At 64.7% G+C, this 50,873-nt stretch carries 44 protein-coding genes; 28 read left to right on the forward strand and 16 right to left on the reverse strand.

Annotation, left to right across the window (positions count from 1 at the left end; genetic code table 11):
* The first annotated feature begins 48 nt into the window (after window positions 1–48).
* Both AC3WQZ_RS02855 and AC3WQZ_RS02860 read left to right on the forward strand, forming a co-directional pair.
* Window positions 49–459: a VOC family protein gene (locus AC3WQZ_RS02855; protein WP_010810148.1), complete on the forward strand. Its 411-nt coding sequence runs from the start codon at window positions 49–51 to the stop codon at window positions 457–459.
* A gap of 104 nt (window positions 460–563) precedes the next feature.
* On the forward strand, window positions 564–2,933 hold the full coding sequence (locus tag AC3WQZ_RS02860; RefSeq protein ID WP_492300014.1) for a heavy metal translocating P-type ATPase: 2,370 nt from the start codon (window positions 564–566) through the stop codon (window positions 2,931–2,933).
* A gap of 29 nt (window positions 2,934–2,962) precedes the next feature.
* Here AC3WQZ_RS02860 and AC3WQZ_RS02865 read toward each other — a convergent pair whose 3' ends face one another.
* The 7 genes from AC3WQZ_RS02865 to AC3WQZ_RS02895 are packed head-to-tail and all read right to left on the reverse strand — an operon-like array spanning window position 2,963 to window position 10,206.
* A complete protein-coding gene (locus AC3WQZ_RS02865; protein ID WP_011617369.1) occupies window positions 2,963–3,859 on the reverse strand; it encodes a polysaccharide deacetylase family protein in 897 nt (298 codons plus the stop codon).
* A gap of 13 nt (window positions 3,860–3,872) precedes the next feature.
* Complete coding sequence (locus AC3WQZ_RS02870) at window positions 3,873–4,925, reverse strand: bifunctional UDP-4-keto-pentose/UDP-xylose synthase (protein WP_011617368.1); 1,053 nt, start codon at window positions 4,923–4,925, stop codon at window positions 3,873–3,875.
* Complete coding sequence (locus AC3WQZ_RS02875) at window positions 4,922–5,863, reverse strand: formyltransferase (protein ID WP_058698855.1); 942 nt, start codon at window positions 5,861–5,863, stop codon at window positions 4,922–4,924. Before AC3WQZ_RS02875 ends, AC3WQZ_RS02870 begins: the two co-directional genes overlap by 4 nt.
* Window positions 5,863–6,852, reverse strand: coding sequence for a glycosyltransferase (locus AC3WQZ_RS02880; protein ID WP_041688130.1), 990 nt, complete (start codon window positions 6,850–6,852; stop codon window positions 5,863–5,865). The genes AC3WQZ_RS02875 and AC3WQZ_RS02880 overlap by 1 nt, the downstream gene beginning before the upstream one ends.
* Window positions 6,831–8,003 carry a DegT/DnrJ/EryC1/StrS family aminotransferase gene (locus AC3WQZ_RS02885; protein WP_058698856.1) on the reverse strand — a complete coding sequence of 391 codons (1,173 nt, stop codon included), beginning with the start codon at window positions 8,001–8,003 and terminating at the stop codon, window positions 6,831–6,833. Before AC3WQZ_RS02885 ends, AC3WQZ_RS02880 begins: the two co-directional genes overlap by 22 nt.
* A 55-nt stretch (window positions 8,004–8,058) precedes the next feature.
* A complete protein-coding gene (locus tag AC3WQZ_RS02890; RefSeq protein ID WP_011617364.1) occupies window positions 8,059–8,430 on the reverse strand; it encodes an EamA family transporter in 372 nt (123 codons plus the stop codon).
* A 36-nt stretch (window positions 8,431–8,466) separates the two neighbouring features.
* The gene (locus tag AC3WQZ_RS02895; RefSeq protein ID WP_492300016.1) at window positions 8,467–10,206 is read right to left on the reverse strand and encodes a glycosyltransferase family 39 protein; all 1,740 of its coding nucleotides are present in this window, start codon (window positions 10,204–10,206) and stop codon (window positions 8,467–8,469) included.
* A gap of 435 nt (window positions 10,207–10,641) precedes the next feature.
* On the opposite strand from AC3WQZ_RS02895, the gene AC3WQZ_RS02900 reads away from it, so the two are divergent.
* The gene (locus tag AC3WQZ_RS02900) at window positions 10,642–11,535 is read left to right on the forward strand and encodes a hypothetical protein (protein WP_011617362.1); all 894 of its coding nucleotides are present in this window, start codon (window positions 10,642–10,644) and stop codon (window positions 11,533–11,535) included.
* A 68-nt stretch (window positions 11,536–11,603) separates the two neighbouring features.
* On the opposite strand, the gene AC3WQZ_RS02905 is transcribed toward AC3WQZ_RS02900, so the two are convergent.
* From AC3WQZ_RS02905 to AC3WQZ_RS02915, 3 genes are all read right to left on the reverse strand, one after another.
* A complete protein-coding gene (locus tag AC3WQZ_RS02905; protein WP_011617361.1) occupies window positions 11,604–11,915 on the reverse strand; it encodes a hypothetical protein in 312 nt (103 codons plus the stop codon).
* A 193-nt stretch (window positions 11,916–12,108) separates the two neighbouring features.
* A complete protein-coding gene (locus tag AC3WQZ_RS02910) occupies window positions 12,109–13,047 on the reverse strand; it encodes an amino acid ABC transporter substrate-binding protein (protein WP_492300017.1) in 939 nt (312 codons plus the stop codon).
* 403 nt (window positions 13,048–13,450) lie between these two features.
* Window positions 13,451–13,972, reverse strand: a complete 522-nt coding sequence (locus tag AC3WQZ_RS02915) for a hypothetical protein (RefSeq protein ID WP_011617359.1) — start codon at window positions 13,970–13,972, stop codon at window positions 13,451–13,453.
* Between the two features lie 244 nt (window positions 13,973–14,216).
* Here AC3WQZ_RS02915 and AC3WQZ_RS02920 point away from each other — a divergent pair, with 244 nt between their 5' ends.
* The 4 genes from AC3WQZ_RS02920 to fabI all read left to right on the forward strand — a co-directional run bounded on the left by AC3WQZ_RS02920 (window position 14,217) and on the right by fabI (window position 19,596).
* Window positions 14,217–16,538 carry a DUF3141 domain-containing protein gene (locus AC3WQZ_RS02920; RefSeq protein WP_492300019.1) on the forward strand — a complete coding sequence of 774 codons (2,322 nt, stop codon included), beginning with the start codon at window positions 14,217–14,219 and terminating at the stop codon, window positions 16,536–16,538.
* Between the two features lie 65 nt (window positions 16,539–16,603).
* Window positions 16,604–17,542: a phosphate acetyltransferase gene (locus AC3WQZ_RS02925; protein ID WP_011617357.1), complete on the forward strand. Its 939-nt coding sequence runs from the start codon at window positions 16,604–16,606 to the stop codon at window positions 17,540–17,542.
* Between the two features lie 4 nt (window positions 17,543–17,546).
* Window positions 17,547–18,737: an acetate/propionate family kinase gene (locus AC3WQZ_RS02930; protein ID WP_058698861.1), complete on the forward strand. Its 1,191-nt coding sequence runs from the start codon at window positions 17,547–17,549 to the stop codon at window positions 18,735–18,737.
* A gap of 76 nt (window positions 18,738–18,813) precedes the next feature.
* Entirely contained in the window at window positions 18,814–19,596 is a 783-nt protein-coding gene (gene fabI / locus AC3WQZ_RS02935; RefSeq protein ID WP_011617355.1) for an enoyl-ACP reductase FabI, read from the forward strand.
* A gap of 318 nt (window positions 19,597–19,914) precedes the next feature.
* On the opposite strand, the gene AC3WQZ_RS02940 is transcribed toward fabI, so the two are convergent.
* A complete protein-coding gene (locus AC3WQZ_RS02940; RefSeq protein ID WP_011617354.1) occupies window positions 19,915–20,277 on the reverse strand; it encodes a CREC-EF hand family protein in 363 nt (120 codons plus the stop codon).
* A gap of 287 nt (window positions 20,278–20,564) precedes the next feature.
* On the opposite strand from AC3WQZ_RS02940, the gene AC3WQZ_RS02945 reads away from it, so the two are divergent.
* Entirely contained in the window at window positions 20,565–21,101 is a 537-nt protein-coding gene (locus tag AC3WQZ_RS02945; RefSeq protein ID WP_492300021.1) for a GNAT family N-acetyltransferase, read from the forward strand.
* Window positions 21,102–21,338: 237 nt separating this feature from the next.
* Window positions 21,339–21,644: a helix-turn-helix domain-containing protein gene (locus tag AC3WQZ_RS02950; RefSeq protein WP_058698863.1), complete on the forward strand. Its 306-nt coding sequence runs from the start codon at window positions 21,339–21,341 to the stop codon at window positions 21,642–21,644.
* Window positions 21,645–21,806: 162 nt separating this feature from the next.
* On the opposite strand, the gene AC3WQZ_RS02955 is transcribed toward AC3WQZ_RS02950, so the two are convergent.
* The 5 genes from AC3WQZ_RS02955 to AC3WQZ_RS02975 form a co-directional block, all read right to left on the reverse strand.
* Window positions 21,807–23,000 carry an adenylate/guanylate cyclase domain-containing protein gene (locus tag AC3WQZ_RS02955; RefSeq protein ID WP_492300023.1) on the reverse strand — a complete coding sequence of 398 codons (1,194 nt, stop codon included), beginning with the start codon at window positions 22,998–23,000 and terminating at the stop codon, window positions 21,807–21,809.
* A 26-nt stretch (window positions 23,001–23,026) separates the two neighbouring features.
* On the reverse strand, window positions 23,027–24,619 hold the full coding sequence (locus AC3WQZ_RS02960) for a PAS domain-containing hybrid sensor histidine kinase/response regulator (RefSeq protein ID WP_439669165.1): 1,593 nt from the start codon (window positions 24,617–24,619) through the stop codon (window positions 23,027–23,029).
* A 172-nt stretch (window positions 24,620–24,791) separates the two neighbouring features.
* Window positions 24,792–26,108 carry a peptidoglycan DD-metalloendopeptidase family protein gene (locus AC3WQZ_RS02965; RefSeq protein ID WP_439669164.1) on the reverse strand — a complete coding sequence of 439 codons (1,317 nt, stop codon included), beginning with the start codon at window positions 26,106–26,108 and terminating at the stop codon, window positions 24,792–24,794.
* 59 nt (window positions 26,109–26,167) lie between these two features.
* A complete protein-coding gene (locus tag AC3WQZ_RS02970) occupies window positions 26,168–26,842 on the reverse strand; it encodes a c-type cytochrome (RefSeq protein ID WP_058698867.1) in 675 nt (224 codons plus the stop codon).
* Window positions 26,843–28,513 (reverse strand): flavin monoamine oxidase family protein, encoded by a 1,671-nt coding sequence (locus AC3WQZ_RS02975; protein WP_439669163.1) that lies wholly within the window; start codon window positions 28,511–28,513, stop codon window positions 26,843–26,845.
* Window positions 28,514–28,655: 142 nt separating this feature from the next.
* Between AC3WQZ_RS02975 and AC3WQZ_RS02980 the strand changes: the two genes are divergently transcribed.
* From AC3WQZ_RS02980 to AC3WQZ_RS03070, 19 genes are all read left to right on the forward strand, one after another.
* On the forward strand, window positions 28,656–29,489 hold the full coding sequence (locus AC3WQZ_RS02980) for a phytanoyl-CoA dioxygenase family protein (protein ID WP_058698868.1): 834 nt from the start codon (window positions 28,656–28,658) through the stop codon (window positions 29,487–29,489).
* A 17-nt stretch (window positions 29,490–29,506) separates the two neighbouring features.
* The gene (locus tag AC3WQZ_RS02985) at window positions 29,507–29,923 is read left to right on the forward strand and encodes a RidA family protein (RefSeq protein WP_041687650.1); all 417 of its coding nucleotides are present in this window, start codon (window positions 29,507–29,509) and stop codon (window positions 29,921–29,923) included.
* A gap of 437 nt (window positions 29,924–30,360) precedes the next feature.
* Complete coding sequence (locus AC3WQZ_RS02990) at window positions 30,361–31,725, forward strand: DUF1329 domain-containing protein (protein ID WP_058698869.1); 1,365 nt, start codon at window positions 30,361–30,363, stop codon at window positions 31,723–31,725.
* A 30-nt stretch (window positions 31,726–31,755) separates the two neighbouring features.
* Window positions 31,756–33,702, forward strand: a complete 1,947-nt coding sequence (locus AC3WQZ_RS02995) for a DUF1302 domain-containing protein (RefSeq protein ID WP_492300025.1) — start codon at window positions 31,756–31,758, stop codon at window positions 33,700–33,702.
* Window positions 33,702–36,080 carry an efflux RND transporter permease subunit gene (locus tag AC3WQZ_RS03000; RefSeq protein WP_011614727.1) on the forward strand — a complete coding sequence of 793 codons (2,379 nt, stop codon included), beginning with the start codon at window positions 33,702–33,704 and terminating at the stop codon, window positions 36,078–36,080. Before AC3WQZ_RS02995 ends, AC3WQZ_RS03000 begins: the two co-directional genes overlap by 1 nt.
* A 181-nt stretch (window positions 36,081–36,261) precedes the next feature.
* Window positions 36,262–37,092 (forward strand): WD40/YVTN/BNR-like repeat-containing protein, encoded by an 831-nt coding sequence (locus tag AC3WQZ_RS03005; protein WP_492300027.1) that lies wholly within the window; start codon window positions 36,262–36,264, stop codon window positions 37,090–37,092.
* 91 nt (window positions 37,093–37,183) lie between these two features.
* On the forward strand, window positions 37,184–38,317 hold the full coding sequence (locus AC3WQZ_RS03010) for a saccharopine dehydrogenase family protein (RefSeq protein WP_492292537.1): 1,134 nt from the start codon (window positions 37,184–37,186) through the stop codon (window positions 38,315–38,317).
* 71 nt (window positions 38,318–38,388) lie between these two features.
* Entirely contained in the window at window positions 38,389–39,945 is a 1,557-nt protein-coding gene (locus AC3WQZ_RS03015) for a class I adenylate-forming enzyme family protein (protein WP_492300028.1), read from the forward strand.
* Between the two features lie 23 nt (window positions 39,946–39,968).
* Entirely contained in the window at window positions 39,969–41,210 is a 1,242-nt protein-coding gene (locus AC3WQZ_RS03020) for a thiolase family protein (protein ID WP_058698875.1), read from the forward strand.
* A gap of 11 nt (window positions 41,211–41,221) precedes the next feature.
* Window positions 41,222–42,571, forward strand: a complete 1,350-nt coding sequence (locus AC3WQZ_RS03025) for an NAD(P)/FAD-dependent oxidoreductase (RefSeq protein ID WP_492300041.1) — start codon at window positions 41,222–41,224, stop codon at window positions 42,569–42,571.
* Between the two features lie 181 nt (window positions 42,572–42,752).
* Window positions 42,753–43,424 (forward strand): TetR/AcrR family transcriptional regulator, encoded by a 672-nt coding sequence (locus AC3WQZ_RS03030; protein ID WP_081050390.1) that lies wholly within the window; start codon window positions 42,753–42,755, stop codon window positions 43,422–43,424.
* Window positions 43,425–43,608: 184 nt separating this feature from the next.
* Window positions 43,609–44,898 (forward strand): acyl-CoA dehydrogenase family protein, encoded by a 1,290-nt coding sequence (locus AC3WQZ_RS03035; protein ID WP_058698878.1) that lies wholly within the window; start codon window positions 43,609–43,611, stop codon window positions 44,896–44,898.
* 186 nt (window positions 44,899–45,084) lie between these two features.
* Complete coding sequence (locus tag AC3WQZ_RS03040) at window positions 45,085–45,354, forward strand: hypothetical protein (protein ID WP_231881388.1); 270 nt, start codon at window positions 45,085–45,087, stop codon at window positions 45,352–45,354.
* 24 nt (window positions 45,355–45,378) lie between these two features.
* On the forward strand, window positions 45,379–46,854 hold the full coding sequence (locus tag AC3WQZ_RS03045) for a flavin monoamine oxidase family protein (protein WP_492300030.1): 1,476 nt from the start codon (window positions 45,379–45,381) through the stop codon (window positions 46,852–46,854).
* A gap of 9 nt (window positions 46,855–46,863) precedes the next feature.
* Window positions 46,864–47,523 carry a c-type cytochrome gene (locus tag AC3WQZ_RS03050; protein WP_492300032.1) on the forward strand — a complete coding sequence of 220 codons (660 nt, stop codon included), beginning with the start codon at window positions 46,864–46,866 and terminating at the stop codon, window positions 47,521–47,523.
* 37 nt (window positions 47,524–47,560) lie between these two features.
* Window positions 47,561–48,232 carry a hypothetical protein gene (locus AC3WQZ_RS03055; RefSeq protein ID WP_492300034.1) on the forward strand — a complete coding sequence of 224 codons (672 nt, stop codon included), beginning with the start codon at window positions 47,561–47,563 and terminating at the stop codon, window positions 48,230–48,232.
* Window positions 48,233–48,245: 13 nt separating this feature from the next.
* On the forward strand, window positions 48,246–49,322 hold the full coding sequence (locus tag AC3WQZ_RS03060) for a phosphotransferase (protein WP_492300036.1): 1,077 nt from the start codon (window positions 48,246–48,248) through the stop codon (window positions 49,320–49,322).
* A gap of 156 nt (window positions 49,323–49,478) precedes the next feature.
* On the forward strand, window positions 49,479–50,255 hold the full coding sequence (locus AC3WQZ_RS03065) for an SDR family oxidoreductase (RefSeq protein WP_058698883.1): 777 nt from the start codon (window positions 49,479–49,481) through the stop codon (window positions 50,253–50,255).
* A gap of 109 nt (window positions 50,256–50,364) precedes the next feature.
* Window positions 50,365–50,873 (forward strand): Rossmann-fold NAD(P)-binding domain-containing protein (locus AC3WQZ_RS03070; RefSeq protein WP_492300038.1); only part of this gene is annotated, 509 nt, incomplete at its 3' end.

Consider the following 50,873-nt stretch of genomic DNA (forward strand, 5'->3'; position numbering starts at 1 on the left):
AACAGCCAATGCCATGCAGCCCGATCGACCATTCACAAGGAGAGCGATATGCAGGTGCAACCCTATCTGGATTTTGGCGGCCGTTTCGATGAGGCCGTGGCCTTCTACGGCAAGGTGCTGGGCGCGCAGGTCACGTTCGCGATGCGCTACAAGGATGCCCCGCCTAGCCCCGGCATGGAGGTTCCCGATGACTGGAAGGACAAGGTGATGCACGCCAATATCCAGTTCGGCGAGAACCAGGTGATGGCGTCCGACGGCCGGCGCGGGGAGCGCCCGGCGTTCAGCGGCTTCAGCCTGTCGGTGGGGGCGGTCAGCAAGGACGAGGGCCAGCGCATCTTCGACGGCCTGAGCGAAGACGGCCAGGTGGTGGTGCCGTACCAGAAGACCTTCTGGGCCGAAGGCTTCGGCATGCTGGTGGACCGCTTCGGCATGTCCTGGATGGTCAACTGCGAGCACTGACGTGCCGCTGCGGCATGGTGCGCAGTCGCTGCCATGCCGCTTGACTCTGTAGTCGCTACAGGGTCTTCAATGTCATCAGGTTAAACCAGCGGGAACAACAAGATATGGCTCGCACGTCACCTGAGGACGCACTCCCTCAAGATCACGCTGCCCACGCGCATGATGGCGCCGCCCACCGGCATGGCGGGCATGATCACGACCATCACCACGACCACGATCATGACCATCATGGCCATGCCGAGGCCCGGCAGGCACCGGCGGCTTCCGCCTGCTGCGGCGGCGGCTGCTCGTCCACGGTTGCGCTGACGCCCGCCGCACCGGTCGACATCCCCGCCGGCGCGCAGACCGCTGCGTGGCGCATCGACGCGATGGACTGCCCGACCGAGGAAACGCTGATCCGCAACAAGCTGGGCGGCATGGCCGGCGTGGCGGCGCTGGAGTTCAACCTGATCCAGCGGGTGCTGACGGTGCATCACACCTTGCCGTCGGCGGAGCCGGTGGCCAGGGCGATCGAGAGCCTGGGCATGCAGCCGGTGCCGCTGAGCACCGAGGCCGCGCAGCAAGTCTTGCCGCAAACCACGGCAAGCAAGCCCTGGTGGCCGCTGGCGCTGGCCGGCGTGGCCGCCTTGGGTGCCGAAGCTGCGGAGTGGCTGGGCCTGGGCTTGCCGTGGCTGCCCGCCGTGCTGGCGCTGGCGGCGGTGGCGCTGGGCGGGCTGACCACCTACCGCAAGGGCTGGATCGCGCTGCGCAATGGCAACCTGAACATCAATGCGCTGATGAGCATTGCCGTCACCGGCGCACTGCTGTTGCGCCAGTGGCCGGAAGCGGCCATGGTGATGGTGCTGTTCGCACTGGCCGAGCGCATCGAGGCAGCCTCGCTGGACCGGGCGCGCAATGCGATCCGCGGCTTGATGGCGATGGCGCCGGAACAGGCCACGGTGCAGCGCGCCGATGGCAGCTGGGAGACCGTGCCTGCCGCCGGCGTCGCCGTGGGCGCGCTGGTGCGGCTGCGGCCAGGCGAGCGCGTCGCGCTCGACGGCAAGGTCGTGCGCGGCCAGTCGGCGCTGGACCAGGCGCCCATCACCGGCGAAAGCGTGCCGGTCGACAAGGCCGAGGGCGATGCGCTGTTCGCCGGCTCGATCAACCAGTCCGGCGAGCTGGAGTACACCGTGACGGCGCCCGCCAGCGATTCCACGCTGGCCCGCATCATCCACGCGGTCGAGGCTGCGCAGGGCAGCCGTGCGCCCACGCAGCGCTTTGTCGACCAGTTCGCGCGCATCTACACGCCCACGGTGTTCGCGATTGCGCTGGCGGTTGCGGTGGTGCCGCCGCTGGTCATGGGCGGCGCCTGGGTCGACTGGATCTACAAGGCGCTGGTGCTGCTGGTGATCGCCTGCCCCTGCGCGCTGGTAATCTCCACGCCGGTGACCATCGTCAGCGGGCTGGCCGCGGCCGCGCGCCGCGGCATCCTGGTCAAGGGCGGGGTGTACCTGGAGCAGGGCCGGCACCTGGCCTGGGTGGCGCTGGACAAGACCGGCACGATCACGCACGGCAAGCCCGCGCAGACCAACCATGCGCTGCTGGCCGAGGACGCGCCGCAGGCGCGCGCCATTGCCGCCAGCCTGGCGGCGCGCTCGGACCACCCGGTTTCGCGGGCGGTGGCCACGGCGGCCGCGGCCGACGGGATCGGCACGCTGCCGGTGGACGACTTCGAGGCGCTGGCGGGGCGCGGCACGCGCGGCAAGGTGCAGGGCGTGGCGTACTGCCTGGGCAACCATCGCCTGGTGCATGAGATGGGCGCCTGCTCGCCGGCGCTGGAGGCGCGGCTCGAAGCGCTTGAGCGCGAGGGCAAGACCGTGGTGCTGCTGGCGCGCGTCGACGGCCACGGCGCCGCCACGGCGCTGGCGCTGTTCGCGGTGGCGGATACCGTGCGCGACACCAGCCGGCAGGCGATTGCCGAGCTGCATGAACTGGGCGTCAGGACACTCATGCTGTCGGGCGACAATCCACACACGGCGCAAGCCATTGCGGCGCAGGTCGGCATCGATGAGGCGCGCGGCAACCAGTTGCCGCAGGACAAGGCCGACGGCATCGCGGCGCTTGCCGGCGCCGCCCACGCGCGCGGCGGCCGCATCGGCATGGTGGGCGACGGCATCAACGACGCGCCGGCGCTGGCGCGTGCCGATATCGGCTTCGCCATGGGCGCAGCCGGCACCGACACCGCAATCGAGACCGCCGACGTGGCGCTGATGGACGATGACCTGCGCAAGATCCCGGCCTTTGTGCGCCTGTCGCGCCGCACCTCAGGCATCCTCACGCAGAACATCGCGCTGGCGCTCGGCATCAAGGCCGTGTTCCTGGTGCTGACGGTGCTGGGGATGGGGACGATGTGGATGGCGGTGTTCGCCGATATGGGCGCGAGCCTGCTGGTGGTGTTCAACGGGCTGCGCGTGGGGGCGGAGCGGCGCGGCTAGCGCTTGCCGGCAAACGAGAAGTCACGCGGTCAGCCCTGCGGCTGCACGATCAACTCCCCGCTGCGCCCCGGGATCTCTCCCCACGTTACCGGCAACTCCGGCAATCCCTGCCGATTCAGCCCGCGATACCACGTCGCCATCGACACCAGCTCGTGCCCCTGCGCACGCCATCCGGCCAGCAGCCGCTCGAACACCGGCGCCAGCTTGCCGCCTTCCAGCTCGGTATGCAGCGTGAAGACATGGTCGCGCGTGCCTTCGGTCAGCTTCAGCAGCGCGGTGTGGACGTTGTCTTCGGTCAGGTCGTCGGTGCCGATCAGTTCATCCAGCGTGGGCAGCGTGGTCGGCATCTGCACGTGCCGGCAGGGCACGCCGTCGATCGTCGGAACATAAGGCGCGGTGCCGCGTCCATCCGACGCGTACGCCATGCCCCAGTCATCGATCTGGCGGAACGCATCCTCGTTCATCTGCCAGCCGGCTGCGCCGTGCGTGGCCGGCGCTTCGCCGAAGATCTCGGTGTAGCGCGCGAACGCCTGCTGCATCTGCCGGCGCGTCCAGGCAGCATCGCGCTCGCGCACGTTGTCCTGCCAGTAGACGTGGTCCCAGGTGTGGATGCCACACTCATGGCCGGCAGCGCGCGCCGCGCGCATCTCGGCGGCGCCCTTGCGGCCGATGTCCGGCCCCGGCAGCAGCACGCCATACATCAGCGTGCGCAGGCCATAGTTGGACACCACCGAGGTGCGCGACACCTTCTTCAGGAAGCCGGGCCGGAATACGCGCCGCAGCGCCCAGCCGGTATGGTCGGGGCCGAGGCTGAACAGGAAGGTTGCCTGCGCTTGCGCAGCCGCCAGCATCGACAGCAGCTTCGGCACGCCTTCGCGCGTGCCGCGCAGCGTGTCGACGTCGACCTTCAGGGCAATGCGTGCCATTTGCGTTGCGCGCTCAGTTGGCCGAATCGACCAGCGTGCGGGCCTCGACCACCTTGCCGCGGTACGCCTCGAAGATGCGGCGCAGCGCCGCTTCCATGCTGATCCCGGGCTTCCAGCCCAGCTCTTCGATGGTGTTGTCGATCCTGGGCACGCGATGCTGCACGTCCTGGTAGCCCTTGCCGTAGAAGTCGCCCGAGGAGGTCTCGATGATCTGCGTCTTGCGCGCTTCCTCCGCGTATTCCGGATAGTCCGCCGCCATCTTCAGCATCATCTCGGCCAGTTCGCGCACCGAGTGGATATTGCCCGGGTTGCCGATGTTGTAGATCTTGCCGCTGGCCACGCCGTTTGGATTCTCGATGATGCGCATCAGCGCGTCGATGCCGTCGGCGATATCGGCAAAGGCGCGCTGCTGGGCGCCGCCGTCGACCAGCTTGATCGGCTCGCCGCGCACGATATGGCCGAGGAACTGCGTCACCACGCGTGACGAGCCTTCCTTCGATTCGAAGATCGAATCCAGCCCCGCGCCAATCCAGTTGAACGGACGGAACAGGGTGTAGTTCAGGCCTTGCTCCATGCCGTAGGCGTGGATCACGCGGTCCATCAGCTGCTTGGAGCAGGCATAGATCCAGCGCGGCTTGTTGATCGGGCCGTAGACCAGCGGCGAGGCCTCGGGGTCGAACTCTTCATCGCTGCACATGCCGTAGACCTCGGAGGTCGACGGGAATACCAGGTGCTTGCCGTACTTGACCGCGGCGCGCACGATCGGCAGGTTGGCCTCGAAGTCCAGCTCGAACACGCGCAGCGGCTGGCGCACGTAGGTGGCCGGGGTGGCGATGGCCACCAGCGGCAGCACCACATCGCACTTGCGGATGTTGTACTCGATCCACTCCTTGTTGATGGTGATGTCACCCTCGAAGAAGTGCATGCGCGGGTGGTCGACGAGGTCGCCGAGACGGTCCGACGACATGTCCATGCCGTAGACCTCCCACGGCGTGGTTTCCAGGATGCGGCGCGTCAGGTGATGGCCGATGAAGCCGTTGACGCCAAGAATCAGGACCTTTTTCATCGGCTTTCCTCGTTGGATGATTCGGTATGGATAAGTTTGGCGAAGGCTTGCGGCGTGAGTGCCGAGCCATCCTGTGCCAGCAATCGGGTGACCATGACCAGGCCGCCGTCGCCGCACAGGCCGATGATCTGCCCGTCATGCACATGCAGGCCGGGCGCCGTGCCGGCGGGCAGCGCCAGCGCAAGCTCCGGCAGCGGCCGGCGCGCCTGCGCCACAATGAAGCGGTGCCCGGCAAGGTCGGTAAAGGCGCCGGGATAGGGCGGCGCGACGGCGCGCACGAGGTTGTAGACCTCGGCGGCCGGGCGGCTCCAGTCGATGCGGCCGTCTTCCGGCTTGCGCCCGGAGAAGTAGCTGCCCTCGGCCAGCCGGTTGGGGTGTTGCGGCGTGTGCCCGGCGATCATCGCGGGCAGAACGCGCCACAACGTCTGTTCGGCGGCGACGGTGACTTTCTCGAAGACTTCGCCCGCAGTGTCGTCCGGCAGGATCGGCACCGCGGTCTGGTCGACGATATAGCCCGCGTCAGGCCTGGCTTCCATGGCGTGCAGCGTGGCGCCGGTCTCGGTCTCGCCGTGCAGTACCGCCCAGTTCACCGGCACGCGGCCGCGGTACTTGGGCAGCAGCGAGCCGTGCATGTTGAAGGCGCCGCCGGGGGCCAGCGCCAGCACGCCCGCCGGGATCATGGCGCGGTAGTAGAACGAGAAGATGACGTCCGGGTGCGCGTCGCGCACGGCCTGGGCGATCGCGGGATCGGCAGGGTCCTCTCCATAGACGAAGGGGATGCCCAGCTCGGCGGCGGTGTCGGCCACGCGGCGGAACCAGATGTTCTCGTCGGGGCGGTCGCGGTGCGTGATCACCAGCGCAACCTCCACGCCGCGCGCATGCAGCACGCGCAGGCAGCGGTCGCCGACATTGTGGTAGCCGAAGACGACGGCGCGCATCATTGCTCCGCGCCAGCGGCAGCCGGCGTGACACGCCGGTCCGCTTCCAGCACGGCCTTGATGCGGTAGCGCGGGCGGTCGCGCACTTCCTGGTGGATGCGGCCGACGTACTCGCCCAGCAGGCCCACGCCGAACAGCAGGATGCCGATCAGGAAGAAGTTCATTGCGAACAGCGTGAACACACCCTGGACTTCCGAGCCGAGCACGAAGCGCCGCACCAGCAGCACCACGAACAGCACGCCCGAGAGCAGCGACAGGATCGTGCCGATCGCCGAGAACCACTGCAGCGGCACGATCGAAAAGCCGGTCACCAAGTCGAAGTTCAGGCGGATCAGCTGGTACAGCGAATACTTGGATTCGCCTGCGTGGCGCTGTTCGTGACCGACTTCGATTTCGACCGGATTGGAAGCAAAGGTGTAGGCCAGCGCGGGGATGAAGGTATTGACCTCGCGGCAGGCATTGATCGTGTCGACCACATTGCGGTCATAGGCGCGCAGCATGCAGCCCTGGTCCGTCATGCGGATCTTGGTGATGCGCTCGCGCAGCCGGTTCATCGCGCGCGAGGCATAGCGGCGGAACGCGGTGTCGTTGCGCTGGCGGCGGATGGTGCCGACGTAGTCGTGGCCGGCGCGCATGGCTTCGACCAGGCGCGGGATTTCTTCCGGCGGGTTCTGCAGGTCGGCGTCCAGCGTGATCACGATCTTGCCGCGGGTCTGCTCGAAGCCCGCCAGGATCGCCATATGCTGGCCGAAATTGCCGGCGAACAGCACCACCCGGGTCACATCCGGGCGCTTGTGGAACTGCGCCGCCAGCAGCTGCGCCGAGCGGTCGACGCTGCCGTCGTTGATGAAGATGATCTCGTACGACTCGCCAAGGCCATCCAGCGCCGGATAGAGGCGGTCGAACAGGGCTTGCAGCCCGTCTTCTTCGTTGTAGACCGGAATGACGACCGAGACTTCGACCGGGCTCATTTGGAGAGACGTTTGCATGTTTCGCTGAGGATTGCACAGACCCGCTCCACATCGGTGGCTTGCATCGCGGGGAACAGCGGCAGCGTGACGATGCCGCGCCCGATGCGTTCGGCATGCGGCAGCATGCCTTCGCGCCAGCCGAGCGAGCGGTAGTAGGTAAAAAGATGAATGGGCGGGTAGTGCACGCCGGTGCCGATGCCGCGCTCGCGCATGGCCTCCATGACCTGCTGGCGCGCCCGGGCCGGGCCGCCTTGCAGGCGCTCGGTCGGCAGCACCACCTGGAACATGTGCCAGTTGGTGGTGGCATCGTGTGCATCCAGCGCTTGCGGCAGCTCGATGCCCAGCGCCTCCAGGCCACTGTCGGCGGCACAGCGGAAATACGTCTCGGCCAGCTCGGCGCGGCGCGCGGTGATGGCGTCGAGCTTGCCCAGCTGCGCCAGCCCGACCGCGGCGTTGACGTCGGTCAGGTTGAACTTGCCGCCGGGCTCTTCGACATCCATGCCGTCCATGCCGGTGCGGATCACACCCTGCAGCCGCAGGCGCTCGGCGCGCACGGCTTCTTCGGGCGTGTTCATCACCAGGCAGCCGCCTTCGATGGTGGTGATGTTCTTGTTGGCCTGGAAGCTGAAGCTGACCAGGTCGCCAAGGGCGCCGATGCGCTGGCCGCGCCAGCGCGAGTCGATTGCCTGCGCGGCATCCTCGATCACCCGCAGCCCGTGCTTGCTGGCAATGGCGTACAGGCGGTCCATGTCCACCGGCAGCCCCGACAGGTACACCGGCATGATGGCGCGCGTGCGCGGCGTGATCGCGGCCTCGACGGCATCCAGGTCGAGATTGCGCGTGCGCGGGTCGATATCGACGAACACCGGCCGCGCGCCTACTGCCAGCACCACGTTGGCGGTGGCGACCCAGGTGACCGGCGTGGTGATGACCTCATCGCCCGGCCCGATATCGGCAATGCGCAGCGCGATCTCCATCGTGGCCGAGCCATTGGCGAAGGTGCGCACCGGGCGTCCGCCGAACAGGCCTGACAGCGCGGCCTCGAAGGCCTGCATCTTCGGGCCGGAGGTGATCCAGCCCGAGGCCAGCACCTTGCCGACTTCGGCAATGGCGGCGGCGTCGATGTCAGGCCGGACAAAAGGCAGGAACTCAGGGGCGGATGCGGTCATGGCAGGGCGAGGAAGTACGGTCGGTGTCGGAACTGGCGGCGTGCGCGCAGGCGCGTCATGAGCGGGCGATCAGGAAGACGCCCGCCAGTATCAGCAGGATGCCGGCCACGCGCAAGGGGCCGATCATCTCGCCGAACAGCCACCAGGCGGCCAGTGCATTGACCACATAGCCGAGCGACAGCATCGGGTAGGCGATCGACACATCCACGCGCGACAGCCCCACGATCCATACCCCCACGCTGACCACGTACAGCGTCAGCCCGGCCAGCACCGGCCATTGGGTCAGCACGCGCAGCGCCGTCACCAGCAGCGTGCCGCGGTCCAGCGTGATCGCGCCGATGGCATTGACGCCGGCCTTGAGCAACAGTTGCGCAGCCGCATTGAGCAGCACGCCGGTCAGGATGAAAGCGAAGGTGGAGAGCGTCATGGCGCTGCGTAGTGCAGGAATTGCAGGAGTTGCAGGTTACTGTCCTGGGGGTTGCGTCTGCGGGCCATTGCCCGGCAGCGCGAAATTGGCGACCGCCACACGGCGGCGGTCGCCGGCGATCCTGTGCATCGGCACGCCGCGCGCAGCCAGTGCGTCGTAGGTCGAGGGCAACATGATCGCTACCGCGCGCTTGCCGTCCTGCCAGCGCGCGATAAAGCCATCGATGGTCGGGATCCACTTCTGCGGTTCCTGGCCGATGCCGAATTCCAGCTCATCGGGATGCGCCACCATGATGGTGGTGCGGCGCAGGTAGAACGGCAGCGTGTGGTCGAGCATGCCCACACTGTACAGCGGCATGTCCGGCGTCAGCACGGCATTGATGGCGGGCACCAGGTCCGCGCCGGAACTGGGCCGGCCCATGGCTTCGTGACCGCGCAGCGCCACCGTGGAGCAGATGAACATCGCCAGCGCATAGGCCACCACACTGGGAAACACCCCACGCGTGCGCAGCAGCCGGCGCGCCAGCAGTGCGCCGCCCAGCATCACCGCGAAGGCGACGCCGGTCCACACTGCGAATTCCCGATAGACCACATTGGGCGTGCTGGGCTTGTCCATCATGCCGACAAACGGGCACGCCAGCAGCCCGACCACGCCCAGGGCAATCATGGCATTGACCTGCCAGCGCCACGCGCGTTCCGTCAAGGTGTCCAGCGCCACGCCGGCCAGCAGCGCCAGCGCCGGGAAGATCGGCACGATATAGCCGGGCAGCTTGGAGCCGGACAGGCTGAAGAAGACAAAGATCGCCACGGCCCACAGCGCCGCCAGCAGGGCGGGCTGGAATGGCCGCGGCGAGGTGCCGCGAGCGACGCCGGCGCGCTCGCGCACGGCCTTCCACATTTGCGGAACCAGGCCCAGCCAGGGCAGGAAGCCGGCCAGCAGCAGCGGCACGAAGAACCAGATCGCGCCTTCGCGCTGGTGCACGTTCGAGGTATAGCGTTGCCAGTGCTCGTGGATAAAGAAGAAATGCAGGAATTCCGGATTGCGTTCCGACACCAGCCAGAACCACGGCACCGTCACCACCAGCATGGCGACGATGCCGCCCGGCAGATGCAGCCGGTACCACAAGCGGAAGTCGCGTGTCGCCAGCGTGTAGACCACCAGCACCAGCCCCGGCAGCGCCAGCCCGACCAGCCCCTTGACCAGCACCGCCACGCCCATCGCCGCCCAGCAGGCGAGCATCCAGTTGCGGCGTTCGGCGCGGGTGGCATCCGGGTGCTGCGCCAGCAGCATGAAGGCCAGCACGCACGCCATGGCGCCGGCCAGCGTCATGTCCAGCGAGTTGAAGTGGCCGGCGATATTCCACATCGGCGCGGAAACCAGCACCAGCCCCGTCAGCATCGCCACGCGCCGGCCGTACCAGCGTGCCGCGGCCAGCATCGACACGCCCAGCCCAAGGATGCCGGACAGGGCCACGCACAGCCGCGCCTGCCAGTCGCCCACGCCAAACAGCGTGTAGGCCAGCGTGGTCACCCACAGGTGGAAGGGCGGCTTCTCGAAATACTTGAGTTCGTGGTAGCGGATCGTGACCCAGTCGCCGGTGGCGAACATTTCGCGGGCGATCTCGGCGTAGCGGCCTTCATCGGAGCGCAGCAGGTGACGCATGTCGAGGGTGCCGAACCAGACCAGCAGGATAAACAGGCTGGCCAGTGCGACCGCACTGGCGGTGGTGGCTCCAACGGACAGCGCGGCAGCCCGCGAGGTCGATGAACTACGCATAGATCTCCTGGAAAAGCGCGACGGATCGATGGTCCTGCGTGGGGCGCGCGGTGACGGGAAGCCATCACAACGCATGGCCTTGCCTGTTGGTGGACACCAGGGAGGCAAGTCGCCCGCGGCTGGCACGCTGGCATGCGCCTCGCACGCCGCTGCCGCCTCGGCACACGCGAGGCGGGCAATGGTAGCACGGTGGGCAGGCCGCCCCCGGCGGGTGCCGGAGACGGCCTGCGGGGCGCCGGATTGCCGCGGGGGAGAGAAAGTGCTGCTTAGGCCGGCTGCTGCCCGCTGCCCGCCGGCCACCGGCTGCCACAGGATCTGCGCGAAAAATCCGAGTCACACATGCAACAAAACGCGATAATTTCAGTGTCCAGGCTGTCGCCTGGCAGGCCGGGCGCAGGGTCAGGGGGCGCCTGGAAACTCTAGACGGGGATTCATGTGAAGAAAAAGGCGCAGCGGGACCGGCTGGCAGGCCTGGTGGCGGGCGTGGCCATGGCGCTGGCGCAGCATGCCGGCGCCCAGGGTGCGGCGGCGCTGCCGGGCGCCGGTGCGGCGGTGGCGCAGGCTGCGGCAAGCCAGGCGCAGGCAGCGGCGGCGGCCGTGCTGTGCAGTGCCCCATGGTTCCGCTCCGGCTCGCATGTGCAGATGGAAGGCGACGGCGTGATGCCAATGTCGGTCAGCATGACCCTGCGCGATGTGGTGCGCAGTCCGACCGGCTGCCGCGCGCAACTGGAGATCAATTCCAAGACTGCCCTGTCGGCGCTGATGGGGCCGCCGGTGATTACCACCCAGGTGCATGAAGTGGTGATCGACCGCCGTTCGCCCGGCGGCCAGACCAGCATCGAAAGCCAGCATGCCGTCATCAACGCCCGCGCGCGCTACGCGCGCATGTACGGCGAGGCGGCTTTCCGCGGCATGGGCGTGTTCAACTACGCCGGGCTGGACCTGCGCGAGGGCACCACGCTGGAGGGCGAGACCTTTGAGTCGAGCGTCTCGCTGAAGGTCTACCCGCTGGGATCGGATGAAGTGGTCAGCAACATGCGGGCGCAGCATGCGTCGATCTATATCGGCTCGCGCCACGTCGGCAAGCGGCAGACGATCAATACCGTCCTGGGGCGCAAGGAATGCCTGCCGGTCACCTACGAGAAACGCACCTCGCTGGGGCCGGTGCTGGTTGGCGAAGAAGTGGTACAGGTTGAGCCGACCGTGATGCATGTCACCGACTGGTATTGCCCCGCCGACGCCTTCGTGCTGCGCACCGAAGTGCGCCAGGATGACAAGGTGCAGCGCGTGGATGTCACCGCGCTGGAGCGCGACACGCAAGCGCCATAGGCTTGTGCGCTGGGGCAGGAAGCAAAAAAACCCGCCAAGGCGGGTTTTTTGCGTCAGGCGCTTGCGGCTCAGCTGGCCGCCGGCGCCGAAGCGGCCTTCTTCTTGCTCTTCTTCTTGGTGGACTTCTTGGCCGGCTTTTGCTCGGCGGCCGGCGCGGAAGCGTCGGTCAGGTCGCTGCGGGTGCTCTTGTTCGCGCCCTGGCTGTACGGGTCGAACTTGTCGCCGGCCTTGGCCCCCTGGCTGTACGGGTCAAACTTCTCACCCGACTTGGCGCCCTGGGAATACGGATCGAACTGCTTCTTGCCGCCGGTCTGTGCCTGCACGGCCAGCGAAGCGGCGCCAAGGCAGAGTGCGATCGCGGTCGCGACGAACTTGTTCATGGTTTCTCCTGAGAAATGCCGCCGTCGGGCGGTCGTGTATGTGGCCTGTCCCTTGCACGGGACGGCTTGGCCCAGTGTCGCCAACATCTCACGTCGCTGTCAACTTGGGGCTTGCCCCGGCGCCACGACCTCATGGAAACCCTGAATTGCGGCCCCAGCCCGATTGAGGTTCGCGACCGCTTGCCCGTTTCGTTTACTCCGTGACCGCGTCCGACGGGTGCTTCCAGGCCGCGCGCACCTCGCCGGACGGCGCCAGCGCCAGGTTGATGCCGCGGCTGCCGATGGGCTGCTGGAACCAGCGCTTCTGCAGCGCCGTGACCTCCGGGCCGGCAAAGGTGTTGGCCAGCGCCTGGTCCACCCGCCGCTTCCATTCCGGATCGGCCTTGGACAGCATCAGCGCATTCTGCTCCACCGACAGCGCCGGGCCCACGATCACGTATTGCGACGGGTCCTTGGCGCGGGCGCGCAGGCCAGCCAGCAGCACATCGTCCATGACGAAGGCCTGGGCACGGCCGGATTCGAGCAGCAGGAACGATTCGCCGTGGTCCTTGGCGTAGACGTCGTGGTAGCCGTACTGGGCCTTCATGCGGCGCACGTGGCGGTCGCCGGTCGATCCGGCGCTGGTGACCACGGTCTTGCCGCGCAGGTCGCCGAACGAGCGGATGCCGGAGTCGGCGCGCACCAGCATGCGCACGGTCGACACATAGTGCGAGACGCTGAACGCAACCTGCTTCTGGCGCTCAAGCGAATTGGTGTTGGGCGCGCAGTCCAGATCGACCAGCCCGTTGACCACGGCGGGAATGCGGTTCTGCGGCGTGAGCGGCATCCAGCGCACCTTCAGGTCTTTCCGGCCCAGTTGCTGGCGTGCTGCTTCGGCGGCGCGCAGGCAAAGGTCGACCGCATAGCCGGCCGGCTGGCCCTTGTCATCGGCAAACGAGAATGGCAGCGCCGACTCGCGGTAACCGAGCACGATGGTGCCGGATTCGCGGATCTTGTCGAGCACAGGGCTCTGGGTGCTGGCCAGTGCCGGCGTCAGCGCGGCCGCGGACATGGCGGCGAGGGCGACGGCGGCCAGCGAGCGGCGGGCGCGGAGGAGTCGGGCGGACAGGGCGGGCAGGGTGAAGGCAGGCATGCGGGGGAAACCGGAAAGCGGCCGGCAAAGGCAAAGACGAGAGGGTATACCCTTGGTTAGGGCGGGCGAAGGACATTGTTGTCATAAGCAAATTCCCTGCCCCGAAAGCCTTGCCTGGGCCATCTGGCAATCGTCTATGACTCGGACTCGGCAGTACCGTGCGGCAGGTCGAGAAGGACGGAACACCGGGATCGATCGAAAAATACGAATCGATCGTACGGTACCCAGCGCCTGATCCGTCGACGAGGTTCTGCCGTCGGCGGATTTCGTTGTGCTTTGCTGTTCGCTGAACAGTTCCACGCGAAATCTGATGGATGCACGACGACTCGCGTTGCTTCGGATGGACTCCGGCTCCTTCCGGCCCTTATCGTGGTGTTCTTGTCCAATGCGGCCTGAGGCCGACTTACTTGCTGCCGTCTCGCGTGTCGCCGCCGATCGCATCGACGATGATCATGGTCCGGTCGAGCACGCCGCGTTCGTCAAAGTAGGCACTGAAATGCGCTGGCATGTAGGCGCCCGCATAGAGCCGGTAAGACCAGGCCTCGCGCTTCATCAGCGGGTAGTACTCGATGGGCTCGCGCGGACGGCCAAAGCGCTCGGCAATATCCTGCTTGGTCCAGACCCCCGGGCGTGCCTCGTAGATTTCTTTCTCGGTCAGCATCTGCCGAAAGCTCGTAAGCTTGCCGTTGGCGTCAAAGTCTGCCGCGTAGACTTCGAAGCCGAGCGGCTGTTTCGAATAAATCCACCGAGTGGTGCCATCAGCGAGCTGGTAGGTTTCCGTGGGAGCGCCGAACGTATCGCGCACGGCATGCTGCGGGCCGCCGAGCATGCCCTCTGCGGTTTCCAGGGGCCGGAGAGTGGCACAGGCGCCCAGCACAAGGGCCGCCACTGTGACAGTCACGCAGGCGGGCAGGCGATAACGCATGATCGTTCTCCAGCGGGTCCGCGGTGTGTGCGCCGCGCCAGTTCAGCATAGCGCACGCAGAGTCCAATCGGATATGGTCATTCATCCTGCCGTCCTGGAAAGAAATCCTTCTTATCTCATCGTCCGAAAAGATTCAGTTCTATTGCGACCAAGGTCGACGCTATAGTTCGAAGCAAGATGCACATCGGGGGCTGGGCTACCACGCTTGGCCAACCGTGTCACAAGATTCGCAGCGGAGAACGGCATGGATGCAGCAAAGCAACTGGTGCACGCGCGTGAAGTTGGCCTCAAGACCGGCATGGTGCTGCAAAAGCGCCTGAAGAATGCGCAGGAGGCCTTTAGTGGCCGCGTGCAGCAAGCCGTTGGGGAGCCGGGCGCCGGCCCGATCAACCCGATGGCCGGCATGGATCCGATGAGCAGCTATGCCTATGCCATCGACAGCATGCAGCGTGCCATCCTGTTCTGGGACACGCTCAGGCAACGGGGCAACAACTTTGTCGAAAACACCATGCAGGGGCTCAAGCCGGTCCTGCATTTTGGCTACGAGACCGTTCTGGATGCCCGCCAGTTCGAACGGCCCGTCAATTACGCGCTGTTGAAAATTATCCCGCCCGATGGCGTGACGATCGATGATAGCCGCCGCCCTTACGTCATCATCGATCCGCGTGCCGGCCATGGCCCGGGCATCGGCGGTTTCAAGGACGACTCGCAGGTCGGCGTGGCAATGCGTGCCGGCCATCCTGTGTATTTTGTCATCTTCTTCCGCGATCCCGAGCCGGGACAGACCCTGCTGGACGTGTGCGAGGCCGAGCAACAGTTCATCAAGAGAGTGCGTGAACTGCATCCACACAGCGCCAAGCCAGCCATCATCGGCAATTGCCAAGGCGGCTGGGCAGCGATGATGCTCGGCGCCTCGGACCCGGGCGACACCGGGCCGATCGTGATCAACGGCGCGCCGATGTCGTACTGGAGCGGTGCCTGGAGCGAGGGCGAAGGCGACAACCCGATGCGCTATTCCGGCGGGCTCCTGGGCGGCACGTGGTTGGCGTCGTATACGGCGGATCTCGGCAACGGCAAGTTTGACGGCGCCTGGTTGGTACAAAATTTCGAAAACCTGAATCCGTCCAACAGTCTCTGGGACAAGTACTACAACCTGTACAAGAAGGCCGATACCGAGCCGCCGCGCTTTCTTGAGTTCGAACGCTGGTGGGGTGGCTACTACCTGATGAACCGCGAGGAGATCGAATGGATCACGCGCAACCTGTTCGTCGGCAACAAGCTGTGGGGTGGTGAAGTCAAGAACGCCGGCGGCAAGGCGTTCGATCTGCGCGAGATCCGCTCGCCCATCGTTTTGTTTGCCTCGATGGGCGACAACATCACGCCGCCGCAGCAGGCATTCAACTGGGTGGTGGACATCTACGGCAGTACCGAGGAGATCAAGGCTCGCGGCCAGGTCATTGTCGGCATGATGCACCGGAGCGTCGGCCATCTCGGCATCTTCGTCTCCGGCAAGGTCGCGCAGAAGGAGCACGCACAGATCGTCTCGGTGCTCAAGAGCATCGAACTGCTGCCGCCTGGGCTCTACGGCATGGTCATCCATGAGCGCAAGGGTAGCGATGGCGTGGACTATGAGGTCCAGTTCGAGGAGCACTCGCTCGAGGAAATCGCCAGCAGGCTTAACCGCTTTGAGCGCGCCGACGAGAAGCCGTTCGAGACGGTCGCCAACCTGTCGGACTTCACGCAGCGCGCCTACGAGCTGTTTGCGCAGCCTTACGTCCAGGCGGTGTCCAATGAGATGACAGCACGGGTGCTGCGCGAATTCCATCCGCTACGCATGCAGAACTGGCTGTTCTCGGACCTGAATCCGTGGATGGCATGGTTGAAGCCCGCCGCCGACGCGGTCCGGGCCAGCCGGCAAACGTTGGAACCGGATCATCCGCTGCGGCAGCAAGAGCAGGTGGGCGCGGAAATGCTCAGCGCCGGTTTGGACGCATACCGGGCCGTGCGCGATGCGATGACCGAATACACCTTTTTCAACGTGTACGCCAACCTGTTCCCGTTCCAGCCAAGGAGCGAGCCTACCGCCCGCGCGGGTACCCCGGCGGCGACCGACCCGCATGACCTGCCGGAAGTCAAAGCGGCGCTGGCCGCGGCCGGGCAAGGCGGATACGCCGAGGCCATTGCCCGGCTGGCCTGCCTGCTGAGCCGCAGGGGTGAGCCCCTGCCGCTGTCCAGGCTGGAGCTGCGCAAGGAGCTGGTCACGGACTACGCCGATCTGCTGCCGGAACTTGAGCCGGACGCCTGGCGCGAGATCCGCGGCAGGCAGGAGCTGATCACGCGGTACGCGCCCGAACAGGCGCTCGCGACGCTGCCGGCCTTGCTCAGGTATCAGGCCGACCGCCAGCGGCTGCAGGCGCTCGCGGAGAAGCTGCGTGTCGATGAGCGCCTGCTTGGCGCCAGGCCCACTGTCGAGCAGACGGCAATGCTGGAGCGGATCCGCACGGCGCTCGGCGCCACGCCGGAACGCGTCCGCGGCGCGGCCGCGCCGCTCACCCGCGCGTCCTAGCGCGCCGCGGCTGGCACACGCCTCGCAGCCGACCGACACCGACGACCCTGACGCAGGAGTAGCCCGTGAACGCCAAGCATGAGAAGTACCAGCGCCTGATTGATTACTGCAAGGCCATGCCGCCTACACCGACCGCGGTGGCGCATCCGTGCGACCAGTCTTCGCTGGAAGGCGCCGTAGAGGCCGCCCGGCTGGGCCTGATCGCGCCGATCCTGGTTGGGCCGCGTTCCCGCATCGAGGACGCCGCGCGCGCGGCCGGCATTGACATCCGCGAGTACCCGATTGTCGATGCCGAGCACAGCCATGCGGCGGCGGCTGCCGCAGTGCAACTGGTGCGCGAAAGCAAGGCAGAGGCTCTGATGAAGGGCAGTCTGCACACCGATGAGCTGATGGGAGCCGTGGTCGCGGGTAACAGCGGCTTGCGCACCGGCCGGCGCATCAGCCACTGCTTCGTGATGGATGTGCCCGGCCACGAGGACGCTCTGATCATCACCGACGCTGCCGTCAATATTGCCCCGACGCTTGCCGAGAAGGCCGGCATCCTGCAGAACGCGATCGACCTGGCCCATGCCTTGCAGGTCAAGGAGGTCCGCGTGGCGATCCTGTCGGCGATGGAGACCGTCAACCCGATGGTTCCGTCCACACTGGATGCCGCCGCGCTGTGCAAGATGGTCGACCGCCACCAGATCACCGGCGCGATCGTCGACGGACCGCTTGCGCTGGACAACGCGATCAACCTGGACGCGGCGCGGATCAAGAAGATCGACTCACCGGTGGCCGGGCGCGCCAATGTCCTGTTGGTGCCTGACCTGGACGCCGGCAACATGCTCGCCAAGAGCCTGACCTTCCTGGCCGGCGCCGACGCCGCAGGCATCGTGCTGGGCGCGCGCGTGCCTATCATCCTGACCAGCCGTGCCGACTCGGTCATGACCCGGCTGGCGTCGTGCGCGGTGGCCGCGCTGGTGGCCAAGGCACGCCGCGAGTCCGGCCAGGTGGCGGGGTGATGCCATGGCCGAACTGATCCTGGTCCTGAATGCGGGTTCGTCGAGCATCAAGTACTGTGCTTACAATACCCATGACGATGCACTGAGGCTGGTGCTGCGCGGGAGCATCGAAGGTCTCTACGCGGCACCGGCATTCCACGCCACCGACGCCGCGGGCGCTGAGGTCGAGACCAGGCGGTGGGATGCCGGTACCACGCTCGGGCACGAGGGTGCCATTGCCTTCCTGGCGGACTTCCTGCGCGGCCATGGGGAAGGGCATACGCTGAGCGCGGTCGGGCACCGGGTGGTGCACGGCGGGGTACGCTTCACCCAGCCGGAAAGGGTGACCGACGCGCTACTGGCAGAGTTGGACTCGCTATGCCCGCTCGCACCCCTGCACCAGCCACACAACCTCAAACCGATCCGCATCCTTGCCGAGAGGCGCCCGGAACTGCCCCAAGTAGTCTGCTTCGACACCGCCTTCCACCGGGCGCAGCCGGAAGTGGCACAGGCATTCGCATTGCCCGCGGAGATCAGCGCGCGCGGCGTCAGGCGCTACGGCTTCCACGGACTGTCCTATGAGTACATCGCCAGTGTCCTCCCGAGCGTTGATGCGGGTGCGGCGGCGGGCCGCACGATCGTGGCCCACCTCGGCAACGGCAGCAGCATGTGTGCGCTGGTGGCGGGGCGCAGCGTGGCCAGCACGATGGGCTTCACTGCGGTGGATGGCCTGCCGATGGGAACTCGCTGCGGCAGCCTCGATCCGGGCGTCATCCTCTACCTGATCAGCGAACTCGGCATGGATGCCCGCGCCATCGAGGACCTGATCTATCGAAAATCCGGTCTGCTTGGCGTCTCCGGCCTGTCGAGCGACATGCGCGCGCTGCTCGCCAGCGACGATGTGCAGGCCCGTTTTGCCGTCGAACTGTACACGTACCGCGTCGCCCGGGAGCTTGGTTCGCTGGCCGCCGCCGCACAGGGGCTGGACGCGCTGGTCTTCACCGCTGGCATCGGCGAGCATGCCGCGCCGATCCGCGAGCGCGTATGCCGGCTGGCGGCATGGCTGGGGGTGAGTGTCGATCCCGCGGCGAACGCCAGCGACGGACCGCGCATCAGCTTAGCCTCGGGCAATGTCCCGGTCTGGGTCATCCCGACCAACGAGGAACTGATGATTGCCAGGCATACCCGGGAGGTCCTGGCGGCACCCGCTCGATGACCACCGCTACAGCCGACCAAGCCAGCGGCATGGTAGCGACCGCTCGCTGGCAACAATGAATCCAGGAGAGAGTGACATGACTGCAGCGCAACAACTGCCTATCCTCGCCAACGCCCGCGCACTCGTCTGCGGGATTGCGAACGAGCACTCCATTGCTTACGGGTGCGCCAAGGCCTTCCGCGAACTGGGTGCCGAGGTGGCGATTACCTATGCCAGCGAAAAGGCGCGCCAGTTTGTCGAGCCGGTGGCGCAGGAGCTTGACGCTTCCATCTTCCTCCCCCTGGATGTCACGAGCCAGAAGGAAATGGACGAGTTGTTTGCGCGGATCGGGGAGCAGTGGGGAAAGCTCGATATCCTGGTGCATTCGGTGGCCTGGGCGCCGAAAGACGATCTGCAGGGCGGCCTGCTCAATTGTTCGGCCGAAGGCTTCGCCAAGGCCATGGATGTGTCCTGCCACTCCTTCGTGCGCATGGCCCGGCTGGCAGCGCCCCTGATGGGCGATGGTGGCACGATGTTCACCATGAGCTATCACGGCGCCAACAAGGTGGTGCCGAACTACAACGTCATGGGCCCGGTGAAAGCCGCCCTGGAAGCCGTATCACGCTACCTGGCGTACGAGTTGGGCCCGCGCGGCATTCGCGTGCATGCGATCTCGCCCGGGCCGCTGCAGACCCGCGCTGCGTCCGGGCTTAAGAGCTTCGATTTGATGCTTGCTGACGCTGTGGAACGCGCTCCACTTGGCGAGCTGGTCGATATTATGGATGTGGGATACACCTGCGCCTTCCTGGCCACGCCTTACGCCCGGCGGCTGTCGGGCGAAACGCTGTATGTGGATGGCGGCGTCAATATCATGGCGTGAAACGCAGCGCTCGTTGACATCGCGGGAGGAAAAGGGCGGCGCTCGGAGTCTAGCCGGCATTCAGTCGTCGGGCATCGGGTGGCCACTATGCGTGAACGTATCAGCCAGCCAAGCTTCCACGAGGAAACTAAAGTGGGTTGACGGCACAAGGCTCATCCAGCGGTTCAAGAGGGGATGCATGATGCCTTGCCATGGCATCGAGGTTTGGGAGCCCCGACTGGCAGCCTCGCTCTCAAGGCCCTCAAGGGGCAAGAGGTACGACTCTATTTCTCCCGCCCCATCATCCCATGAGCAGTACAAGGAATTGCTGCAGCTCCTTCAGTTCCAGATCGGATCTTCCTTCTGCATCTGATCCTTGGTCTTCTTCATCCAATAGGAACCGATCTGGCGCTCGGTGACGTGACCCTGTTTTTTTACGTCGATCTTGTCGAAACTTTCGTAGACCTTTGGCATTCCCGCCTGAGCTTCGTCACGAGTCAGCTTGCCGTCATGATTGGAATCGGCAGCCTTGAATCGCTCGGCAATCAGAGCCTTGGCCTGGGCCGTAGTCGGGGGAGCTTTCGGCACCTCGGCTGGCGCCGCTCCCTGTTGGGATCCTTGTGCCGGCTGGGCGGCCGCGCCTATAGAAATCAGTCCCATCAGGACTGCGAAACCAACAGCTGGCAATTTGCGCACGGTCATGTCGCTCTCCTCAGTTCATTATGTGTGTTTGGACCTTTGGCACGGAAACGACTTCCATTCGAGCTTCTGTGAGTCTTGGCTCACCCAGCATTCTAGGCGCTCGTAGCGGAGACCGGGGGGCAAATTGATTCCGGTCGGACTGGCGCGACAATACGGCTCGATGGCGGCGATGTCGTGCGTAATCGTCTATGTTCGATATCGGGAAAACTGCGCCGGATCAGCTATTATCAAATGCTGCGGGGGAGTGATTCAACGAGCTCGCTTTCATTCCTTACGACACCGTTGCCATGCAAGCCAAGTCTGACGTGACAAACTTCGTCCCGTACAACATGCCCCTGTGCGACGGACGGGAAGTGCTGGTGCGGGAGATTACCGAAGACGACAAGGTCGGCCTGTTAGCGGCATTTAACAGACTTTCTGCCGATGCGCGTTACGCCAGATTCATGGCTGCCATGCAACAGCTGCCGGAAGCGATGCTAGAGCAAGCGACGCATCCGTCGGCTGAGCGCGAGTTTGCGCTGGTAGCGCTTGCCACGGAAAACAAGGTGTCGTCTATTGTGGGTGGCGCACGCTACGCCGCCGCGCCGGGCAGCGATACCTGCGAGTTTGCGGTGACTGTCGCCGATGACTGGCATCGACTCGGCCTGGCCAGCCGACTGCTGGGCACACTGATCGACATCGCTCGGAGCCGCGGCTATCGATGCATGGAAGGCTATGTTTTGTCGTCGAATACCGCCATGCGGCGACTGGCTAAACGTTTTGGATTTGCCGATTTAGCATGTCCAGACGATGCCACGCTGCGCGTGGTGACGCTTGCGCTTTAAGGCAGCGAGAGTAGTGCCAGGTGCAAGCGTCTTGCTGCGATGTCTTCCGTTTGACGTGATCTATATGACCGCGTGCCCTTTGCGCTAGCTCCTCGCGTGCTCGGTTAGACAGGAATCGCGCCTGGAAGAGCTTTGGACTGGGACGCAGTACGATTACTCCACGTGAGACGATCAGCCAAATATATGTCCCATTTTGTCAAATGAAGGTGAGTGCCACTTAGTGGAATCCGGTGCCCTATGCAGCCAGTTCCGCCGGTTGGGGCACGTCGCCCCGTTGCTCAAGGCCTGGGAATAAACGTGCGCACGCTGCAACGCCAGCTCGAAAGCGCCGGAGAGGTCTTCTCCGACAGGGTCAATGGCGTAAGGCGCGATCTCGTCATCCACTACATGGACAACGGAAGCCTCTCGCTGGGACGCATTGCCGAGCCGCTCGGGTACTCCGCTTATGGCTCGTTTTTCCGTTGGTTCACTGCGCAGTTCGGGATGACGCCGACGCGGTGGCGCGACACTAAACCTGCAGACCGGGGAAGGCGCGGCAAATAGCCGCAATGGGACGCCCGGGTTTCCTCTGGCAGGTCCTGCTGTTCTTCCGCTACGGAGGAGCTGGAAGCGGCGGGGGCGCTTCGATCCGCCGTCCCCTCCGCCACCGCCGCCCCCCGCATCTGGCAGTCTGGTCTCACCTTTTCTACCAAGGGAACGATCCCTCTAATCCGTGTCGAGCGACGAGCAGTCCCTTCCTGCTACAAGCCATGTATGTAGCTCACCGATGCCCTTTACATCAATTGGTCCTCGCGCTTCCAACACAAATGGCTTGCCCAGCTTTTGCCGGGTGGCTTCCGTGACCTGCACACAGCCGGCTATACCGTGGGACTCCATCCGGCTCGCAATATTGACCGTTTCGCCCCACAGGTCATAGATGAATTTTCGCCTGCCGATCACGCCGGCGATGACCGCGCCGCTGTGAATGCCAACCCGCAACTGCAGGCCGTAGCCGCTTCGCGCATTGAACCGACTCAGGGACTCCATCATGTCCAGTGCCATATGAGCAGCCCGGACGGCGTGGTCTGCCGCAGGGGCGGGCAGACCGGCAGCGGCCATATACGCGTCGCCGATCGTCTTGATCTTTTCGAGCCCGCGGTTGTCGGCGATATTGTCAAAGTCAGCAAATATCTCGTTGAGTACCGCCACCAGTCTCTCGGGGCTCAGGCCGGGAGAAAAGCGGGTGAACTGCACGAGGTCGGCGAACAACACCGAGACCGCCTCGAACCTGTCGGCGATGACTTCCGGCGGGCTGGCGGCGATGAGATCGGAACGCAGCTTCAGTCGCTCGGCGATGGGAGACGGCAGTACATTGAGGAGCAGCCGCTCGGTGACCTGTTGCTCGCAAACAAGCTTCTCGTAAAGGCGCCTGAGCTCATCGCTCTGGCGAACGATTGTCTCCCGGCTCGCTTCCAGTTCCTGCACCTTGCGCTCGAGTTCCTTGCCGTACTGCAAGGACTCACTGTGCAGCAGGCGCACCTCCAGCATGTTCCGCACCCGCATCAGTACCTCGCCGAGATCGAATGGCTTGCTGACAAAGTCCTTCGCGCCAGCCTGCAGTGCGCGCAGTTTGTGGTCGGGTTGGGCGGTGACAACGATCACCGGAAGGTAGCTGTCCGGCTGGACGACCTTGAGGTTCTCCATGACCTCGAACCCGTCCATGCCAGGCATCTGGAGATCCAGCACGATCAGGTCGTAGTGGTTCTTGCCGTGTAGCTCGGAAACCATGAGCGGATCGGTGGTTGATTCGACACTGGTATATCCGGCCGCGCGCAGCATCCTTTCAAGCAGCAGGACATTGGCCTCCAGATCGTCAACGATCAGGATTTTTGCAGCCAGGATGTCCGATGGGTGGATCATGGCAAGCCAGTTCGCGGGACTCGGTGCTAGCCCTGCGCAATCGATCGTCGCGGTTGCTCCAGTGCGGCGTTCAGTGCATCCATGAATTCGTGGATCCTGATTGGCTTGGTCAGGTACCGGAAGAATCCTGCCTTCATGCCCCGCTCGATGTCGCGTGGCATGGCATTGGCACTGAGCGCGATAACCGGAATATGCATTGTCATCGGGTCTTCGCGCAGGCGTCCCAGTGCTTCGATGCCATTGATGTCCGGCAGATGGATATCCATCACGATCGCATCTGGCAGGGAAGTGCGCGCGAGCTCGACTCCGAGAATCCCGGTGGCCGCCGACAACAACTGCACGTCTGCCCGCCGGGCGAGGAGTTGCTCCAGGAGCTTGAGGTTGGCGGGGTTGTCTTCCACGTACAGCAAGGTGTGCATCGTGGACGAGGCTTCGATTGGCGACCGGACAGGTGCGGTGACCTCCGCGCTCTCGCCAGCCATTGCGGGAGGCGCGGCAGCAGGCAGTTCGACCCGGAACATGCTGCCCACGCCAGGCGTGCTTTCGGCGTCGATGGTTCCACCCATCAACTCGGCCAGCCGCTTGGCCACCACGAGACCGATGCCGGTGCCTTCCACGGGGCCTGCCTCGTGCCCCAGCCGATTGAACGGCTGGAATAGCTGGGCCAGCCGTTCCGGTGTCAACCCTGCGCCGGTGTCGCGCACGCTGACGCATACGCGATGCTCCGTCGTCGTCACCTGCACATCGACTGATCCCTGGTCCCGGTTGTACTTGATGGCATTGGAAAGCAGGTTGAGCAAGATCTGCTTCAGGCGGGTTCGGTCGGCACGGACGAAGCAGGGGGCTTCACCTGCGGGAAAACGCATGCGGACCGCGCGTTTCAGTGCCTGCTGCTCAAGCATTGCGTGGCACTCGCGCAGGGTGTCGATGACTGATACGGGCTCGGGGGACAGCGACGCGTGACCGGCTTCTATCCTGGCCAGGTCAAGAACTTCGTTGATGAGCTCAAGCAAATGCCAGCCCGCTTTCAGGATATGGTCGATGCTGGCCTGCTGCGACGCAGTCGGAGGCGGAGACTCGGAGGCCATCAGTTGCGCAAAGCCCAGGATGGCGTTCAGCGGATTGCGCAACTCATGGCTCATGCTCGACAGGAACTCCGACTTCGCATGGTTGGCGACCTCGGCAGAGGCCTGGGCCTGCTTCAGCGCTTCGATGTCGGTGCTGGATGCAAGCCACTTTACGATGTTGCCGTCAGCGTCCTTCAATGGTGACCCGCGTTCGAGGTGCCATCGGTAGGCGCCATCGGATGCCCGTTTCAGGCGATATTCGATTTCGTACTCGCAGCCTCTCGCCACTGCGTCTGCCCAGTGACCGATATTGCGCGCGAAGTCCTCGGGGTGGACGGCCGATTTCCAGGCGCCGGAGCGGGTTTGCTCAAGACTGAGGCCGGTATAGCTCGTCCACCGTCGGTTGCAGTAATCGATCCGGCCATCCGCATCGGCGGTCATGATCATGTGAGGGATGCCGTCGGCGAGCAGCCTGAAGTGCGGCTCGCCCTGCCTGAAGTCGAGGGCGGAAGGACGATCCTTTCCCGATCCGTCATGAGGCTGCCTGCGCATGATTTGCCCCCGCAGTCGGCGGTCTGGCGCCTGCGCGCAAGAGGCGATGGCAGGTCGGCCGGAATCCGCGTCATGAAGGAAAGCATACTCGCAGCCACTGCCGGTGCAAACCGGCATGCGCGGGGAAGTCCCCGGTCAACTCGCGAGTCGACAGTGCGCCACTTGGGGCGGCTCAGCCGAGGCTGGATGCCACTTCAATGCCGCGCAGAACACAGATACGGCTCAACATGTCGCTGGCATGGCTCAGGAAGCCCTGGCGTGCGCGTCCGGACAGCGTGACGGGTTTCATCAGCAAGACGCTTAGCGGGTTCTGCGGCACGTCGTTGAAGCGAAGCTCGTAGTGCAGATGCGGTCCGGTCGCCCAGCCGGTCTGTCCGACATACGCGATCAGTTGCCCCTGCGTGATGCGCTGGCCGGGCTGGATGCCAGCGAAGCCGGACAGGTGCGCATAGTACGTCGAGTAGCCGTCAGGATGCTTGAGGATGACGATGTTGCCGTAGCCCGTCTGCTGGCCGACAAAGTTAACAGTCCCGTCCGCTGTGGCGAAGACCCGGGTTCCTGTCGGGGCGGCAAAGTCGACACCCTTGTGCTTGATCCATTGGTGGTGCACCGGGTGGTTGCGCCAGCCGAAGCCAGACGACAAGCGCGAGAACTCGACCGGCGAGCGGAGAAACGGGCGCGCCATGCCCCGTCCGTCGAAGGTGTAGTAGGCACCGGAGTTGCTGCCATCTGCGCCGTCATACCACAGGGCCTGGTAGAGCTGGGCGCGGTTGACGAGTTCGACGGCCACGACGCGACCGTTGCGCACCAGTGCACCGTCACGGAAGCCCGCCTCATAGACAATGCGGAAGCGATCGCCCTGGACGATGTCGTGCTGGAAATCGACCACGCCCGAGAAGATCGAGATCATCTGCCGGACGATGTCGTCGGGCACCTTCGCGGCATCCATCGTCCTGAAGAACCCATTCGCGGTGATGGTGCCGGAACGCATCTCGTAACGCAGTTCGTTCCTGACCGCCTGCAAGTTCGCCTTGAAGGCGGGCTTCTGTAAGTCGCCAGCCCGCCGGATCAGCAGTTCGCGCGAGGCGGTGGAATTGCCGGCAACGAGGGCGCGCAGCGAGACCAGCAGCTTGTCCTGGTCGACCTCCGCCTGGACGACCTGGTCCGGCTGGAGGTTGAAAAGGGTGCGCGCCGCCGGATCCCTGGAAATGAACTGCTGTGCGTCGGGATCTTCCACGCCGAGCCGTCTGAGCAACGTGGCGATCGTGTCGCCGCGTCGCATGGGCTCCTCGTGGATGTAAGTTGCACCGGCATCCGCCAGCTTTTCGAGCTGGTCGCGCACGTCGGGCAGTTGCAGGGCTTCCAGCCGGCGTGGCGCACCAGGGTCATGGTGGGCGCTGCGCGGCGCCACGCCCATGGCTGCCGCCATGCAAAGCATGAGGACAGCCGCCAAGCCGGCTGGCAGCCAGGACGGTGTGTATCGGCGCATTCCCCGTCTCCTGTCTGACCCGCGCATCTTGCCGACTACCCTTGCTGCCCCGTCGGGCCCTATCGGGCGCCGATCTCCCGGCGCTCAGGCGACATCCTGGCCAGGTAGCGGGCCACTGCCGGGATGTCTTCGTTCGACAAGGCGGCGGCAATGCTGTCCATGGCGCCGGACGCGTCATGGCGTTTGCCGCTCTTGAACGCGGCAAGCTGTTGCCCAAGGTAGCTCTCGCCCTGGCCGGCGAGGCGTGGTGCCAGGTCCTTTCCGGTCAACCCTTCGGCATGGCAGGCCTGGCAACTGCGCGCCTGGACCACAGCCTTGCCGCGCGCCTCGAGCGCGGCGCTGGCCGTGACATCCGGGCTACCTGTGGGCGCCTGCTTTGCGTAATAGGCTGCCAGCAACCCGATCTGCTCATCCGTCAGGTTCCTGGCGAGCGGCCCCATGGTCGGGCTGTCGCGCTGCCCGCTGGCGAAGGCGCGCAACTGCACCTCGATAAATGCCGCCGGCTGGCCGGCCAGGGCAGGGTACTCGGCATTGCGGGACTCACCGCGCGGGCCATGGCAGGCGAAGCAGGTCTCCGGGAATTGCGGCCAGCGTCCACCATCGGTCTGGCTGGCCACGGCCTGGTTATCCAGTGCCGTCCCGAACCGGTGATAGTCCACGAGGTCGGGAACGATGAAGGCGGCCACCGCCACCACGGCCGCAGCCGCCACGAGAACAAGGCGCTTGTATTTCATTCATGCCTCCCGAACGGGGTATGCCAGGGCGCCCAGCACTTGCAGGGCGGCGCGGTGGCCGGAACGCACGGCACCATCCATGGCGCCGGCCCAGATGTCGGCCGTCTCGGTGCCAGACCAGATCAGCCGCCCTGTCGGCGGATGCAGGTACTGGCCCAGCTTCGTCCAGAAGCCCGCCGGCATCGGGTTGATGCAACTCATCGACCAGTTATCGACCTTGCCCCAGTCGAGGTCGTGGTATTGCGTCGGCTTCAACGCCTTGTCCCCGAACGCCTGGGCATAGATGGCCGAGAGGATGCGTTCGGCAGCCTTGGGCTCGGCGGGCAGGAAGCCAGGCTTGACGAATGCGCTGATCACGCCGACCGAGCCGTCTGGCGGCGAGTTGTCGACCGACCAGATCAGCGGGCCGTCCAGCGGCACAACCTGCCCGTTGAATCCCTTGTCGCGCCAGAAGGGCCGTGCATAGACATGCGCCGTCTTGCGCATGGGCGCGTGCGCCGGCCAGAACCGATGCAATTGCGCGCGTCCGGCGGGCAGCGGCGGGTCGAAGACGACCTGCTGGCATAGTGCCGGATTCAGTGCGGCGATCACGTGGCGCGCCCGTACCACGCCCTGGTCGGTGTGCAATTCGACAATGTCGCGATTCCAGCCAACGATCTTGCGTACCGGGCAGGACAGCCGCACCTTATGGCCAAGTTCGCGTGCCATCCGGATGCTGAGGATCTGCGCGCCGCCGACGAAGCGCGTCTCCTGGGCGCCGCCCTTGATCCTCTCAAGTGTGTCGTAGTCGCTGTTAGCGCTGTTGATCACCGACAGGTAGTGCAACAGTCCCAGTTGCGCCGGTTGCGCGCCGAGCGACAGGGTTGCGGCCAGGCTGAAGGAGAATTTTTCCTCGTTGCTCAAGTCTTGCCGTGCCAGCCAGTCGCCGAGCGACAGCTTGTCTAGTTCCGCCGCGTTTGCCGCTGTCCAGGGGGCGCCGCTGGGTACGCGGCGCGCCAGCTCGCTGAGTTTTGCGGCGACCTTTCCCTGGGCGCCGACGCCGCCCTGGAGATCCTGCGCCACGCGCACGTCGCCGGCCAGGAACACGGTCTTGCCCTGGTAATAGGTTTCGAAGGTGTCGACGCCGAGCTCGCGCGCCAGGTCAGCAATGGCGGTCTGGCCGGGCCCGATCCACTGCCCGCCGGCTTCCGAGACCACGCTGTTGCCAAGGTCATGGTTGTAGGTGCGGCCGCCGACACGGCTACGTGCCTCCAGGACGACGAACGTGTCACATCCGCCGCGTTTCAGGTCGCGTGCGGCGGTCAGGCCCGCCAGGCCGGCACCGATGATCGCGACATCGAGCACGTCGCGCCCCGCAGATGCGGCGCCGGCGCCCTTCACCCGCGGCGCTGCACTCGCTGTGCGTGGTGTGCCTGCCAGCAGCGTTGCAGCGCTAGCCGCCGCAGCCGCGCCGAGGAGGCGGCGTCGGGTCAGTGCGACTGTGTCGCGGTTCACGATGTCTGCCGGTGCGGCATCGACTTCCAGCGCATCTTCACGTGTCTTCGCGTGCATTGTTAGGACAAAAGTTAAATGATTGGCATGCTCGCGGCAAATATAGGTCAACAACACAAACAAGTCAAAATTATGAATCACGAGCCCAAGCTGATTCCTGCGTAGGCGAGGAGAGTCCATGTGGGATAGGGAATACCCGCCCTTTTACTTCTGACTTATCTTTGTCATCATGACCTAACGTTGGTAGGTTGTTCTACAAACGAGGCGACCGGAAGCGCACGTGACCGGGCGCCGGGCTTAATGAAGAATCAGGAGAGCATCCATGGATGAATCCAAGCGCAGGGCCTTCGATGAGGACGGTGCCGTCCTCATCGAAGGCTGTCTCAACGCGGAACAGTTAGCCATGTGCAGGCAGGTTTTTGACTGGGGCATCGAGAACCCGGGGCCCAACGCTCATAGCCTGTTTGACGGCTCCGTGCAACGGTCGCACGTCGATAACGCCAATCCATTCGCAAAGGGGCGGCTGGATGAGCTGGTCGCCTCGCTCCCGTTCGGCCAGCTGTTCGCCGATCTCTGGGGCTCTAAACATGTCTGGTACTTTGCGGAAGAGTTGTTCCTCAAGCAGGGAGGCCGGGCCGGGCGCTCGCCCTGGCACCAGGACACCTCCTACCTGCCCTGGGGGGGAAAGCACTTCGCCAACGCGTGGATCAGCTTCGAGGCGGTCCCAAAGCGTAATGCGCTGGAGATCGTCAGGGGCTCATACCTGGGTACGCGCCACGACGGCAGCACCTTTCAGAACCCCGACGACCCGACCGAGCCGTTGCACGGCGGTGGGGTCTGGCCGCGGCTGCCTGACATCGAGGCCGAACGCCGCATCGATCCCAATGCCTACGACATCCTCTCCTGGGCTACGCAGCCCGGAGATGTTCTGCTGCTGCACCCGGGTTCGCTGCACGGCGGGGGTGCTGTCGACGCCGATTTCCCGGACCGCCATACGCTGGTCTTGCGCTTCTTCGGCGACGACGCGGTCTTCAGTCCGTTGCCGGACCACAGCGATTCGGGCTTCACGCCGGCGGGTGTGCTGTACGTCGAGGAGCTGGCATCGCTGAAGGCCGGTGATCCCTTCCGTGCGCCATGCTTCCGCCAACTCATCTGATAAACGATACCGACATCATGACAACCACGACGATGAAACGGCAGCCGGTCATTCCGCCCGGCACCCAGCCGCTCTACGACGCCTACCATTTCGCCCCCGCAACCCGCGTGGGCGACACCATCTGGGTGTCGGGCCAGGTTGGGCTAGACGCAGCGATGAAGCCCGGCGAGGGCATGGAGGCACAGGCTCGGCTGGCCTTTGCATCCCTGAAAGCGGTCCTCGAAGCGGCAGGCGCAAGCCTGGAGGATGTTGTCGAGCTGACGACCTATCACACCAACCTGCGGCAGGAAATCGAGGCCTTCACGAAGGTCAAGGACGAATACCTGCCTAGCCGTTATCCGTCCTGGACTGCGGTGGGGGTGACAGAACTGGCGCTTCCCGAGTTGTGCATCGAGATTCAGGCGGTGGCGGTAGCTGGCAGCGGCGGCGCCTGAGCCTGGTTGTCCTGCGCGCGCCTCGAGCGCAGTCGAAGTCCGTGGATCACGGTTTCCAGAGCTGGGCAGGCGGGCCTGCACTGCCGGGACGGTCAACACCTGTGCCCGGCCGTGCGGCCTTGAGGACCTGTGTATCTCCAGCACAGCCTCGGGCGGCATGGGGCATCGCCGGATCACTACGGCGGTCTGACTGACAGCGTTGGCTTGCGGCTTCCGGTGCCACCCCAGCAGCCGCGAGCCGTGCCTCGTGCCATTGGTTCGCCGCTGCGCACGGTACCGGGTGCGTTTGCGAGCATCGCAGCCAAACGCGCAGGGAATACCCTAGCTCTTTTTTTTCTTTTGTTCTTTGTCACTGTTACCTAAGTTTGGTAACGTGTTCCACCAAAAAAACGACACGAAGCGAGGCACTTCGCTGTCATGCCAGACAGGAGACTCAGATGAGATACAAGACGTTGTTCCTCAGCGTGACCCTTGCGTTCGGCGGAGCGGCCTATGCCGCGGCCTCCGAGCAGGACGTGGGCCGCCTCGGCAAGGACCTCACTCCGGTAGGTGCCGAACGGGCTGGTAACAAGGACGGGTCGATTCCGGAGTGGACCGGCGGCGACATGAAGGCACCGGGTGGCTGGAAGCCCGGCACGGCGCGCCCCGACCCGTACGCGAATGACAAGCGCGTGCTTTCGATCGACGCGTCCAATGTCGACAAATACAAGGACAAGCTTGCCCCCGGACAGATCGAAATGGTGAAGACGATCCCGGGCTATCGGATGGACGTCTATCCGACCCACCGTTCCTGCGGTTTCCCCGACTTCTTCTACGAGCGGACGAAGAAGAACGCAACGACGGCGAAGCTTGGCGCCAACGGCCAGGACCTCGCCGAGGCGATCGGCGCCGCCGTGCCGTTCCCGATTCCGCAGAACGGCGCCGAAGCCATGTGGAACCACAAGCTGCACTGGAAAGGAGAGGGATTCCAGATGAGCTATGCGGGCTACATCCCGCCGAAGGGCACCGACAGCATTGGGGAGCCGCTTGGCCAGCAGGAATGGCAGATGTCGCCGATGTGGTCGCCGTCGAACAAGGGCGTCGACGACGCCCGCGGCATCGAGAGCCTGTACCTCAACACGTTTACCAGCCCGCCCTCGATCGCGGGGGATGCGACCCTGACGCAGTACAAGTTCTCCGAGGCTAACGACGTCTGGCTGTACTTCGCGAGCCAGCGCCGCGTGCGCCGGGCGCCGACGTACCAGTACGACGCTCCGCAGCTCAACACCGAGAACCTGCTGACCGTCGACCAGTACATGCAGTTCAACGGCCCACTAGACCGCTACGACTGGAAGCTGGCCGGCAAGAAGGAGATGTACGTGCCCTACAACACGTACCGGGTCAACTCTTCGGCGAACAAGGTCGATGAAGTCGTCAAGCCGAAGTTCCTCAGCCGCGACCTGACGCGCTATGAGCTGCACCGGATGTGGGTGGTCGAGGCCACGCTCAAGCAAGGCATGCGGCATACCTTCCCCAAGCGCGTGTTCTACATCGACGAGGACACGTGGACGATCCTGGTGGAGGACATGTACGACGCGCAGGGCAAGGTCTGGCGCACCACCGAGATGGGTCCCTACATGGCCTGGGAAGTGCCGGCCTGCGTCTGGGCGGCCAATACCAGCTATGACCACCAGACCCGCCGCGCCGTGCTCGACCGCGTCGTCGCCGGCCACAAGGAGCCTGACTGGCTCGCCGCGAGGGAAGGGCGCCTGAAGGAGAAGACCTTCGAGCCGGACGGCCTGCGCCGGTTCACCACACGATAAGCCAAAAAAGAGAACCACGGGGAGACAGGCATGAAACTGCGTGATGTTGCAGCAGCGGCGGCGCAAGCCGCCGCGGGGATGCGGATGGAACGGAAGCTGGCCCGCTCGGTAATCGTAGGCCTGCTGGCGATGGCGGATGCCGGCTCGGCTTACGCTGCACAGTGGACGCTCGACAACGGCTGGGCGGTAGCCTTCGACTCGACGGTTTCGTTTGGTGCAGCGATGAGAACGTCGAAAACGAACTGCAGCTTTGTCGGCAACGACAACGGCGGCTGTGTCGGCGACGCGCCTACGCCGCTGCAGAAAAGCAACCCGTCTGTCTTCTCGTCGAACCTGGATACGCTGCGCCTGAATCAGGACGACGGCAACCTCAACTACAAGCGCTGGCAGCCGGTTTCGGCCAATGCGCAGTGGACCAGCGACCTCTATGTCAAGGGCACCAACGGCTGGAGCGGGCTGGTGCGCGGCGTCGTCAACTATGACTTTGCGACCGCCCACACCAGACGAACCGATCTCGACTCGGATGCGCGAAACTTCGCCACCAGCGACCCGCGTCTGCTCGACGCCTACATCACCAAGGAATTCGACGTCGGCGACCAGCAGGCGCGTGTCCGGGTCGGCAACCAGGTGCTGAACTGGGGTGAAAACCTCTACATCCCGGGCGGTATCAACGCGATCAACGCGATCTACCTGCCGTCCGCGCACCAGCCGGGAACGCCGCTTAAAAATCTGTTCATCCCCGCGCCCATGGTCTCTGCGAGCACTTCACTCGGCAATGACCTCGGCCTGGAGGCTTTCTACCAGTGGAAGTGGAACAGCTTCAAGTTCGACGCGCCCGGGACCTTCTTTTCGACCAGCGACTTCCTCGGCAAGGGCGGACGGGGCTTCTATATCCCGACTTCAGCCGTCAATGGCGCGCTGGCTGCGTCGGGGCTGGCCCCGCTTCCCAACGGCACGATCGGCGACACGGGGACCCGGATCGTCGGCATCAATCCCGCGACCGGGATGCCCTACAACCGCCGCCTGAGCACCGGGGAGCTGGCGAACCCCAATACCAATCCGGTCGGGCCCCTGGTCGGAACCGGCACCTTCATCCCGCGCGGCCCGGACAACAATCCGAGCAACAACGGGCAAGGGGGGATGGCGCTGCGCTACAAGTTCCCCGACAGCGGCAACGAATTCGGCCTCTATTACTACCACTACAGCGAGAAGGTGCCGTTCGTGAGCTACCAGGTGGTCAACACGACGAGCAATCCGTTCGGCTGGCAGGCGTCCCTCGACTACGGCAAGAACCGCGATCTGTTTGGCCTCTCGTACAACTTCCAGGTTGGCGAATGGGCGATCGGCACCGAGTTGTCATACCGTCCGCGGGACAGCGTCGCCATCGATCCGACCACGGTCATCGATCCGGCCAACCCCTACTACTGCAACGCCCTGGCCGATTTTGCAGTCAAGCCGGTCGGAAGCAGTTGCCGCGGAGCGATCGACACGCAGCACTATCAGCTCCACCTGACCGGCATCCACATCATGTCGCCTTCGGGCTCGTTCGGCTGGTTGCTGCGCGCGTTGGGCGCGTCCGAAGGCACGATCACCGCGGAAGGTGCGCTGGCGTATTACCCGAAGCTCAGGCTCAACGCCGGGATTCCGTATGCGGTCACCGCCGACTACACGCTGCCCACCAAGTTGTCGGCGGGGATGGTGCTGGCAGCCTCGGTGACCTATCCCAACATCTTCGGCACGCGGGCGTCGCTGTCACCGGACATCGCCGTCATGCAAGGCATCGGAGGCTATTCGGCCACGGCGCTGCCCGGCTTTATCCGGGGCGCGGGCGCCGCGGTGATCGGCGCGACCCTCGACTTCAAGACGAAGCCGGAGACAAAGATGCGCCTCGACTACACGCACAACTGGGGCGGTAGCGGCAGCAACCTGCTGCGCGACCGCGATTTTGTCTCCCTCAGCATGACCACCTCCTTCTGATGCTTTCACGCCTGATAACCCGTCTGGAAGCGGCCCTGTTCGGGCACCGCCTTCCTTTCCTGCTCGCACTGGCAGGATTCACCGCCTTGATGGGCGTGCTCGGCGCGAAGCTGCACCTCGAAGCAGGCTTCGAGAAGCAGCTGCCGCAAGGCCACGAGTACATCAAGACCTTCGAGCAGTTCCGCGACAAGCTCTTCGGTGCCAACCGGCTGACCATTGCCGTGCATGCCCGCAAGGGCGATGTCTGGAATGCGGCGGCGCTTACGCAGGTCCTCAAGGTGACCGAGGCCGTCACCTATCTTCCGGGCGTAGATCGCACCAGCGTGACGTCGCTGTGGACACCGAATGTCTTCTTCACCGAGATCACCGAGGACGGCTTCCGGGCAGAGGCGGTGGCAGGCGGGGATATCGTGCCGGAAAAGCTCTCCGCCGATGTCATTGGCAAGATGCGTCAGCGCACCATGGCCGGCGGCCATGTCGGGACACTGGTCGCACGCGACCAGTCCAGCGCGCTGATCACCGCCGAACTGGCCGACGTCGATCCCCGCACGGGCAAGAAGCTCGACTATATCCAGTTCAACCGCCTGCTCGAGGAAAAGATCCGGCGCCCGTTCGAGAACGACCAGGTCGAGATCGAGATCATCGGCTTCGCCAAGCAGATCGGCGACATTGCCGACCGCGGAGCGGACGTGACGCGCTTCTTCGGCATCGCCTTCCTGCTCACCGGGCTGGCGGTCTACTGGTACTGCCGGTCGGTGCGCCTGACCCTGCTGCCGCTCGGTTGCTCGCTCGTGTCCCTGGTCTGGCAGTTCGGCACGCTGCACCTGCTGGGCTATGGGCTTGACCCGCTCGCCATCCTGGTGCCGTTCCTGGTGTTCGCGATCGGTGTCTCACACGGTATCCAGCAGATCAACTTTATCGTCCGCGAGGTCGCCCAGGGTACCGACTCCGCAATTGCCGCCCGGCGCAGCTTCACCGGCCTGCTGATTCCCGGATCGCTGGCGCTGATCACTGCGCTGGTGAGCTTCGTCACGCTTATTCTCATTCCGATCCCGATGATCCGAGAACTGGCGATCACCGCGGCCATCGGCGTGGGCTACAAGATCGTCACCAACCTGATGATGTTGCCGGTGGCGGCGTCGTACTTCCGGTTCACGCCTGAGTTCGCGAAACGGGCGCTGGCGCGGCGCGAGAGTCATAGCGGATGGCTGGGGGCGGTGGCCCGGATCGCCCAGCCGCGGAACGCACTGATCGTGACCGTCGCCGGCGCAGTGGTTTTTGGCCTTGCGTTCTGGCAGAGCCAGGACAGGCACGTGGGCAGTCTCCAGGCCGGGGCGCCGGAATTGCGCGCGGATTCCCGCTACAACCTGGACGTCGCCGCGATCGTCAGCCGCTTCGACGTCGGCCTGGACTGGCTCACCGTGGTGTTCGAGGCCACGCCCGATCGCCATGGCGAGGTTTGCTCCCGCGCCGACGAGTTCCTGTTCGTCGACGACTTCGCCTGGCGCATGGGCAGCGTACCCGGCGTGGTGTCCACCGATTCGCTGGCCGCCCAGCTCAAACTCTACAACGCCGGCATGAACGAAGGCAGTCCGAAGATGGCCACCGTGACGCGGGACCCCCGCGGGCTCGGCTCGCAGTTCCAGGGCGTGAACAACCGCATCGCCGGGCTTTCGTCGAGCGACTGCCGAGTACAAGGCGTCAACCTTTATCTGCCCGATCACCGCGCCACGACGATCAAGACCGTGGTGGCGGCGGTCAAGCAGTTCCGCGAGTCCAACCGGCTTGATGGCGTCACGGTCAGGCTGGCAAGCGGCAATGCTGGCGTCCAGGCAGCCACGAATGAAGTGCTGGAGGCCAGCGAGCTGCCGATGATGCTGTACGTCTACGCCGCCATCCTCATTCTGGTCTTCCTTGTGTATCGGGACTGGCGGGCGATGGTTGCGTGCTGCCTGCCGCTGACCGTGGCCACGTGGATTGGCTACTGGTTCATGAAGGAGCTTGAGATCGGCCTGACCGTGGCGACGCTGCCGGTGATGGTGCTCGCGGTCGGCATCGGCGTGGACTACGCCTTCTACATCTACAACCGCCTGCAGGTACAACTGGCAAACGGTCTTGCGTTCACCGACGCGCTTGCGGTCGCGCTGAAGGAGACAGGGCTGGCGACCGTATTCACGGCCATTACGCTCTCGGTCGGTGTGGCGACCTGGATGTTCTCGAGCCTTAAATTCCAGGCCGACATGGGGGCTCTGCTGACCTTCATGTTCCTCGTCAACATGGTCATGGCCATCACCCTCCTGCCCGCGTTCGCGGCGGTGCTGGAGAAGTTCTTTCCCCGGCGCGGCCCAGTGCGCATGCCGGAAATCCTGAAGCACTGAGACGCAAGTAGGCGTCAATCTCCCATGAACCTGCACCGATTTTTACCTGTTGTCGCGATCGCCTTGGGCGTGGTGTGCCCGTCGCGGGCGGTGGAGACCGCTGCCGCAGCTCCGTGGCCGACCCTGGAGCCGGCCCGGCAGGTGTCCAATGCGGTCGCCGCACCGCTGCTGGCGTCTGCGCGTGCCGGCAACCGCGTGGTCGCCGTCGGCGGGGGGCCCCCACGGCGTCATCCTCCTTTCTGATGACGGCATCAAGTTCCGGCAGGCAAGGATGGTGCCGGTCCGCTCCCTGCTGACTTCCGTTCAGTTCATCGATGCGCGGCGCGGCTATGCGGCGGGGCACGATGGCGTTGTGCTTGGCACACAGGATGGCGGCGAGACGTGGAGGCTCTTGCGTGCCGAGCGGGGCGCAGAGCAGCCGATCCTTTCGCTCTACTTCGACAGTCCGGAGCATGGCATCGCCGTAGGGCTGTACGGTTGGGCTATCGAAACCCGCGATGCCGGCCGGACCTGGTCCGAGATCAAGGTGGAGGCGGGCGAAAACGCGGACCGTCACCTGCTGCACATGTTCGGATCCGGCCGCGGATCGCTCTTCATCGCTGGCGAAGGCGGCACCATCTTCCGCTCCGCCGACAGGGGCAAGTCGTGGCAGGCGTCGACCACTGGCGACAACGGCTCGCTGTGGTACGGGCGTTCACTTCCCGACGGCTCTCTTCTGGTCTGCGGCATGCGAGGACACCTGTACCGCAGCAGCGACGACGGTAAGACGTGGCAGCGCGTGGACTCGCATACCACCCAATCGCTGACCGGGATCGCGGAGCTTGCTGACGGCCGCATTGTCATCGTCGGCATGGCCGGGACCGTACTCGACAGCAAGGACGGCGGCAAGACGTTTTCGGTTACGCAGCGCGCAGGGCAGGAGTCCCTGACTGCAGTGCTAGCGAACGGTTCGCGGCCGCTGCTGATGTCAATGGCGGGTCCGTTGCAGGACGACGGCCCGGACCGGCGCTAGGCACCCACAAGTATCGTCCAGTCGTCCCGTCAGAGGCGGCATTCCTTCCAACCCAATCACTTGTCAGACACAACTCTCAAGGAGACAAACCATGGCAAAGCACCCCGTCGTCGTCTATGGCGCAAGCGGCTACACCGGCATGTTGATCATGGACTGGCTGATCGACCAGGACATCCCTTTCACGGCGGTGGCGCGCAACGCAGCCCGGGCGAAGGAAATGATGGCGCAGCGCGTCGTGCGCCTGGAATCGGCAAACTATGAGCTGATCGAGGCGGACCACGACGTCGACACCCTGGTCAATGCCTTCCGGGGCGCGAAGGTGGTGTGCAACACCGTCGGCCCATTCTCCACGGTCGGGCTCGTTGGCGTCGAAGCGGCGCTCAAGGCGGGATGCCATTACCTCGACACCACGGGTGAGCAGCCGCACATCCGCCGGGCGCGCGATCAATTCGGCGACCTGTACCGGCAGGCCGGGCTGCTGCTGTCGCCGTCCAATGCCTACATGTACACGTTCGCCGAGATTGCCGCGGAGCTGGCGCTGGAGACCCCCGGCGTCGACGCGCTGGAAACCGCGACGTTGGCGCGCGGCCCGCGTAGCGGCGGTGCCGGCGTGAGCGTGGGTTCGACCGCGACGATCTTTGAAGGCTATCGCCACGAGGCTTGCTACCTGTGGGAGAAGAAGCTGGTGCCATATGCGGCGGATGCGTCGTTCAATGTGGTCGATCCTGCCCTCATGCAACCGGTGTTCTGTCTGCCGTGGGGCGGTACGTCGCTGCCGGTCTACTTCGAACACGATCCGCGCGTACGCAGCTGCATCTCCAGTGTCGGTTTTTACGACAACAACGCGATGCAGACAGTGCATGCGCTGGGCAAGAAGTGGGAAGCAGAGTACAAGCACCTGCCCCGCGAGCAGCAGGACGCGGTGCTGAAGCAGATCGTTGATTCGACCACGCCGGCCATGCCGCCAAGGGAACGCACAACGCTGCAGCGCACCGTCGATTTCGCAATCGGCCGCGGTCAGGTCGCTTCGGTGCGGGCGACCGTGCACGGGACCACGCCATACATCGCCACCGGGGCGATCCAGACGGCAGGCGTCATCAAGCTGCTCGACGGCGACACCGCAAAGGTCGGCTTCGCCTCCGGCTCGAAGGCCTTCGGGCACCGCTACCTGCTCGGCTTCCTCGAGCAGCGCGGGCTGGCTCGGGCGACGGTTTCGCATCTGTAATTGCCGTGCCGCCCCGGCCTGCTCTTCAGGTCGGGGAATAAATGCGTTCACAGATTCATAGGACTACTTGAATGGCAATCATTGATTATTTTGACCGCGGGTTGCGCATCAATCCCCATGGCATTGCCTATATCCAGGGCGAGCGCAGCTACTCGTTCCCGGAGATTGGCGAGCTTTCCTGCCGCATCGCCAACGGGTTGCTGGCGGAAGGCTTCGGCAGGGAAACCAAGGGAGCGGTCTGGGCAGATAACGACGTGACTGCCTGGAGTTGTGCGCTGGGGCTATGGCGAGCGGGGATGGCGTACATCCCCGTCAACGGGCGCAACGCGCCGGAGGAGAACCAGTTCATTCTTGACGCATTCGACTGCGAAGTGCTGTTCTTCCAGGAAGCGTTCGCATCGGTAATCGAGACGCTGCGTCCCAGACTGCCGAAGGTCAGGCTCTGGGTGTGTATCGATGCCGCGCTGCCGTGGGCGCCGTCGCTGTCTACGTGGAGCGAGGGCCAGGCCTCGAGCGCGCCGCTCATCGATTACGATATGGACGATGTCGTGACCCTTTCGGCAACGGGCGGGACGACCGGAGCACCCAAGGGCGTGATGAACACGAACCGGGCTTACCAGACGTACTTCGCGCAGTTCATGATGGCGTTCCCCTATCAGGGGGACGAGCGCCCGGTGAATCTCGCCGCCGCGCCGATGACGCATACCGCCGGGATGCTGTCGCTGCCTTGCACTGCGCGCGGCGGTACGGTGGTCGTGCTGCCGAAGCCGGACCCTGCAGCCTTGATCGGCGCGATCGCGAAGCACCGGGTCACGGAGTTCTTCCTGCCGCCGACGGTGATCTACCGGCTGCTGGACATCCCCGGGATCGGGAAACAGGATTTCTCATCGCTCAAGTGCTTCCTTTACGGCGCCGCGCCCATGTCGGTGGAGAAACTCAAGCGCGCGATCGAAGTGTTTGGTCCGGTCATGGCCGGCGGCTACGGCCAGACAGAAGCCCCGGCTTCGATCTCCTACCTGACGCCGGCCGAGCATTTTTCCGGCGGCGAGCTGGCGTCCGACGAACGGCTCTCCTCGGTCGGCCGCCCCAACCCGCTGATCCGCGTGGAGATCATGGGCGAGCACGGCGAGGTTCTGCCGCAAGGCGAGACCGGCGAGATCTGCGTGCGCGGCGACCTCGTCATGAAGGGCTACTACAAGGCGCCCGACAAGACTGCGGAGACGATCGTCGACGGCTGGCTGCATACCGGCGACATCGGCCACCTCGATGCGGAGGGCTACCTCCATATCACCGACCGCAAGAAGGACATGATCATCAGCGGCGGCTTCAACGTCTATCCGAGTGAAATCGAGCAGGTGATCTGGTCCCATCCGGCTGTGCAGGACTGCGCGGTGATCGGCGTGCCGGACGAGAAGTGGGGCGAGGCGGTGAAAGCCGTGGTGGAACTCAACGCGGGCTACGAGGTAAGCGCCGACGAACTCGTTGCCCTTTGCAAGCAGAAGCTCGGCTCGGTCAAAGCACCGAAGAGCGTGGAATTCGTCACCGCACTGCCGCGAAGCCCGGTCGGGAAGGTGTTGAAGAAGGATCTGAGAGAACAGTACTGGCAAGGCCAGCAACGCAAGATCTGAACGAGGCACCCAGGAAAGAAGACATGAGCAACATTTACATCGCCGGCATAGCGATGACCATCTTCGGCCGGCATTTCGACCTGAGCATCGAGGGACTCGCCGGTGCCGCGCTACGCGGGGCCTTGCAGGACGCCGGCTGTAGTGCCGATGCCATCGGTGCGGCCTTCTACGCCGGCATCACCAATGGCCAGCTTCAGGGGCAGTTGTCGATCCCTGGCCAGGTCGTATTCAGCAAGATCGGTATCGAAGGCATCCCGGTGTTCAACGTCGAAAATGCCTGCGCGTCCGGCAGTACGGCGGTGCACCTTGCAGTACAGCACCTCAGGGCAGGCAGCTGCGACGTCGCGCTGGCACTTGGCGCGGAGAAGATGAACGTCGCTGACAAGGCGAAGTCGTTCGCCTTGTTCGAGGCGGGATGGGACGTATCCCGCGTCGAGGAAAACTTCGCGACGCTGGCGAAGCTGGGGGAAGGCATCGAGCCGCCGCCGGGATCGGAATCCGACCGGCCTTATAGCCGCTTCATGAAGATCTATGCCGCCCTGTGCCGGTATCACATGAAAACCTACGGCACGACGCAGCGCCAGATTGCGGCTGTGTCCGCAAAGAATCATGGTCATTCGGTGCACAACCCGCATTCGCAGTTCCGCCAGGCGTTTACGGTCGAAGAGGTGCTCGCCGCGCCGCCGATCACGTATCCGATCACGCTGCCGATGTGCGCGCCGGTCTCGGACGGTGCAGCGGCGGCAATCCTCTGCACGGAAGAAGGACTGCGGCGCATCGGCGCCGATCGCAGCCGTTGCATCCGGATCGCGGCGAGCGTGATCCGCAGCTTTTCGCATCGGCGCATCGACGAGCCGGAGAAGAACATCGGCCGCCTCGCCGCGCTTCAGGCTTATGAGCAGGCCGGCCTGGGCCCGGAGGATATCGACGTGGCCGAGGTGCACGATGCCTCGGCGATGGGCGAGATCATCCAGGCCGAAAACCTGGGACTGGTGCCGCTGGGGGAGGGTGGGCCGGCTGCGGAGCGCGGGGAATTTACACTCGGCGGGCGCATTCCGATCAATACATCTGGCGGCCTCGAATCCAAGGGACATCCACTGGGTGCGACAGGTATTGGCCAGCTCTACGAACTGGTCACGCAACTGCGTGGAGAAGCCGGTGCGCGACAGGTATGCGGCGCACGTCACGCGATTCAGGAGAACGGTGGCGGCTTGCAGGGCGTCGAAGAGGCGGCGCTCGCAATTCATATTCTGAGCAAGGAGTAAGGGTGGCAGATATGGATGGGTTCAACTGGCAAGGAGGACAGGCGTATCGGCCACTCGGAGGCTGGGTGGAGCGGCCAGATGACGTGCAGCCGCAACTCGACGGCGACGTCAGCGCGGATGTAGTCGTTGCCGGGGGCGGCTTTGCCGGACTGTCCACCGCGCTGGAGCTTGCCGCGCGCGGGGCAAAGGTGATCGTCCTCGAGCGCGAGTTCGCCGGGTTCGGTGCGAGCGGGCGCAACGCGGGCTATCTTGCGGGTGGGCAGGGGTTGGAGTACGACCTGTTTCTCAAGCGCGTGGGACACCAGCAGGCCAGGGAAATCGTGCGCTTCTACGATGAAGGCGTCGACTACGTGGAGCGCAAGCTTGCAGAGTACGCGATCGACTGCGACTACAACGCCTCGGGCATCATCCGCGCGGGCGTCCATCCGTCCCAGGAAAGGAAGCTGCGCAAGAGCATGCGTACCGGCGTGCAACTTGGCTCTCCCGGGGAGTTTCTGGACTACGCCGCGATGCGGGCACGGGGCATCCCGCCGGCGTTCCTGTTCGGATGTCATGTCCCTCGTGGCGGTACGCTCGATCCCGGCAAGTATGTTCTGGGGCTGCGGCGCGCGGCGCGGCGCGCGGGCGTGAAGCTCTATGAGAACACGCCGGTGCTGTCCTGGGACGAAGGTCCCACCGTCCGGGTACGGACCGCGAAGGGCAGCGCGAGCGCGCCGTTCTTGGTGCTTGCAACCAACGCCTATACGCCGCAACTTGGCCTGCTGCGGAACAAGGTAATGCCGCTGCGGGTGTCGGCAATCGAGACCGAGCCGTTGTCCTCGGCGCAACTGGCGTCGCTTGGCTGGCCACAGCGCGAAGGCATCGTGACGTCGCACTGGACCATGGAAAGCCATCGGCTGACGGCGCGCAATACGCTTGTTCTGACGACGAAGCGGTTGCGCTACATCTATGGTGCGCAGACACCGAACGTGCCGGACGAAGCGTCCTACCGTGCCCTGGCCAGGGCGCTGCATGAGCGGTTCCCCATGCTGGGAGACGTCGCCATCCGCTCATGCTGGAGCGGGTACATCAGCCTTGCCTACGATGCGCTGCCCGTGGTCGGCGAGGCGGGTGCTGACCGCAACATCCTTTATACCGCCGGGTGTTCCGGGCATGGCGTAGGTACCCAGTCGTTGATGGGACTGCTGCTGGCCGAACGGATTCGTGGCGCGGAGCATCCGCTACTCTCGGCGTTGCGCCACAGGACGCCGTCGACGCTGCCCGAACCGCTGCAATGGTGCGCCGTCAATTCCGCGCTGGGCGTGGCCAACATGATGGACGAGCGGGTGAACCGCAAGGCACGCTACGCAGCGCGGTCGTAGGCCTCGCCGATCATTGCCGTCGCAGCCAGGACAAAGGAGGTAAGCCCCCGCCGAAGCGACCCGGGCGCCACGCGCGTCGACGGGCGTCAGATATAATGATGCCCGCCCAGCCTACCGCTGGCGCGATTCCTTACAAAGGGCTGAAAAGCCCTGAATCAAGGCAGACAGGATGACAGTGCCCATGGAGCAGCGCACCCCCAGGAAGCGGCGTGCATCGAGCGCAGCCGCCACAGGAGCCGACCCCGACAGCTTGCGAGCCCAGGGCTTGCGCACGCGCAATGCCATCGTTCGCGTTGCCAGAAAGCTGTTGCTCGAGGGCGGCAGCCTGGAATTCTCGCTGCGTGCCGTCGCCCTCGGCGCCGGGATTAGCATCAGCAATCTCCAGTACTACTTTCCCACCCGGCAGGCCGTCCTGCGGGCGATCATGGCGCCGATTATCGACGGCTATCTCGAAGACCTGAAGCGCGCGCTGGACAGCCGCGTCACGCCGCGCGAGTCGCTCAACGCACTGCTGGATAAGGCGCTCAGCGACGCGAGGAATGTCAAGGACTCGGCGCTGTGGTGGCACTTCGTTTCGCTGGCATCGACCGATCCCGAGTGCGCGCGGATGTTCGAGGAGTGGTATGACACGCTGACGCGCGGCATTGCGGAACTGGTGCGGGCGATCAATCCGGAACTGAAAACGGCAGACAGCCTGCACGCTGCCTCGTTGCTGATTGCGCTGGCCGACGGACTGGCGCTGCAGGTCGGCGCGGGGCGTCGCAAGCGTGACTCGCGCGGGCTCGATGCGGCATATCGGACCGCTGTCGAGCAGATCATATTCAAGGAGCGGTCAACCGAAATGGCCGGCTAGCGGCGACAAAGCAACGCTACTGCGTGCCAACGCCAGGAGACAGGGAATACCCTGTCTTTTTTTTCGCTTGTATGTTTGTCAACATGACCTATGTTTGGTATTGTGTTCTAACACGATGGGCGGTGGGCGTGCCGTATCTGCGGCAAGCCGCCACGCATGCTTCCATGACAGGAGGAGACTCAGAATGATTCGATTGCACAAGACCGCGGCGTTGCCGGTAGTTGGCCTGACCGGATTCGAGACGCCGCTGAGCGAAGAGGAAAACGCGATCCAGCAGACGGTTCATCGCTTTGCGCGCGATGTGCTGCGGCCGATCGGCAGGGAGCTTGACCGCATGGCGCCCGAGGACGTCATCGCTGCGGGTTCTCCGTACTGGACGGCGATGATGGAGAGCGCGAAGCTCGGGCTCGATCCGCAACTCATCGCGCAGTTCCCGCCGGAGGTCGCGGTGCGCATCGAGTCGCTGATCGGCGAAGAGCTGGGCTGGGGGGATTCGGGTCTGGCCGTTTCGCTCGGCGCTGCGACCATGCCGCTGACGATGGCGCAGTCGCTCGGCAATCAGGAACTGATCGAGATGTGCACTGGAAAGATCGGTTGCTGGATGAATACGCAGCCTGACCGTGGCTCCGATGCCGCGATCCTCTATCGCGAAGAGCTGAGCGCAGGCGGAAAGCAGCCGGTTGGCAACGTGACCGCCAGGGTCGGTGCCGACGAGATCGTCATCAACGGGCAGAGCTCGGCATGGGTGTCGAACGGGTCGGTGGCACAGGTGGCGCTCGCCTACATGGCGGCGGACTATGGCGACGGGTTCCACGGGACGGATGAGCACGGCGCGTTTACCAACGGCATCGGCCTGATCCTGCCGCTCGACCTGCCTGGCATTTCGCGCGGCAAACCGCTGGACAAGATCGGCCAGCGTGCGTTGCCCCAGGGCGAGATCTATTTTGACAACGTCAGGGTGCCCAGGCGCTTCGCCATCGCGCTGAAGGACGAGTACCTCGGCAACCTGGCTTCTACATGGTCGTTCGCAGGTACTCACATGTGCCAGGTCTTTGTCGGTGCGGCCCGCGCCGCGTTCGAACTTGCGCTTGCCTATTGCCATGAGCGCAAGCAGGGCGGGGCGCTGCTGCTGGAACACCAGATGACCCAGTTGCGCGTGGGCGAGATGCTGCGCCGACTCGAGATGGCACGTGCCATCGCCCGCCGCAGCCTGGCGTTCGCGCGACTGTCTCCGCAGAGTCACCCGTATGCGACCGCGCAGGCCAAGGTCAGCGTAACCGAGGAGGCCATGAAGATCACGCACGAGGCATTTCAACTCTTCGGCGGCAACGGCACGACGCGCGAGTTCCCGATCGAGAAGTTGTTCCGCGACGCGCGCTCGGCGCTGATCGAGGACGGCGAGAACTACGTGCTCACGTCGCGGCTGGGCGTGCTGGCCGGGCGCCTCTACCAGAATGGGTGGACGCGGGAGTAGGCGCCTGGTCAAGCGCGGGATACCGGCCGTCGCTGCAGGCGGCTGGAGCGCGCCAGACCAATCAGCCATTTGCATGGGACAGCCACGATGACGTCAAGCTCCTGCTCGACCACGACCGCCTTCGGGCATCAGCCTGGCTCCAGTGAGCTGCTCCACTTCATCCGGGCATCGGTGGCAAGGATTCGAATGGACGCCGCGGACGGCGCCGCCATCGAGCGCCGCTTATCGAGCCTTCTGCGGCACGCGCTCGCGACAGGCTCGCCATTCGATATCGCCCTCGTATTGGGGAGCGCGGCCGAACTCATGCTGTTCCCGGAGCAGGAAGTGCTGGAGCAGTGTACAGCCGCAGTCCAACAGGTCGATCAACAGGCGCTGCGTGGGCTCGTCTGGGCTGTACGGCACAGAAGCATGAGAAGCGGGAAGAGCGTTCGCAGGTTCGCGCTCGACCCGCAATGAGATGACAGGAAACAGCGAAGCACTATGGGCAAGATTTCGTCCTCGGACACTTCAGTCAACACGCAGCGAAGGCAATTGCTGAAAATGGCCGGCGCCTCCACGGCGGCAGGAACCATCGGCTTGAGCCCGGGGCCGGCCAAGGCGGCCAAGGCCGGTACGCCCGAAGACGTCCTCGACGTCGCCATCATCGGCGCGGGCCTGGCGGGCCTGACCGCGGCGAGGGACCTGCGCCAGGCAGGCTGCGAGTCCTTTGTCGTGCTGGAAGCGCGCAATCGCGTGGGCGGGCGGACGCTTAACTACGATGTGGGTTCGGGACAGGTGTCCGAAGTCGGGGGACAGTGGATCGGCCCCGGCCAGACGGCGGTGGCCGATCTGGCGCGCGAACTCGATGTGGGCACGTTTCCCAGCTACTACAAGGGGAACACGGTCATCCTCGGCGGTGACGGTCGTCTGGAGGTCGACCTGAAGGGCACATTCGGCAGCGACGAGGCGATCGGTGGCAGGCTCAGCGTGCTTTCGCGCGACGTGCCGTCGGGCGCGCCGTGGAAATCACCGAAGGTCGTGGAACTGGACAAGCTGTCGGTTGGCGACTGGCTGGCGAAGCAGAACATCAAGCCCGAGGACCGAACGGGGTGGAATGCGAGCATCGCGCTTTCCGGCGGCGTGATGCCGGCAAAAATGGGGATGCTCCATTTCTTGTCAATGATCAATTCGGCCGCCTGCGACTATATGCAGCTGGACAGCATCAAGCACAGCGCCCAGGAAACGCGATTTGCCGGTGGTTCGCAGATCCTCTGCGTCAGGATGGCGCAGGCATTGGGGAAGAGGGTGCGCCTGTCGAGCCCCGTCCGGCGCATCTCGAACTGGGACCGCGAGGTCGTCACGCTGCACACGGACCAGGGCGAAGTGCGCGCGCGCCAGGTCATCATGGCCCTGAGTCCACCCTTGTGCCAGCAGTTGCAGTTCGATCCGCCGCTGCCGCAGAAGCGAGCAGCGCTGCAGCGCGCCTGGCCCGCCCATTCGCCGGCGCGGAAGACGGCAATGGTCTATTCCCGCCCGTTCTGGCGCGACAAGGGATTGAACGGACATATCTTCCAGGTCGACGGGCCCATTCTGTGGGCCTTCGACAACTCGCCGCCGGGGGGCGAGATCGGCGTCATCAACGCCTTCATCTCGAACGCGTCGGTTCCTTCGGATCACAAGGCGGCGCAGAGGTTCCTGTCAGAGATCTATGCGCAGGCATTCGGCAGCGAAGCCTTGGCGCCGGTTTCATACCACGATCACGACTGGGGCCGTGCCGATCCCTGGACGATCACCTGTGTCTCCGCCATTCCGCCGGGTTTCTGGAGCACTCACGGCGAGGCATTGCGGCCGCCCTGCGGCAAGCTGATCTGGTCGGGCACCGAGACGGCCGAGATCTGGGCCGGCTACATGGACGGCGCCGTGCGCTCTGGCCGTCAGGCCGCCCTCCAGGTTCTCAATGCCTTGCGTCGCGCCTAGGAGACGGAAATGAAGAAACGCATATGGCTGGGCGTTCCCGCTATCGCCGCCGCCGGGCTGCTCGCCTGGTTCGGCCACGACCTCCTGGGGATCTATTGCCTCGACCGCTATATCACGGCCTCGGCTGCCGCCTATGACGCCGATGGCGGCCCGTGGCCACGCGTGACCGACGCCTGCATCGGCTGCCACGGCGCCAGGGGCAATTCGCTGCACCAGGGCTATCCGAGCCTCGCGGGCCAGCCGGCACCGTACGTGGCGGCCCAGCTTCACAAGTTCGCCAGCGGGGAGCGGCCCAATCCGATCATGGGTCCGTTGGCCAAGACCATGAGTGAGGCGGAGATCAACGATCTTGCCGGCCACTTCGCCAGGCAGCCGGCCGGCGCCAACCGTTACTTCACGCCCGATGCCGGATTGCTGGAGAAGGGCAGGCGGCTGGTGACCGCGGGAAACTGCGCCGCGTGCCACGGCAGCCAGCTGATGGGGCACGACCAGTTCCCGCGCCTCGCGGGCCAGGGCTACGAGTATCTGCTGGCGCAGTTTGATGCGTTTGCCACCGGCACGCGCGGCGAACCGACCGGGATGATGAAAAGCGTGGCCGCGGCGGCGTCGCCGGAGGACCGCAAGGCGATGGCCACCTACCTCGCCAGCCTGGCGCCGCGAAAGCCGTGAACAATCCAATCCTGCCAATCGAGCCTTGGGAGTCGTGATGGACCGCAATCTCTATCTTCTCTGTTTTGCCATGTTCGTCCTCGTGATGACGTCATTGATCCATGGCCTGAAGTTCCTCAGGCAGCGCAACTACCTGCTTGGCTTCGAATGGCTGGTCGTGACCTTCTCCGCATCGAATTTCCTGCTTTTCGCCTTGGGCGGCGTGCAGTTTTCGTATGGCATCTCATACTTTTGCGATGCGTTCTCCCGGGGCTTCGGCATCCCGGTGGTTGCCTTGGCCGGGCTGATGTCCGTTACGCATCGCTACAAGCCGTCCATCCTGATGGATGTCGTGTTCTTCGCGGGAGCGATCGCAGGGACCGTCGTGCTGTTGTCGGTCGACGCGCTGGCGCAGCCGAGGCCGTATTTCTATGTGGTGATGTGGTCGGTATTTTCGGTATACCTGGCCTGGTTTACCTGGAAGCTGCTCAGCGCCGGAGAAAGCTGGCACGCATTTGGCGTGTTCATGGTCCTGCTGACCGCGCAAGCCATTGCCTGCATCTATGATTTCCACACGATCCCCGGCGACGACGAGCAACACCTGATCTTCTTTTCGCTCGCTTGCCTGACGTGGTCGTTCATGTGTGTGGAGCTGTACTACGCGTACTGCGCGCTGGATCGCGCGGAAAAGGATGCGGGGTCGCTGGCTCCCATGCCGGCGCTTCGATGAACGGGGCGACCGGATGAGCAATGCTTCTTCAGCGTTCGCCGGCACGCCGCCGGCACAGGAGACACTGGGCTTTGACCTGGGCGGACTCGAAGCCTGGATGGCGCGCCATGTGGAAGGCTTTGCCGGCCCGCTGACCGTTGAGCGGTTCAGCGGCGGCCAGTCCAATCCAACGTACAAGCTCGTCACGCCGCGCCAAACTTACGTTATGCGCGCCAAGCCGGCGCCGAAGGCAAAGCTGCTGCCGTCGGCGCATGCGATCGAGCGCGAGTTTCGTGTGACGGCGGCGCTTGCCGACACCGAAGTGCCCGTGGCCAGGATGTATGCCCTATGCGAGGACGAAGCTGTCATCGGTCGTGCCTTCTACATCATGGAATTCGTCAATGGCCGCGTGCTATGGGATCCCGCGCTGCCTGGCATGAGTAATAGCGAACGTACGGCGATCTACGATGAGATGAATCGCGTGATCGCGGCGTTGCATCGCGTGGACTACAAGGCCATCGGCCTTGCGGACTACGGTAAGCCCGGCAATTATTTCTTTCGCCAGATCGAACGATGGAGCAGGCAGTACAGGCTGTCCGAAACCGAATCGATCCCGGCGATGGATGCGCTGATTGCGTCGCTGCCCGACCGAATCCCGGAGGAAGCGGAGGAGCAGGTCTGCATCGTGCACGGGGACTACCGGCTCGACAACCTCATGTTCCATCCGACCGAGCCCCGCGTACTCTCGCTGCTCGACTGGGAGCTGTCGACGCTGGGTCATCCGATGGCCGATTTCAGTTATCACTGCATGAGCTGGCACATTTCACCGGGCCCGCTGCGAGGCATGGGAGGTGTCGACCGGGCCAACCTGGGCATCCCGGACGAAGCGCTTTACCGCCACGCGTATGAGCAGCGCACCGGGCGCAGGATCGGCGGGAACTGGAACTTCTATCTCGCGTTCAGCATGTTCCGAACCGCAGGCATCCTGCAGGGGATCATGAAGCGGGTGGTGGATGGCACGGCGTCGTCGGCGCAGGCGCTCGAAACGGGAAAGCTCGCCCGACCCATGGCCGCGATGGCCTGGAAATACCTGCAGAAGCAGGCGCGATGACCAGCATCCATGGGGCCGCAGCCGCGGCTTCGTCGAGTCAACCGGACCAGCGCGATCACGAATTCCTGTTCTATGCCAGAAGCGGGGAACGATACTGCGCCTGGGACGTCCTGCGTTGACTCCGGTACTGACACCATTTCTCTACATCGCCCAATCATGACGAATTCCAACTCTCCCCTCGCTCAGCCCCGGTTTGCCGAGTCCCTCGATTTCACCGGCAAGACCGTGTTGGTTGTGGGGGGCTCCAGCGGCATAGGCAATGGCATCGCGCAGGCATTCCGGCAACTCGGTGCAGAGGTTCACGCCTGGGGTACGCGTGCCCGGGCGTCCGACTATCGCTTCGACGAAGGTTCAGATCTTTCTGGCCTGCACTACGCGCAAGTGGATGTTTCCGACCAGGCGGCCGTCAACGCCGTGCGGCCCGCCTTCGAACGCCTGGACGTGCTGGTGCTGGCGCAAGGTACGATACAGTACAAGCGGGCCGAGTTCGAGATGGTCACCTTTGACAAGGTGCTGCACGTCAATCTGTCCAGCGTGATGGCCTGCGCGGTCAAGTTCCGGCCGATGCTCCATGAGAGCCGGGGTTCGCTGATTACGCTGAGCTCGATCGCGGCCTTCCGCTCCGTGCGGGGAAACCCGGCTTACGCCGCATCCAAGTCCGGCGTGGTGGGCTTGACCCGTACGCTGGGTGAAGCGTGGGCGGCCGAAGGTATCCGCGTCAACGGCATCGCCCCTGGCCTGGTGGACACAAAACTCACCAAGGTGACCACGGCGTCGCCCGCTCGGCTCGATGCAACGCTGTCGCGCGTGCCCATCGGCCGCATGGGCTTGCCGCACGAGATAGCCGGGGCAGCCATCTTCCTGGCCTCTCCCCTGGCTTCCTATATGGTTGGCGAGACCCTTCTCGTCGACGGCGGCCTGACGCTCGCCTGACGTCGGGCGCCGCGGAGTCATCATTAACTGATTGGTGTTTTGTCCTGCTAATGAAACGACCTGGAGTTTCGCCATCTGGCGGGCTTCCGGTGCAAGGGGATCTATCGATATGCAAATTGGTATTCCGCTGGAAACACTGCGAGGCGAGACTCGCGTCGCCGCCACCCCGGAGACAGTCAAGAAGTACGTCGCCCAGGGCCACAAGGTGGTCGTGCAGGCCGGCGCCGGCGTAAGCGCCAGCCAGCCCGACGGCGCGTATGAGGCGGTCGGCGCCACCATCGGCACCGCCGCCGAAGCTCTGGGCGCCCAGCTGGTGCTCAAGGTGCGCGCACCGGACGAGGCCGAACTGGCGCAGATGAAGCCGGGCGCCGTGCTGATCGGCATGCTCAATCCCTTCGACGCCGAGAACAACGCGCGCATGTCCGCCGCGAACATCACCGCCTTTGCCCTGGAAGCCGCGCCGCGCACCACGCGCGCGCAGAGCATGGACGTGCTGTCGTCGCAGGCCAACATCGCCGGCTACAAGGCCGTGCTGGTGGCCGCGCACCACTACCAGCGCTTCATGCCGATGCTGATGACCGCCGCCGGCACCGTCAAGGCCGCGCGCGTGCTGATCCT

It is taken from the genome of Cupriavidus sp. FW305-26, assembly GCF_058787975.1.

Bases quoted from the DNA above. Each gene is read 5' to 3' on its own strand.
- AC3WQZ_RS03055 (WP_492300034.1), top strand. From the start codon at position 47,561: ATGGACCGCAATCTCTATCTTCTCTGTTTTGCCATGTTCGTCCTCGTG.
- AC3WQZ_RS02890 (WP_011617364.1), bottom strand. From the start codon at position 8,430: ATGACGCTCTCCACCTTCGCTTTCATCCTGACCGGCGTGCTGCTCAAT.
- AC3WQZ_RS03025 (WP_492300041.1), top strand. From the start codon at position 41,222: ATGGATGGGTTCAACTGGCAAGGAGGACAGGCGTATCGGCCACTCGGA.
- AC3WQZ_RS02970 (WP_058698867.1), bottom strand. From the start codon at position 26,842: ATGAAATACAAGCGCCTTGTTCTCGTGGCGGCTGCGGCCGTGGTGGCG.
- AC3WQZ_RS03035 (WP_058698878.1), top strand. From the start codon at position 43,609: ATGATTCGATTGCACAAGACCGCGGCGTTGCCGGTAGTTGGCCTGACC.
- AC3WQZ_RS03060 (WP_492300036.1), top strand. From the start codon at position 48,246: ATGAGCAATGCTTCTTCAGCGTTCGCCGGCACGCCGCCGGCACAGGAG.
- AC3WQZ_RS03045 (WP_492300030.1), top strand. From the start codon at position 45,379: ATGGGCAAGATTTCGTCCTCGGACACTTCAGTCAACACGCAGCGAAGG.
- AC3WQZ_RS02885 (WP_058698856.1), bottom strand. From the start codon at position 8,003: ATGACCGCATCCGCCCCTGAGTTCCTGCCTTTTGTCCGGCCTGACATC.
- AC3WQZ_RS02875 (WP_058698855.1), bottom strand. From the start codon at position 5,863: ATGCGCGCCGTCGTCTTCGGCTACCACAATGTCGGCGACCGCTGCCTG.
- AC3WQZ_RS02985 (WP_041687650.1), top strand. From the start codon at position 29,507: ATGACAACCACGACGATGAAACGGCAGCCGGTCATTCCGCCCGGCACC.
- AC3WQZ_RS03000 (WP_011614727.1), top strand. From the start codon at position 33,702: ATGCTTTCACGCCTGATAACCCGTCTGGAAGCGGCCCTGTTCGGGCAC.
- AC3WQZ_RS03040 (WP_231881388.1), top strand. From the start codon at position 45,085: ATGGACGCCGCGGACGGCGCCGCCATCGAGCGCCGCTTATCGAGCCTT.
- AC3WQZ_RS03010 (WP_492292537.1), top strand. From the start codon at position 37,184: ATGGCAAAGCACCCCGTCGTCGTCTATGGCGCAAGCGGCTACACCGGC.
- AC3WQZ_RS02905 (WP_011617361.1), bottom strand. From the start codon at position 11,915: ATGAACAAGTTCGTCGCGACCGCGATCGCACTCTGCCTTGGCGCCGCT.
- AC3WQZ_RS02950 (WP_058698863.1), top strand. From the start codon at position 21,339: ATGCAGCCAGTTCCGCCGGTTGGGGCACGTCGCCCCGTTGCTCAAGGC.
- AC3WQZ_RS03050 (WP_492300032.1), top strand. From the start codon at position 46,864: ATGAAGAAACGCATATGGCTGGGCGTTCCCGCTATCGCCGCCGCCGGG.
- AC3WQZ_RS02895 (WP_492300016.1), bottom strand. From the start codon at position 10,206: ATGCGTAGTTCATCGACCTCGCGGGCTGCCGCGCTGTCCGTTGGAGCC.
- AC3WQZ_RS02955 (WP_492300023.1), bottom strand. From the start codon at position 23,000: ATGATCCACCCATCGGACATCCTGGCTGCAAAAATCCTGATCGTTGAC.
- AC3WQZ_RS02920 (WP_492300019.1), top strand. From the start codon at position 14,217: ATGGATGCAGCAAAGCAACTGGTGCACGCGCGTGAAGTTGGCCTCAAG.
- AC3WQZ_RS02965 (WP_439669164.1), bottom strand. From the start codon at position 26,108: ATGCGCCGATACACACCGTCCTGGCTGCCAGCCGGCTTGGCGGCTGTC.
- AC3WQZ_RS02870 (WP_011617368.1), bottom strand. From the start codon at position 4,925: ATGAAAAAGGTCCTGATTCTTGGCGTCAACGGCTTCATCGGCCATCAC.
- fabI (WP_011617355.1), top strand. From the start codon at position 18,814: ATGACTGCAGCGCAACAACTGCCTATCCTCGCCAACGCCCGCGCACTC.
- AC3WQZ_RS02910 (WP_492300017.1), bottom strand. From the start codon at position 13,047: ATGCCTGCCTTCACCCTGCCCGCCCTGTCCGCCCGACTCCTCCGCGCC.
- AC3WQZ_RS02860 (WP_492300014.1), top strand. From the start codon at position 564: ATGGCTCGCACGTCACCTGAGGACGCACTCCCTCAAGATCACGCTGCC.
- AC3WQZ_RS02865 (WP_011617369.1), bottom strand. From the start codon at position 3,859: ATGGCACGCATTGCCCTGAAGGTCGACGTCGACACGCTGCGCGGCACG.
- AC3WQZ_RS02980 (WP_058698868.1), top strand. From the start codon at position 28,656: ATGGATGAATCCAAGCGCAGGGCCTTCGATGAGGACGGTGCCGTCCTC.
- AC3WQZ_RS02975 (WP_439669163.1), bottom strand. From the start codon at position 28,513: ATGGACTCTCCTCGCCTACGCAGGAATCAGCTTGGGCTCGTGATTCAT.
- AC3WQZ_RS03015 (WP_492300028.1), top strand. From the start codon at position 38,389: ATGGCAATCATTGATTATTTTGACCGCGGGTTGCGCATCAATCCCCAT.
- AC3WQZ_RS02915 (WP_011617359.1), bottom strand. From the start codon at position 13,972: ATGCGTTATCGCCTGCCCGCCTGCGTGACTGTCACAGTGGCGGCCCTT.
- AC3WQZ_RS03020 (WP_058698875.1), top strand. From the start codon at position 39,969: ATGAGCAACATTTACATCGCCGGCATAGCGATGACCATCTTCGGCCGG.
- AC3WQZ_RS02960 (WP_439669165.1), bottom strand. From the start codon at position 24,619: ATGCGCAGGCAGCCTCATGACGGATCGGGAAAGGATCGTCCTTCCGCC.
- AC3WQZ_RS02930 (WP_058698861.1), top strand. From the start codon at position 17,547: ATGGCCGAACTGATCCTGGTCCTGAATGCGGGTTCGTCGAGCATCAAG.
- AC3WQZ_RS02990 (WP_058698869.1), top strand. From the start codon at position 30,361: ATGAGATACAAGACGTTGTTCCTCAGCGTGACCCTTGCGTTCGGCGGA.
- AC3WQZ_RS02940 (WP_011617354.1), bottom strand. From the start codon at position 20,277: ATGACCGTGCGCAAATTGCCAGCTGTTGGTTTCGCAGTCCTGATGGGA.
- AC3WQZ_RS03030 (WP_081050390.1), top strand. From the start codon at position 42,753: ATGGAGCAGCGCACCCCCAGGAAGCGGCGTGCATCGAGCGCAGCCGCC.
- AC3WQZ_RS02880 (WP_041688130.1), bottom strand. From the start codon at position 6,852: ATGCAAACGTCTCTCCAAATGAGCCCGGTCGAAGTCTCGGTCGTCATT.
- AC3WQZ_RS03065 (WP_058698883.1), top strand. From the start codon at position 49,479: ATGACGAATTCCAACTCTCCCCTCGCTCAGCCCCGGTTTGCCGAGTCC.
- AC3WQZ_RS02855 (WP_010810148.1), top strand. From the start codon at position 49: ATGCAGGTGCAACCCTATCTGGATTTTGGCGGCCGTTTCGATGAGGCC.
- AC3WQZ_RS02995 (WP_492300025.1), top strand. From the start codon at position 31,756: ATGAAACTGCGTGATGTTGCAGCAGCGGCGGCGCAAGCCGCCGCGGGG.
- AC3WQZ_RS02945 (WP_492300021.1), top strand. From the start codon at position 20,565: ATGCAAGCCAAGTCTGACGTGACAAACTTCGTCCCGTACAACATGCCC.